Source organism: Pseudomonas plecoglossicida NBRC 103162 = DSM 15088, from assembly GCF_000730665.1.
Lineage (GTDB): Bacteria > Pseudomonadota > Gammaproteobacteria > Pseudomonadales > Pseudomonadaceae > Aquipseudomonas > Aquipseudomonas plecoglossicida.
Genome location: NZ_BBIV01000019.1, coordinates 1 through 42,976, shown reverse-complemented (window position 1 = coordinate 42,976; position 42,976 = coordinate 1). Strand labels below are relative to the sequence as shown.

At 58.1% G+C, this 42,976-nt stretch carries 51 protein-coding genes, 4 tRNA genes and 1 pseudogene; 3 read left to right on the top strand and 53 right to left on the bottom strand.

Going from position 1 to position 42,976, the window contains the following annotated elements:
* Positions 1–376 precede the first annotated feature (376 nt).
* Positions 377–659: pseudogene (locus PPL01S_RS25685) on the top strand (hypothetical protein).
* A gap of 155 nt (positions 660–814) precedes the next feature.
* Positions 815–1,288, top strand: coding sequence for a GlcG/HbpS family heme-binding protein (locus PPL01S_RS13380; RefSeq protein ID WP_016393401.1), 474 nt, complete (start codon positions 815–817; stop codon positions 1,286–1,288).
* Between the two features lie 94 nt (positions 1,289–1,382).
* On the opposite strand, the gene PPL01S_RS13375 is transcribed toward PPL01S_RS13380, so the two are convergent.
* Complete coding sequence (locus tag PPL01S_RS13375) at positions 1,383–1,928, bottom strand: single-stranded DNA-binding protein (RefSeq protein ID WP_016393400.1); 546 nt, start codon at positions 1,926–1,928, stop codon at positions 1,383–1,385.
* Positions 1,929–1,937: 9 nt separating this feature from the next.
* On the bottom strand, positions 1,938–3,332 hold the full coding sequence (locus PPL01S_RS13370) for an MFS transporter (RefSeq protein WP_028625843.1): 1,395 nt from the start codon (positions 3,330–3,332) through the stop codon (positions 1,938–1,940).
* Positions 3,333–3,461: 129 nt separating this feature from the next.
* Here PPL01S_RS13370 and uvrA point away from each other — a divergent pair, with 129 nt between their 5' ends.
* A complete protein-coding gene (gene uvrA / locus PPL01S_RS13365) occupies positions 3,462–6,296 on the top strand; it encodes an excinuclease ABC subunit UvrA (RefSeq protein WP_016393398.1) in 2,835 nt (944 codons plus the stop codon).
* A gap of 69 nt (positions 6,297–6,365) precedes the next feature.
* Here uvrA and bfr read toward each other — a convergent pair whose 3' ends face one another.
* From bfr to birA, 51 genes are all read right to left on the bottom strand, one after another.
* Positions 6,366–6,830 (bottom strand): bacterioferritin, encoded by a 465-nt coding sequence (bfr, locus tag PPL01S_RS13360; RefSeq protein WP_016393397.1) that lies wholly within the window; start codon positions 6,828–6,830, stop codon positions 6,366–6,368.
* A 164-nt stretch (positions 6,831–6,994) separates the two neighbouring features.
* Entirely contained in the window at positions 6,995–8,434 is a 1,440-nt protein-coding gene (locus tag PPL01S_RS13355) for a catalase (protein ID WP_028625844.1), read from the bottom strand.
* A gap of 173 nt (positions 8,435–8,607) precedes the next feature.
* Positions 8,608–8,994 carry a 50S ribosomal protein L17 gene (rplQ, locus tag PPL01S_RS13350; protein WP_003255451.1) on the bottom strand — a complete coding sequence of 129 codons (387 nt, stop codon included), beginning with the start codon at positions 8,992–8,994 and terminating at the stop codon, positions 8,608–8,610.
* A gap of 42 nt (positions 8,995–9,036) precedes the next feature.
* Positions 9,037–10,038 carry a DNA-directed RNA polymerase subunit alpha gene (locus tag PPL01S_RS13345; RefSeq protein WP_003255452.1) on the bottom strand — a complete coding sequence of 334 codons (1,002 nt, stop codon included), beginning with the start codon at positions 10,036–10,038 and terminating at the stop codon, positions 9,037–9,039.
* A gap of 22 nt (positions 10,039–10,060) precedes the next feature.
* Entirely contained in the window at positions 10,061–10,681 is a 621-nt protein-coding gene (gene rpsD / locus PPL01S_RS13340) for a 30S ribosomal protein S4 (protein WP_016393395.1), read from the bottom strand.
* A 15-nt stretch (positions 10,682–10,696) separates the two neighbouring features.
* Positions 10,697–11,086 carry a 30S ribosomal protein S11 gene (gene rpsK / locus PPL01S_RS13335; RefSeq protein ID WP_003255454.1) on the bottom strand — a complete coding sequence of 130 codons (390 nt, stop codon included), beginning with the start codon at positions 11,084–11,086 and terminating at the stop codon, positions 10,697–10,699.
* Between the two features lie 18 nt (positions 11,087–11,104).
* Positions 11,105–11,461: a 30S ribosomal protein S13 gene (gene rpsM, locus PPL01S_RS13330; RefSeq protein ID WP_003255457.1), complete on the bottom strand. Its 357-nt coding sequence runs from the start codon at positions 11,459–11,461 to the stop codon at positions 11,105–11,107.
* A gap of 131 nt (positions 11,462–11,592) precedes the next feature.
* Complete coding sequence (gene rpmJ, locus PPL01S_RS13325; protein ID WP_002555468.1) at positions 11,593–11,709, bottom strand: 50S ribosomal protein L36; 117 nt, start codon at positions 11,707–11,709, stop codon at positions 11,593–11,595.
* Between the two features lie 28 nt (positions 11,710–11,737).
* Entirely contained in the window at positions 11,738–13,069 is a 1,332-nt protein-coding gene (secY, locus tag PPL01S_RS13320) for a preprotein translocase subunit SecY (protein ID WP_016393394.1), read from the bottom strand.
* Positions 13,070–13,504 carry a 50S ribosomal protein L15 gene (rplO, locus tag PPL01S_RS13315; protein ID WP_003255461.1) on the bottom strand — a complete coding sequence of 145 codons (435 nt, stop codon included), beginning with the start codon at positions 13,502–13,504 and terminating at the stop codon, positions 13,070–13,072.
* A gap of 3 nt (positions 13,505–13,507) precedes the next feature.
* A complete protein-coding gene (gene rpmD, locus PPL01S_RS13310) occupies positions 13,508–13,684 on the bottom strand; it encodes a 50S ribosomal protein L30 (protein WP_016393393.1) in 177 nt (58 codons plus the stop codon).
* 2 nt (positions 13,685–13,686) lie between these two features.
* Complete coding sequence (gene rpsE / locus PPL01S_RS13305) at positions 13,687–14,187, bottom strand: 30S ribosomal protein S5 (protein WP_003255465.1); 501 nt, start codon at positions 14,185–14,187, stop codon at positions 13,687–13,689.
* A gap of 3 nt (positions 14,188–14,190) precedes the next feature.
* Positions 14,191–14,541, bottom strand: a complete 351-nt coding sequence (gene rplR / locus PPL01S_RS13300; RefSeq protein ID WP_008089801.1) for a 50S ribosomal protein L18 — start codon at positions 14,539–14,541, stop codon at positions 14,191–14,193.
* Positions 14,542–14,551: 10 nt separating this feature from the next.
* A complete protein-coding gene (gene rplF / locus PPL01S_RS13295) occupies positions 14,552–15,085 on the bottom strand; it encodes a 50S ribosomal protein L6 (protein WP_009681972.1) in 534 nt (177 codons plus the stop codon).
* A gap of 12 nt (positions 15,086–15,097) precedes the next feature.
* Positions 15,098–15,490, bottom strand: a complete 393-nt coding sequence (gene rpsH / locus PPL01S_RS13290; RefSeq protein WP_008089805.1) for a 30S ribosomal protein S8 — start codon at positions 15,488–15,490, stop codon at positions 15,098–15,100.
* A 209-nt stretch (positions 15,491–15,699) separates the two neighbouring features.
* Positions 15,700–16,005, bottom strand: coding sequence for a 30S ribosomal protein S14 (gene rpsN / locus PPL01S_RS13285; RefSeq protein ID WP_008089807.1), 306 nt, complete (start codon positions 16,003–16,005; stop codon positions 15,700–15,702).
* Positions 16,006–16,018: 13 nt separating this feature from the next.
* Positions 16,019–16,558 (bottom strand): 50S ribosomal protein L5, encoded by a 540-nt coding sequence (rplE, locus tag PPL01S_RS13280; protein ID WP_012316517.1) that lies wholly within the window; start codon positions 16,556–16,558, stop codon positions 16,019–16,021.
* A gap of 20 nt (positions 16,559–16,578) precedes the next feature.
* Positions 16,579–16,893 carry a 50S ribosomal protein L24 gene (rplX, locus tag PPL01S_RS13275; protein WP_016393392.1) on the bottom strand — a complete coding sequence of 105 codons (315 nt, stop codon included), beginning with the start codon at positions 16,891–16,893 and terminating at the stop codon, positions 16,579–16,581.
* A gap of 11 nt (positions 16,894–16,904) precedes the next feature.
* Complete coding sequence (gene rplN, locus PPL01S_RS13270; RefSeq protein WP_008089810.1) at positions 16,905–17,273, bottom strand: 50S ribosomal protein L14; 369 nt, start codon at positions 17,271–17,273, stop codon at positions 16,905–16,907.
* 23 nt (positions 17,274–17,296) lie between these two features.
* Positions 17,297–17,563, bottom strand: a complete 267-nt coding sequence (rpsQ, locus tag PPL01S_RS13265; protein WP_008089812.1) for a 30S ribosomal protein S17 — start codon at positions 17,561–17,563, stop codon at positions 17,297–17,299.
* 2 nt (positions 17,564–17,565) lie between these two features.
* Positions 17,566–17,757: a 50S ribosomal protein L29 gene (gene rpmC / locus PPL01S_RS13260; protein WP_002555481.1), complete on the bottom strand. Its 192-nt coding sequence runs from the start codon at positions 17,755–17,757 to the stop codon at positions 17,566–17,568.
* Complete coding sequence (gene rplP / locus PPL01S_RS13255; protein WP_003255479.1) at positions 17,757–18,170, bottom strand: 50S ribosomal protein L16; 414 nt, start codon at positions 18,168–18,170, stop codon at positions 17,757–17,759. The genes rpmC and rplP overlap by 1 nt, the downstream gene beginning before the upstream one ends.
* A 12-nt stretch (positions 18,171–18,182) precedes the next feature.
* Positions 18,183–18,869, bottom strand: coding sequence for a 30S ribosomal protein S3 (rpsC, locus tag PPL01S_RS13250; RefSeq protein WP_003255481.1), 687 nt, complete (start codon positions 18,867–18,869; stop codon positions 18,183–18,185).
* Between the two features lie 13 nt (positions 18,870–18,882).
* Positions 18,883–19,215: a 50S ribosomal protein L22 gene (gene rplV, locus PPL01S_RS13245; protein WP_003103908.1), complete on the bottom strand. Its 333-nt coding sequence runs from the start codon at positions 19,213–19,215 to the stop codon at positions 18,883–18,885.
* A gap of 11 nt (positions 19,216–19,226) precedes the next feature.
* Entirely contained in the window at positions 19,227–19,502 is a 276-nt protein-coding gene (rpsS, locus tag PPL01S_RS13240; protein WP_003255482.1) for a 30S ribosomal protein S19, read from the bottom strand.
* 16 nt (positions 19,503–19,518) lie between these two features.
* Positions 19,519–20,343 carry a 50S ribosomal protein L2 gene (gene rplB, locus PPL01S_RS13235; RefSeq protein WP_016393391.1) on the bottom strand — a complete coding sequence of 275 codons (825 nt, stop codon included), beginning with the start codon at positions 20,341–20,343 and terminating at the stop codon, positions 19,519–19,521.
* Positions 20,344–20,357: 14 nt separating this feature from the next.
* A complete protein-coding gene (gene rplW / locus PPL01S_RS13230; RefSeq protein WP_003255484.1) occupies positions 20,358–20,657 on the bottom strand; it encodes a 50S ribosomal protein L23 in 300 nt (99 codons plus the stop codon).
* Positions 20,654–21,256: a 50S ribosomal protein L4 gene (gene rplD / locus PPL01S_RS13225; protein WP_003255485.1), complete on the bottom strand. Its 603-nt coding sequence runs from the start codon at positions 21,254–21,256 to the stop codon at positions 20,654–20,656. The genes rplW and rplD overlap by 4 nt, the downstream gene beginning before the upstream one ends.
* Before the next feature lie 12 nt (positions 21,257–21,268).
* Positions 21,269–21,904: a 50S ribosomal protein L3 gene (rplC, locus tag PPL01S_RS13220; protein WP_003257089.1), complete on the bottom strand. Its 636-nt coding sequence runs from the start codon at positions 21,902–21,904 to the stop codon at positions 21,269–21,271.
* Between the two features lie 80 nt (positions 21,905–21,984).
* Positions 21,985–22,296: a 30S ribosomal protein S10 gene (gene rpsJ, locus PPL01S_RS13215; RefSeq protein ID WP_003186070.1), complete on the bottom strand. Its 312-nt coding sequence runs from the start codon at positions 22,294–22,296 to the stop codon at positions 21,985–21,987.
* Between the two features lie 141 nt (positions 22,297–22,437).
* Positions 22,438–23,631, bottom strand: coding sequence for an elongation factor Tu (gene tuf / locus PPL01S_RS13210; protein WP_010951775.1), 1,194 nt, complete (start codon positions 23,629–23,631; stop codon positions 22,438–22,440).
* A gap of 27 nt (positions 23,632–23,658) precedes the next feature.
* The gene (gene fusA / locus PPL01S_RS13205) at positions 23,659–25,806 is read right to left on the bottom strand and encodes an elongation factor G (protein ID WP_016392131.1); all 2,148 of its coding nucleotides are present in this window, start codon (positions 25,804–25,806) and stop codon (positions 23,659–23,661) included.
* Between the two features lie 30 nt (positions 25,807–25,836).
* Complete coding sequence (rpsG, locus tag PPL01S_RS13200; RefSeq protein WP_003246741.1) at positions 25,837–26,307, bottom strand: 30S ribosomal protein S7; 471 nt, start codon at positions 26,305–26,307, stop codon at positions 25,837–25,839.
* A 106-nt stretch (positions 26,308–26,413) separates the two neighbouring features.
* Positions 26,414–26,785, bottom strand: a complete 372-nt coding sequence (gene rpsL / locus PPL01S_RS13195; protein ID WP_003255492.1) for a 30S ribosomal protein S12 — start codon at positions 26,783–26,785, stop codon at positions 26,414–26,416.
* 211 nt (positions 26,786–26,996) lie between these two features.
* Positions 26,997–31,196, bottom strand: a complete 4,200-nt coding sequence (gene rpoC, locus PPL01S_RS13190; RefSeq protein WP_028626227.1) for a DNA-directed RNA polymerase subunit beta' — start codon at positions 31,194–31,196, stop codon at positions 26,997–26,999.
* A gap of 64 nt (positions 31,197–31,260) precedes the next feature.
* Positions 31,261–35,334, bottom strand: a complete 4,074-nt coding sequence (rpoB, locus tag PPL01S_RS13185) for a DNA-directed RNA polymerase subunit beta (protein ID WP_016392129.1) — start codon at positions 35,332–35,334, stop codon at positions 31,261–31,263.
* Positions 35,334–35,504 carry a hypothetical protein gene (locus tag PPL01S_RS25125; protein WP_156042686.1) on the bottom strand — a complete coding sequence of 57 codons (171 nt, stop codon included), beginning with the start codon at positions 35,502–35,504 and terminating at the stop codon, positions 35,334–35,336. Before PPL01S_RS25125 ends, rpoB begins: the two co-directional genes overlap by 1 nt.
* Before the next feature lie 49 nt (positions 35,505–35,553).
* Positions 35,554–35,919: a 50S ribosomal protein L7/L12 gene (gene rplL / locus PPL01S_RS13180; protein WP_003255496.1), complete on the bottom strand. Its 366-nt coding sequence runs from the start codon at positions 35,917–35,919 to the stop codon at positions 35,554–35,556.
* Positions 35,920–35,997: 78 nt separating this feature from the next.
* Positions 35,998–36,498, bottom strand: coding sequence for a 50S ribosomal protein L10 (rplJ, locus tag PPL01S_RS13175; RefSeq protein WP_016392128.1), 501 nt, complete (start codon positions 36,496–36,498; stop codon positions 35,998–36,000).
* A gap of 198 nt (positions 36,499–36,696) precedes the next feature.
* The gene (gene rplA, locus PPL01S_RS13170; protein WP_016392127.1) at positions 36,697–37,392 is read right to left on the bottom strand and encodes a 50S ribosomal protein L1; all 696 of its coding nucleotides are present in this window, start codon (positions 37,390–37,392) and stop codon (positions 36,697–36,699) included.
* Entirely contained in the window at positions 37,392–37,823 is a 432-nt protein-coding gene (gene rplK / locus PPL01S_RS13165; RefSeq protein ID WP_003255500.1) for a 50S ribosomal protein L11, read from the bottom strand. The genes rplA and rplK overlap by 1 nt, the downstream gene beginning before the upstream one ends.
* Positions 37,824–37,942: 119 nt before the next feature.
* A complete protein-coding gene (nusG, locus tag PPL01S_RS13160) occupies positions 37,943–38,476 on the bottom strand; it encodes a transcription termination/antitermination protein NusG (protein WP_003255501.1) in 534 nt (177 codons plus the stop codon).
* Positions 38,477–38,485: 9 nt separating this feature from the next.
* Positions 38,486–38,854, bottom strand: coding sequence for a preprotein translocase subunit SecE (gene secE / locus PPL01S_RS13155; RefSeq protein WP_008089117.1), 369 nt, complete (start codon positions 38,852–38,854; stop codon positions 38,486–38,488).
* Positions 38,855–38,898: 44 nt separating this feature from the next.
* A tRNA-Trp gene (locus PPL01S_RS13150) sits at positions 38,899–38,974 on the bottom strand.
* 54 nt (positions 38,975–39,028) lie between these two features.
* Positions 39,029–40,222 carry an elongation factor Tu gene (tuf, locus tag PPL01S_RS13145; protein ID WP_042156044.1) on the bottom strand — a complete coding sequence of 398 codons (1,194 nt, stop codon included), beginning with the start codon at positions 40,220–40,222 and terminating at the stop codon, positions 39,029–39,031.
* Between the two features lie 79 nt (positions 40,223–40,301).
* Positions 40,302–40,377, bottom strand: a tRNA-Thr gene (locus PPL01S_RS13140).
* A 30-nt stretch (positions 40,378–40,407) separates the two neighbouring features.
* A tRNA-Gly gene (locus tag PPL01S_RS13135) sits at positions 40,408–40,481 on the bottom strand.
* 24 nt (positions 40,482–40,505) lie between these two features.
* Positions 40,506–40,589: transfer RNA gene (locus tag PPL01S_RS13130), tRNA-Tyr, on the bottom strand.
* 152 nt (positions 40,590–40,741) lie between these two features.
* Positions 40,742–41,167: a hypothetical protein gene (locus tag PPL01S_RS13125; protein ID WP_016391474.1), complete on the bottom strand. Its 426-nt coding sequence runs from the start codon at positions 41,165–41,167 to the stop codon at positions 40,742–40,744.
* 7 nt (positions 41,168–41,174) lie between these two features.
* Positions 41,175–41,921 (bottom strand): pantothenate kinase, encoded by a 747-nt coding sequence (locus PPL01S_RS13120; protein ID WP_028626258.1) that lies wholly within the window; start codon positions 41,919–41,921, stop codon positions 41,175–41,177.
* Positions 41,911–42,870, bottom strand: coding sequence for a bifunctional biotin--[acetyl-CoA-carboxylase] ligase/biotin operon repressor BirA (gene birA / locus PPL01S_RS24675; RefSeq protein ID WP_028626259.1), 960 nt, complete (start codon positions 42,868–42,870; stop codon positions 41,911–41,913). The genes PPL01S_RS13120 and birA overlap by 11 nt, the downstream gene beginning before the upstream one ends.
* Between the last annotated feature and the right edge of the window lie 106 nt (positions 42,871–42,976).

The window sequence follows — 42,976 nt, the reverse complement described above, 5'->3', positions numbered from 1 at the left end:
CGCTCGATCTCACAGGCGCTGAAACTCTCATGGCGAGCACCTGGAAGCCCTCACTCGGATGTAAGACATTTCTGAACCTGAAACCAAATGCTTCAGGATTTGCATGCCCGGGAACTATCCTACGAACGCTGCTGAAGTTTCGCTGTTGTCGGGGAAATGCCTCACGGATAACGTTCTCGGGTCGCTTCGGCGACCGGGTGTGAGAACCCGATTGACACAAAGGATCGTCGTTATGGCGGTCGTGCGCGGGCAGGCTTCGGCCTGGCCGAGTTTTGCCTTTGTTCCTCGGTTTCTCACCCCGCGCACGACTGCCACCTACAATCCGTGAGAAAGATTCAGGTGGCAGTTTCCTTAGGCCGAACAAAGGTTAATTGCCATGAAAAAGATCGTCCCCGATCCTCCCTGCCGTAAACACTCCATTCTTCACCGTCCAATCCGACCTGTACCCACCTGACGCCCTGGCCCACGCCAGCGAGCTGCTACGCGGCGTCATCGAAACCCTCGACGAACACTGCCGCGCCCGCGCCGGCGAACACGGCCTGAGCATGCTGAGCAATGCCATGCATGCCAGCGAGATCGCCTATTCGCTGGTGGAGCCATGCCTGAAAGGATCGTTGGAGAATAAACCCTCAAAGACAGTTGCTCCCACACGCGCTTGAGCACAGCGGGGTACCTGTGGGAGCCGGCTTGCCGGCGATAGGGCCAGCAGCGACAACACACCTACCGGACATCAATTTCGGAAATGGACTACATCCTTGAGCGATAACCGCCTGCTAGGTTGCCCGATCGAACAGTCCTCAGGGGAAACGCTCGCATGAAGTCGAACCACGGCCGTACCAGCCTTTTCATGTGCTCTGTGTTTTTGACGGCAACCGCACTGGCAGACGCTCCCTCCCCCCTCACCGCCGAGGCCGCCCGCACCATGGCCGCCGCCGCCGAGCGCGCTGCCCTTGCCCAGGGCCATACCATCGTCATCAGCATCGTCGACAACCATGGCAACCTCAAACACTTCCACCGCATGGACGGCACCAGCAGCGGCAGCGTCAAGGTCGCGCAACTCAAGGCCTCGACCTCGGCCCGCTTCCCGCTGTCCTCCAGCTCGCTCGCGGATCGAAGCGCCGGGCTCCCGGCAAACCCCTATGCCTCACTGCCAGGCTTCACCCTGTTGGGCGGCGGCCTGCCGATCATGGATGCCAATGGCCAGCATCTCGGCGGCATCGGTATCAGCGGCGCTACGCCAGAGCTGGATGCCGAGTTTGCGAAGGCCGCGCTGGATGGGGATGCCTGAGTTGCCAGGTGCGCTCACTGGCATCCAGCGCGCATAAAAAAACCCAGGGCCAATGCCCTGGGTTTTTGTATTGCCGTGACGCCCTACCGCTCGATCAGAACGGAATGTCGTCATCAAAGCTGTCGAAATCAGCCGCCGGCTGTGGCGCAGGCTGCTGCGGCGCCGGGCGCTGCTGCTGCGGGCGCGGGGCCTGCTGGCGCTGAGGAGCCTGGTTATACTGTTGCTGCTGGCCACCCTGGTTGTAGTTGTTACCACCACCCTGGTTGTATTGGTCGCCGCCACCTTGCTGGTTCTGCGGACGGCCGCCGAGCAGCTGCATGGTGCCCTGCATGTCGACGATGATTTCAGTGGTGTAGCGCTTGATGCCGTCTTTTTCCCACTCGCGGGTCTGCAGCTTGCCTTCGATGTACACCTGCGAACCCTTGCGCAGGTATTCGCCGGCGATTTCGGCAACCTTGCCGAACAGCGACACACGGTGCCACTCGGTACGCTCGACCTTCTGGCCCGACTGCTTGTCGGTCCACTGCTCGCTGGTGGCCAGGCTCAGGTTGGTCACGGCGTTACCGTTGGGCAGGTAGCGGACTTCGGGATCCTGGCCACAGGTGCCGACCAGAATGACTTTGTTAACCCCACGGGCCATAACGTTCTCCTAGGCTTCGCACGCCGAAGAGGCTGGGTTCACCAGTCGCTCGAGGGTCGCACGGTCCAAAATTTTCGTATCCAGTTTGATATAGATGGCGGCCTCTTCTGCCACCACCACAGCGTCGGTCACACCCGGCACGGCCATCAGGCGTTCGGTCAGCCCGGCTTCCCGGACCGCCTCAGGCGTCAGCGGCATGCGCAGGCTGGTCACATACGGCGGCTCGTTCATGCGCAAGGCCACGACCAGCCAGATGGCACACAACACCGCGCAACCGAGGAACACCGTGTTCAGCCCACCATGCTGGAACAACCAGCCACCAAGGATCCCACCCAACGCGGCACCGAGGAACTGGCTGGTGGAGTAGACCCCCATTGCCGTTCCCTTGCCACCGGCAGGTGACACCTTGCTCACCAGCGAAGGCAATGATGCCTCCAACAGGTTGAATGCGGTAAAGAATACCACGGTGCCAATCACCAGTCCGCGCAAACCGTCAGCCCACTGCCAGAAGAACACCTCCACCAGCAGCAAGACACTGACCGCACCAGCCAGGACGCGTTTCATCTTGCGCTTCTTTTCGCCGTAGATGATGAACGGGATCATTGCAAAGAATGAGATGAACAGCGCGGTCAGGTATACCCACCAGTGTTGCTCCTTGGGCAGCCCACCGCGTTCGACGAGCGCGAGTGGCAGTGCCACGAAGCTTGCCATGAGGATGGCGTGGAGGACGAAGATGCCCACATCCAGGCGCAGAAGGTCCGGATGGCGCAGGGTCGGGCCCAGGGCCTGACGCGCCACGCCGGATTCACGATGCTGCAAGGTGGTGTGGGTGTTGGGCACCACGAAGGCGATCAGCAGGATGCCGACCAGGGCAAGTCCTGCCGTGGCGAGGAACAATCCTGACAAGCCGAAAGCACTTGTGAGCAGCGGACCGACTACCATCGCCACGGCGAACGACAGACCGATGCTCATGCCGATCATGGCCATGGCCTTGGTCCGGTGCTGCTCGCGGGTAAGGTCGGACAGCAGCGCCATGACCGCGGCGGAAATGGCCCCGGCGCCCTGCAGGATACGGCCGGCGATCACGCCCCAGATCGAGTCGGCCTGGGCCGCCAGCACGCTGCCCAGGGCGAAGATCACCAGCCCCAGGTAGATCACCGGGCGACGACCGATGCGGTCGGAAATCATCCCGAACGGAATCTGCAGTACCGCCTGGGTCAGGCCATAGGCGCCAATGGCCAGGCCGATCAGCGCGGGGGTCGCGCCAGCCAGGTCCATGCCGTAGGTGGCCAGCACCGGCAAGACCATGAACATGCCCAGCATACGAAAGGCAAAGACCAGGGCCAGGCCGCCAGCGGCGCGGGTTTCGCTGCCACTCATGCCTTCGTTGTGGGTGTCGTGCATGGATTAACCTCGTGTGAACCGGCGGCGATTCTATCAGTCCGACAGCTTGACGGCATCTACGCGACGCTTTGCCGCGTACTGGCAGCGCGCCGTATACTTCCTTGTTTATGCCCGCCGAGCGAGGCCGCAGTGGACAAGATCCTGATTCGTGGGGCACGTACCCACAACCTTAAGAACATCGACCTGACCCTGCCGCGCGACAAACTGATCGTGATCACCGGCCTGTCCGGGTCCGGCAAGTCGTCGCTGGCGTTCGACACACTGTACGCCGAAGGCCAGCGGCGCTATGTGGAATCGTTGTCGGCTTATGCCAGGCAATTCCTGTCGATGATGGAAAAGCCCGACGTCGACACCATCGAAGGCTTGTCTCCGGCCATTTCCATCGAGCAGAAGTCGACCTCGCACAACCCGCGTTCGACGGTTGGCACCATCACCGAGATCTACGACTACCTGCGCCTGCTGTATGCCCGCGTCGGTACGCCGCGCTGCCCGGACCATGACATTCCGCTGGAGGCGCAAACGATCAGCCAGATGGTCGACCTGGTGCTGGAGCGCCCGGAAGGCAGCAAGCTGATGCTGCTGGCGCCGGTCATCCGCGAGCGCAAGGGCGAGCACCTGGCCGTGTTCGACGAGTTACGCGCCCAGGGCTTCGTGCGGGCGCGGGTCAACGGCAAGCTCTACGAGCTCGACGAACTACCCAAGCTGGACAAGCAGAAAAAGCACAGCATCGACGTGGTGGTGGACCGTTTCAAGGTGCGCGCCGACTTGCAGCAGCGCCTGGCCGAGTCGTTCGAGACAGCGCTCAAGCTGGCCGACGGTATCGCCCTGGTAGCGCCGATGGACGACGAAGAAGGCGAAGAGACGATCTTCTCCGCCCGCTTCGCTTGCCCGATCTGCGGGCATGCGATCAGCGAGCTGGAACCCAAGCTGTTCTCCTTCAACAACCCGGCCGGTGCCTGCCCGACCTGTGACGGCCTGGGCGTGAAGCAGTTCTTCGACACCAAGCGCCTAGTCAACAGCGAGCTGACCCTGGCCGAGGGTGCGATCCGCGGCTGGGACCGGCGCAATGTCTATTACTTCCAGATGCTCGGCTCGCTCGCCGCGCACTACGGTTTCAGCCTGGAAGAGCCGTTCGGCGAGCTGTCGGCCGAGCACCAGAAGGTGATCCTGCAGGGCAGCGGCAAGCAGAGCGTCGACTTCAAGTACCTCAACGACCGGGGCGACATCGTCAAGCGTTCACACCCTTTCGAAGGGATCGTGCCGAACCTCGAACGCCGCTACCGCGAAACCGAATCCGCCACCGTGCGCGAAGAGCTGGCCAAGTTCCTCGGCACCCAGCCCTGCCCCGATTGCCGCGGCACGCGCCTGCGCCGCGAGGCGCGTCATGTTTGGGTGGGCGAAAAGACGCTACCAGCCGTCACCAACCTGCCCATCGGCGAGGCCAGCGACTACTTCGGTGCGCTGACCCTGACCGGTCGCCGAGGCGAAATCGCCGCGAAGATCCTCAAGGAGATCTGCGAACGCCTGCAGTTCCTGGTCAATGTCGGCCTCGACTACCTGACCCTCGACCGCAGCGCCGATACCCTTTCGGGCGGTGAAGCCCAGCGCATCCGCCTGGCCAGCCAGATTGGCGCTGGGCTGGTGGGGGTGATGTACATCCTCGATGAACCGTCCATCGGTCTTCATCAACGGGACAACGACCGCTTGCTGGCTACCCTCAACCACCTGCGCGACCTGGGCAACACGGTGATCGTGGTCGAGCACGACGAGGACGCCATTCGCCTGGCCGACTACGTCGTGGACATCGGCCCGGGCGCCGGTGTGCACGGTGGACAGATCGTTGCAGAGGGTACGCCGCAGGAGGTCATGGACCACCCTGACTCGCTGACCGGCAAGTACCTCTCCGGGCGCAAGAAGATCGTCGTACCGGCCAAGCGCACGCCGCGCGACAAGAAGCTGCAACTCAAGCTCAAGGGCGCGCGTGGCAACAACTTGCAGAATGTCGACCTCGAAGTGCCGATCGGTCTGTTGACCTGCGTGACCGGCGTGTCCGGCTCGGGCAAGTCGACGCTGATCAACAACACCCTGTACCCGCTGGCGGCCACCGCGCTGAATGGCGCGAGCAGCCTGGAAGCTGCGGCACACAGCAGCATGGATGGCCTGCAGCACCTGGACAAGGTGGTCGATATCGACCAGAGCCCGATCGGCCGCACACCGCGTTCGAACCCGGCAACCTACACCGGTATCTTCACGCCGATCCGCGAACTGTTCTCCGGCGTGCCTGAGTCGCGCTCGCGTGGTTACGGCCCGGGGCGGTTCTCGTTCAACGTCAAGGGCGGGCGCTGCGAAGCCTGCCAGGGCGACGGCCTGATCAAGGTGGAGATGCACTTCCTGCCGGACATCTACGTGCCGTGCGATGTGTGCAAGAGCAAGCGCTACAACCGCGAAACCCTGGAGATCAAGTACAAGGGCAAGAACATCCACGAGGTCCTGGAAATGACCATCGAGGATGCCCGCGCATTTTTCGACGCGGTACCGGCCTTGGCGCGCAAGCTGCAAACGCTGATGGATGTGGGCCTTTCGTACATCAAGCTGGGGCAGTCGGCGACCACCCTGTCCGGTGGTGAGGCGCAGCGCGTCAAACTTTCGCGTGAATTGTCCAAGCGCGATACCGGCAAGACGCTCTATATCCTCGACGAGCCGACTACCGGCCTGCACTTCGCCGATATCCAGCAACTGCTCGATGTGCTGCACCGCTTGCGCGACCACGGCAATACCGTGGTGGTGATCGAGCACAATCTGGACGTGATCAAGACAGCCGACTGGCTGGTGGACCTGGGGCCGGAGGGTGGTTCCAAAGGTGGCCAGATCATTGCCTGCGGGACACCGGAAGAACTGAGCAAGATGAAACAGTCCTACACCGGCCATTACCTCAAGCCGTTGCTGGAGCGTGACCGGGCCTGATAGACCCGTGCATGAAAAAGCCCCTGGTACCGTACGGTGCCAGGGGCTTTTTCTTGGCTTGTGGATAACTTACATCTGCGACTGCAGGTAGTTCTCCAGGCCGATGGCCTTGATCAACCCCTGCTGTTTTTCCAGCCAGTAGGTGTGATCTTCTTCGGTATCGGCCAACTGCGCGCGCAGGATGTCACGGCTGATGTAGTCCTTGTGCAGTTCGCACAGCTCGATGCCTTTGCACAGTGCGGCGCGAACCTTGTACTCGAGCTTGAGGTCGGCCTCGATCATTTCCGGCACGGTGCTCCCCACTTCGAGGTCATCGGCACGCATGTCCGGGGTACCTTCGAGCATCAGGATACGGCGCATTAGCGCATCGGCGTGCTGGGTCTCTTCTTCCATCTCGTGGTTGATACGCTCGAAGAGCTTGGACAGGCCCCAGTCTTCGTACATGCGCGAGTGAATGAAGTACTGGTCGCGTGCTGCCAGTTCGCCCTTCAGCAACGTGACGAGGTAGTTGATTACGTCCGGGTGACCTTGCATCGCCCTGCTTCTCCCTGTGGAAACTTCGAATACCACATAGTGTGAACCACGTTTTCTCCGCGGTCACTGAAAAACGCGCAATCAGAAGCAAAAAAACGGTTAAACAGTAGTGATATTCATTGAAAAACCGCCCAAATGAGGGCGGTTCTCCTTATCACTTCGAGTTAGGCGAGATTCAGCCCCAGCGCCTTGGCAATGCCTTCTCCATAGGCCGGATCGGCCTTGAAGAAGTACTGCAACTGCCGCTGGATCACATCCTCGCTCACGCCCGCCATGGCACCGGCGATGTTGCTGATCAACAGTGCTTTCTGCTCACTGCTCATCAATCGGAACAGTGCGCCTGCATGGCTGAAGTAATCATCGTCATCGCGGTGGTCGTAACGGTCCGCCGAACCGTTCAGGGCCAACGCCGGCTCGGCATGACGAGGCGACTGTTTCGGTGCATTGCCGTAGCTGTTGGGCTCGTAGTTCGGCGCACTGCCGTAGCTGCCGGTAGCCATCGAACCGTCGCGCTGGTAGCTGTTCACCGGGCAGCGCGGCGCATTGACAGGCAACTGCTGATGGTTGGTACCTACGCGGTAGCGGTGCGCATCGGCATAGGCGAAAACGCGGCCTTGCAGCATGCGGTCAGGCGACAGCCCCACACCTGGGACCATGTTGCTCGGGCCGAACGCCGCTTGCTCGACTTCAGCGAAGTAGTTGAGGGGGTTGCGATTGAGTTCCAGAACACCGACTTCGATCAGGGGATAATCCTTCTGCGACCAGGTCTTGGTCACGTCGAACGGGTTTTCCGAGCGGCTGCCCGCTTCGGCTTCGCTCATTACCTGGATGCATACGCTCCAGCGTGGGAAATCGCCGCGCTCGATGGCCTCGAACAGATCGCGTTGGGCGTAGTCGGGCTCAGTACCGGCCAAGCGCGCAGCTTCTGCCGGGGCAAGGTTCTTGATGCCTTGCTGGGTCTTGAAGTGCCACTTGACCCAAGTGCGCTCACCTTGCGCATTGATCAGGCTGTAGGTGTGGCTGCCGAAGCCGTGCATGTGCCGGTAGCCATCCGGAATACCCCGGTCAGAGAAGAGGATGGTGACCTGATGCAATGCCTCTGGGGAGTGCGACCAGAAGTCCCACATCATCTGGGCATTCTTCAGGTTGCTCTGGGGATGACGCTTCTGGGTGTGGATAAAATCCGGAAATTTCAGCGGGTCACGAATGAAGAACACAGGGGTGTTGTTGCCGACGATGTCCCAGTTGCCTTCTTCGGTGTAGAACTTGACGGCAAAGCCACGCGGGTCGCGCTCGGTGTCTGCCGAACCACGCTCACCTCCCACTGTAGAGAAACGCAGGAAGGTCTCGGTCTGCTTGCCCACCTGGTCGAAGAGCTTGGCACTGGTGTAGCCGGTAATGTCGTGGGTGACGGTGAAGGTACCGTAAGCGCCCGAGCCTTTGGCGTGCACACGCCGCTCAGGAATGTTCTCACGGTTGAAGTGGGCCAGCTTCTCGAACAGATGGAAGTCGTCGAGCAGCAACGGGCCACGCGGGCCGGCAGATCGGGAGTTCTGGTTGTCAGCTACAGGGGCACCGCTGGCGGTGGTGAGTATCTTGCTCATGAGCTCTCCTTATCGGTCTTCGAACGCCGGGCTAATCGGCTTGAAGGAGAGTATTGAACAGGCGGGTTATAACGACAAATTCATTGATTGATTCAAATCAATAGAAACAAACAATACATACAGACACAAAAAACCGGGCACTAGGCCCGGTTCCTTGTAGCAGACAGAACGTCTTACTCAGCAGCTTCTACAGCACCGCCGACCGGACGATCAACCAGCTCGACGTACGCCATAGGCGCGTTGTCGCCAGCGCGGAAACCGCACTTCAGGATGCGCAGGTAGCCGCCCTGACGGGTGGCGTAACGCTTGCCCAGGTCGTTGAACAGTTTGCCAACAGCGGACTTCGAACGGGTACGATCGAAGGCCAGACGACGGTTAGCAACGCTGTCTTCCTTGGCCAGGGTGATCAGCGGCTCGGCAACGCGGCGCAGTTCCTTGGCTTTCGGCAGGGTGGTTTTGATCAGCTCGTGCTCGATCAGCGACACTGCCATGTTCTGGAACATAGCCTTGCGGTGAGAGCTGGTACGGCTCAGGTGACGTCCACTTTTACGATGACGCATGATTCATTCCTTACCAAACACTACGTTCGGTGATTACGACGATCAGGCGGTCGCCTTGTCGTCTTTCTTAAGACTTGCAGGCGGCCAGTTGTCGAGGCGCATGCCGAGAGACAGACCACGAGAGGCCAGGACGTCCTTGATTTCAGTCAGGGACTTCTTGCCCAGGTTAGGAGTCTTCAACAGCTCTACTTCGGTACGCTGAATCAGGTCGCCGATGTAGTAGATGTTCTCCGCCTTGAGGCAGTTGGCCGAACGTACAGTCAGTTCCAGGTCGTCAACCGGGCGCAGCAGGATCGGATCGATCTCGTCTTCCTGCTCGACTACGACAGGCTCGCTGTCACCTTTGAGGTCGACGAACGCGGCCAGCTGCTGTTGCAGGATGGTCGCAGCGCGGCGGATAGCCTCTTCAGGATCCAGGGTGCCGTTGGTTTCCAGATCAATGACCAGCTTGTCCAGGTTGGTACGCTGTTCAACACGGGCGTTCTCGACCACATAGGCGATACGACGCACCGGGCTGAACGAAGCGTCCAGCTGCAGACGGCCAATGCTACGGCTTTCGTCTTCGTCAGTCTGACGGGAGTCGGCCGGCTCGTAACCGCGACCACGAGCTACAGTGAGCTTCATGTTCAGGGCGCCGTTGGACGCCAGGTTCGCGATTACGTGATCGGGGTTGACGATCTCGACATCGTGATCCAGCTGAATATCGGCAGCGGTAACCACCCCCGAACCCTTTTTCGACAAGGTCAGCGTAACTTCGTCACGACCGTGCAGTTTGATAGCCAGGCCTTTCAGGTTCAACAGGATTTCAATTACGTCTTCCTGAACACCTTCGATCGCGGAGTACTCATGGAGTACGCCATCGATCTCGGCCTCGACTACTGCACAGCCAGGCATGGAGGACAACAGGATGCGGCGCAGCGCGTTGCCCAGGGTATGGCCGAAACCACGCTCGAGAGGCTCGAGCGTGATCTTGGCGCGGGTCGGACTGACTACCTGCACATCAATGTGGCGGGGAGTCAGGAACTCATTTACCGAAATCTGCATGGATGCACCTATTTTCTAGCCCTTACTTGGAGTAGAGCTCGACAATCAGGTTTTCGTTGATGTCGGCAGACAGGTCGCCGCGAGCAGGAACGTTCTTGAAAACGCCCGACTTTTTAGCAGCATCTACGTCTACCCACTCAACGCGGCCACGCTGGGCGCACAGTTCAAGGGCTTGAACAATGCGCAGCTGGTTCAACGACTTCTCGCGAACCGCGACCACGTCACCCGGACGAACTTGGTAGGATGGAATGTTTACAGTCTTACCGTTGACGCTGATCGCTTTGTGCGAAACCAGCTGACGGGACTCGGAACGAGTCGAGCCGAAGCCCATACGGTAGACGACGTTATCCAGACGGCACTCGAGCAGTTGCAGCAGGTTCTCACCGGTTGCGCCTTTTTTCGAGGCAGCAGCTTGGTAGTAACCGCGGAACTGACGCTCCAGAACACCGTAGATACGACGGACTTTTTGTTTCTCGCGCAGCTGGGTACCGTAGTCGGACTGACGGCCACGGCGCTGGCCGTGGATACCTGGGGCTGCTTCGATGTTGCACTTCGATTCCAGAGCGCGAACGCCGCTCTTCAGGAACAGATCGGTGCCTTCACGACGAGACAGTTTGCATTTTGGACCAATGTAACGTGCCATTCTTCTGTCTCCTGATTACACGCGGCGCTTCTTCGGCGGACGGCACCCGTTGTGCGGGATTGGCGTCACGTCGGTGATGCTGGCGATCTTGTAGCCACAGCTGTTCAGTGCACGAACGGCGGACTCACGACCTGGACCTGGACCCTTGACGTTTACGTCGAGGTTTTTCAGACCGTATTCCAGCGCAGCTTGACCAGCACGCTCAGCAGCGATCTGGGCTGCGAACGGGGTGGATTTGCGCGAACCACGGAAACCCGAACCACCGGAGGTCGCCCAGGACAAAGCATTGCCCTGACGGTCGGTGATGGTCACGATGGTGTTGTTGAAAGACGCATGGATGTGGGCGATGCCATCAACCACTGTCTTTTTGACTTTCTTACGAGGACGAGCAGCAGGTTTTGCCATGTCTATATTCCTGGGCGGTTACTTGCGGATCGGCTTACGCGGGCCCTTACGGGTGCGTGCGTTGGTCTTGGTGCGCTGACCGCGAACCGGCAGACCTTTACGATGACGCAGGCCGCGGTAGCAACCCAGGTCCATCAAGCGCTTGATCTTCATGTTGATGTCACGACGCAGGTCACCTTCGGTGGTGAACTTCGCGACTTCGCCACGCAGGGTTTCGATTTGCTCGTCGCTCAGATCCTTGATCTTTGCGGCTGGGTTTACACCAGCGTCTGCACAGATCTTCTGTGCAGTTGTGCGACCGACACCATAGATGTAGGTCAGCGAGATAACAGTATGCTTGTTATCTGGAATGTTGACGCCTGCAATACGGGCCATTCAGTGGGACTCCAATTGACAGCTACCTACGCCCCGGAAGCCAAGAAATAGGGCGCGAGATAATATCGCTGTAGAAACGAATAATCAACCCAGCAGCACACTAGCTGCTGGGTTTGAAACGCAGATCACACTCAGCCTTGGCGCTGTTTGTGACGCGGTTCCGCGCTGCAGATCACTCGTACGACGCCTTCGCGACGGATGATCTTGCAGTTACGGCACAGCTTTTTCACCGATGCACGAACTTTCATTACCGACTCCTCGAACCTTAGGGGCGTATCAGCGCAGCAGACCGCTGCCACCGTAGCCTTTCAGGTTGGCTTTCTTCATCAGGGATTCGTACTGGTGCGAAACGAGGTGCGATTGTACTTGGGACATGAAGTCCATCACAACCACTACCACAATCAGCAACGAGGTCCCGCCAAGGTAGAACGGCACATTTGCTGCCACCACCAGGAACTGGGGCAGAAGGCAGACGGCCATCATGTAAAGAGCACCGAACATGGTCAGACGAGTCAGAACGCCATCAATGTAGCGCGCCGACTGCTCACCAGGACGGATACCCGGAATAAAGGCACCGGACTTCTTCAGGTTTTCCGCTACGTCTTTCGGGTTGAACATCAACGCTGTGTAGAAGAAGCAGAAGAAAATGATCCCTGCACTAAACAGCAGAATGTTCAACGGCTGACCAGGAGCGATCGACTGCGAGATGTCCTGCAGCCAGCCCATACCTTCGGACTGACCGAACCAGGCACCCAGCGAAGCCGGGAACAGCAGAATGCTGCTCGCGAAAATGGCCGGGATAACCCCCGCCATGTTCACTTTAAGCGGCAAGTGGCTGGTCTGCGCTGCAAAGACCTTGCGGCCCTGCTGACGCTTGGCGTAGTGAACGGCGATACGACGCTGACCACGCTCAATGAACACCACGAAACCGATAATCGCTACTGCCAGCAAACCGATAGCGACCAGGGCGAAAATGTTGATATCGCCTGTGCGTGCAGACTCGAAAGACTGCCCGATTGCTCTCGGAAGACCGGCAACGATACCTGCGAAGATCAACATCGAGATACCGTTGCCCACACCGCGCTCGGTGATCTGCTCGCCCAGCCACATCATGAACATTGCGCCTGCCACGAAGGTGGAGACGGCAACGACATAGAAGCCAAGACCCACAGAAAACGCCACGCCCTGGTTGGCCAGGCCAATGGACATGCCAATGGCTTGAACCAGTGCCAGGATAACGGTGCCGTAGCGGGTGTACTGGCTGATCTTGCGACGGCCAGCTTCACCTTCCTTCTTCAACTGCTCCAGTTGCGGGCTGACCGCCGTCATCAGCTGCATGATGATCGATGCCGAAATGTACGGCATGATCCCCAGTGCAAAGATGCTCATGCGCTCGAGCGCGCCACCGGAAAACATGTTGAACAAGCTAAGAATGGTCCCCTCATTCTGCCGAAACAGATCCGCCAGACGGTCCGGATTGATGCCGGGAACCGGGATATGCGCACCTATCCGATAGACGATGATCGCCATGAACAGAAAGCGCAGACGAGCCCAGAGTTCCGACATCCCGCCCTTACCGAGCGAAGAGAGAGCACCTTGCTTAGCCATTTATTCCTCGAATTTGCCGCCAGCTGCTTCGATAGCCGCACGCGCACCCTTGGTGGCTGCGATACCCTTGATGGTGACTGCGCGAGTAACTTCGCCAGACAGCATGATTTTCACACGCTGAATGTGCTGGTTGATCACGTTGGCATCCTTCAGGGATTGCACGGAGATCACGTCGCCTTCCACTTTGGCCAGCTCGGACAGACGCACTTCTGCGCGGTCCATGGCTTTCAGGGAAACGAAGCCGAACTTCGGCAGGCGACGGTGCAGCGGCTGTTGACCGCCTTCGAAGCCCGGAGCGATCGAACCACCCGAACGGGAGGTCTGACCTTTGTGGCCACGGCCGCCGGTCTTACCCAGACCGCTACCGATACCACGACCCGGACGATGCTTTTCGCGACGGGAACCCGGCGCTGGACTCAGATCATTGAGTTTCATCGATTAACCCTCGACGCGCAGCATGTAGTAAGCCTTGTTGATCATCCCGCGGTTCTCGGGAGTATCCTGGACTTCTACAGTGTGACCGATGCGACGCAGACCCAGACCTTTAACGCACAGTTTGTGGTTAGGCAGACGGCCCGAGACGCTCTTGATCAGCGTTACTTTTACGGTTGCCATGATCAGAAGATCTCCTCAACGCTCTTGCCGCGCTTGGCAGCAATGGACTCAGGAGATTGCATGGCTTTCAGACCCTTGAAGGTGGCGTAAACCACGTTCACTGGGTTGGTCGAACCGTAGCACTTGGCCAGGACGTTCTGAACACCAGCAACTTCCAGGACAGCACGCATGGCGCCGCCGGCGATGATACCGGTACCTTCCGAGGCAGGCTGCATGTAAACCTTCGAGGCGCCGTGGGCAGCCTTGGTGGCGTACTGCAGGGTGGTGCCCTTCAGGTCAACCTGGATCATGTTGCGACGAGCAGCTTCCATGGCTTTCTGAATCGCAGCAGGTACTTCGCGCGACTTGCCACGGCCGAAGCCAACGCGACCCTTGCCATCACCTACCACGGTCAGCGCGGTGAAGGTGAAGATACGGCCGCCTTTAACGGTTTTGGCTACGCGGTTAACTTGAACCAGCTTCTCGATGTAGCCTTCGTCGCGCTTTTGATCGTTATTTGCCATAACTTAGAACTCCAGCCCGCCTTCACGAGCAGCATCAGCCAGCGCTTTGACGCGGCCATGGTACTTGAAGCCGGAACGGTCAAAGGCAACTTGAGATACACCGGCGGCTTTCGCACGCTCAGCTACCAGCTTGCCAACCTTAGTGGCCGCGTCGATGTTGCCAGTGGCGCCATCACGCAGGTCTTTGTCCAAGGTCGAGGCGCTTGCCAGAACCTTGCTGCCGTCGGCCGAAATGACCTGGGCGTAGATGTGCTGCGAGGAGCGGAACACGCACAGGCGCACGACTTCGAGTTCGTGCATCTTGAGACGTGCTTTGCGAGCGCGACGCAGTCGAGTAACTTTTTTGTCGGTCATTTGCTAGGCCCTACTTCTTCTTGGCTTCTTTACGACGGACTACTTCGTCCGCGTAACGCACACCCTTGCCTTTGTAAGGCTCTGGCGGACGGAAGTCGCGGATTTCAGCGGCCACCTGACCTACCAGCTGCTTGTCGATACCCTTGATCAGGATGTCGGTCTGGCTAGGAGTTTCAGCGGTGATACCGGCTGGCAGTTCGTAGTCCACTGGATGCGAGAAGCCCAGAGCCAGGTTCAGGACGGTGCCTTTGGCCTGTGCCTTGTAACCAACACCGACCAGCTGGAGCTTGCGCTCGAAGCCTTGGCTTACGCCTTGGACCATGTTGTTGACCAGAGCACGGGTAGTACCGGCCATGGCGCGAGCTTGCTGATCACCGTTGCGAGCGACGAAACGCAGTTCGCCGGACTCTTCGGTAACTTCAACAGACGAGTGAACGTTCAGTTCGAGAGTGCCTTTGGCACCCTTCACCGAAAGCTGCTGGCCGGCGAATTTGACTTCGACGCCTGCTGGCAGCTTAACGGGGTTCTTAGCGACGCGAGACATGCCTATCTCCCCTTAGAACACTGTGCACAGAACTTCGCCGCCGACACCGGCAGCGCGCGCAGCGCGGTCAGTCATCACACCTTTGTTGGTGGAGACGATAGACACGCCCAGGCCGCCACGAACTTTCGGCAGGTCTGTGACGGACTTGTACTGGCGCAGGCCAGGACGGCTGGAACGCTTCAGTTCCTCGATGACCGGACGGCCTTCGAAGTACTTCAGTTCGATCGACAGGGACGGCTTGGCTTCACCAGTGACCTGGTAGCCAGCGATGTAACCTTCGTCTTTCAGAACTTTGGCAACCGCGACCTTCAGGGTGGAGGAAGGCATGCTTACGACGGACTTTTCAGCCATCTGGGCATTACGGATGCGAGTTAGCATGTCCGCTAACGGGTCCTGCATACTCATGGGCTAGATGCTCCTGATACAAGAATTATTAGCCTTGCGGCTATCACAACCACCCAAGCAGGCAGGGTAAAAAACCCAGGCTCAGGTGAGCCGGTCATTCTAGACACAAGGTAGAAACGAAACAAGCCCCATATAGGGGCTTGTTTCTTGGCGAGGTCACCGGCGGTCGGAAGATTGCTCCCCTTGCGCCGGGATCACACCTGCAGCGATTACCAGGAGGCCTTGACCAGACCTGGTACGTCACCGCGCATTGCCGCTTGACGCAGCATGTTACGGCCCAGGCCGAACTTACGGTATACACCGTGAGGACGACCGGTCAGGCGGCAACGGTTGCGCAGACGCGCAGCGCTGGCATCACGTGGCTGCTTCTGCAGAGCGACGACGGCAGCGAAACGCTCTTCTGGAGAGGCATTCACGTTGACGATGGTCGCTTTCAGCTCAGCACGCTTCTTGGCGAACTTGGCTACCGTGAGCTGACGCTTCAGCTCGCGGTTTTTCATGCTCTTCTTGGCCATTTTCCTACTCCAATCAGTTGCGGAACGGGAACTTGAAAGCACGCAGCAGAGCGCGGCCTTCGTCGTCCGAACGAGCAGTGGTGGTCAGGGTGATGTCCAAACCGCGCAGAGCATCGATCTTGTCGTAATCGATTTCCGGGAAGATGATCTGCTCTTTCACGCCCATGCTGTAGTTGCCACGACCATCGAAGGACTTGGCATTCAGGCCGCGGAAGTCGCGAACCCGAGGCAGGGAGATCGCCAGCAGGCGGTCCAGGAATTCGTACATTTTTTCGCGACGCAGGGTCACCTTGACGCCGATCGGCCATCCTTCACGGACTTTGAAGCCCGCGATGGATTTACGAGCGAAAGTCACAACCGGCTTTTGACCGGTGATCTTTTCCAGGTCGGCAACAGCGTGCTCGATGACTTTCTTGTCGCCGATCGCTTCGCCCAGACCCATGTTCAGGGTGATCTTGGTAACGCGCGGAACTTCCATCACGTTCGACAGCTTAAGTTCTTCCTTAAGCTTAGGAGCGATTTCGTTCCGGTAAATCTCTTTCAGTCGTGCCATGGTCTTCTACCTAGCAGTGTTCAAGCATCAACCGCTTTTTGGGTCGACTTGAAGACACGAATTTTCTTACCTTCTTCTACTTTGAAACCAACGCGGTCAGCCTTGTTGGTTTCGCCGTTGAAGATGGCAACGTTGGAAGCGTGCAGAGGCGCTTCTTTTTCGACGATACCGCCCTGAACGCCCGCCATCGGGTTAGGCTTGGTATGACGCTTGACCAGGTTCACACCACCGATGACCAGACGGTCATCAGCCAGAACCTTCAGCACCTTACCGCGCTTACCTTTGTCTTTGCCGGCGATCACGATGATCTCGTCGTCACGACGAATCTTTTGCATGTCGGATCTCCTTACAGCACTTCAGGGGCGAGCGAGACGATCTTCATGAACTTCTCAGTACGAAGTTCACGGGTCACTGGCCCGAAGATGCGAGTGCCGATCGGCTCTTGCTTGGTGTTCAGCAGAACAGCAGCGTTGCCGTCGAAACGAATGATGGAACCGTCAGCGCGACGTACACCGTGACGGGTACGGACGACAACAGCGGTCATCACTTGGCCTTTTTTGACCTTACCGCGCGGAATTGCTTCCTTGACGGTAACCTTGATGATGTCACCGATGCCGGCGTAACGGCGGTGCGAACCGCCGAGCACCTTGATGCACATGACGCGACGAGCGCCGCTGTTATCGGCCACATCGAGCATGGATTGAGTCTGAATCATAAAATTTCTCCGACCCCTAGCCCTTAGACTTCAACAGCGCGTTCGAGGACTTCAACCAGTGCCCAGGACTTGGTCTTGGCCAGCGGACGGGTTTCACGGATGGAAACCTTGTCGCCGATTTTGCACTGGTTGGATTCGTCGTGCGCGTGCAGCTTAGTCGAACGCTTAACGTATTTACCGTAGATCGGGTGCTTTACGCGACGCTCGATCAGAACGGTGATGGTCTTGTCCATTTTGTCGCTGACGACACGGCCAGTCAGCGTACGGACGGTTTTTTCAGCTTCAGCCATGATCACTTACCTGCCTGCTGGTTGAGCACAGTTTTCACGCGAGCGATGTCACGCTTAACTTGCGAGAGCAGGTGCGACTGACCCAACTGGCCAGTTGCTTTCTGCATACGCAGATTGAACTGGTCGCGCAGCAAGCCGAGCAGTTGCTCATTCAGTTGCTGTGCAGATTTTTCACGAAGTTCATTCGCTTTCATCACATCACCGTCCGCTTAACAAAGGAGGTGGCGAGAGGCAGCTTTGCAGCAGCCAGGGCGAAAGCTTCGCGCGCCAGCTCTTCAGAAACACCCTCGATCTCGTACAGGACTTTACCTGGCTGGATCTGGGCAACCCAGTATTCCACGGAACCCTTACCTTTACCCATACGAACCTCGAGAGGCTTCTTGGAGATCGGCTTGTCCGGGAACACACGGATCCAGATCTTACCGCCACGTTTTACGTGACGGGTCAGCGCACGACGTGCGGACTCGATCTGGCGAGCGGTGAGGCGACCGCGAGCAACAGCTTTCAGGGCGAATTCGCCGAAGCTGACTTTGCTACCGCGCAGTGCCAGACCACGGTTGTGGCCGGTCATCTGCTTGCGGAATTTTGTACGCTTTGGTTGCAACATTTGGCGTACCCCTTACTTAGCAGCTTTTTTACGAGGCGCTGGTGCTTGTGGTTTCAGTTCTTCTTGGCGACCACCAATAACTTCGCCTTTGAAGATCCAAACCTTCACACCGATCACACCGTAAGTGGTGTGAGCTTCGTAGGTGTTGTAGTCGATATCGGCACGCAGGGTGTGCAGGGGCACACGACCTTCGCGATACCACTCGGTACGAGCAATCTCAGCACCGCCGAGACGACCGCTCACCTGGATCTTGATGCCCTTGGCACCAATACGCATGGCGTTCTGTACGGCGCGCTTCATGGCGCGACGGAACATTACGCGGCGTTCCAGCTGCTGAGCTACGCTCTGCGCAACCAGCATTGCGTCGAGTTCCGGCTTGCGGATCTCTTCGATGTTGATGTGCACAGGCACACCCATCTGCTTGGTCAGGTCCTGACGCAGCTTCTCGACATCTTCACCTTTCTTACCGATAACGATACCGGGACGAGCGGTGTGGATGGTGATGCGTGCAGTTTGAGCCGGACGATGAATATCGATACGGCTTACGGACGCGCTTTTTAGTTTGTCTTGGAGGTACTCACGCGTTTTCAGATCCTTCAACAGGTAATCTGCGTAAGTAGCACCGTCTGCGTACCAGACGGAGGTGTGCTCCTTGACGATTCCCAGGCGAATGCCAGTGGGATGTACTTTCTGACCCATCTGATCGACTCCGTTACTTGTCCGCAACCTTGACAGTGATATGGCAAGACCGCTTGACGATGCGATCAGCACGGCCTTTGGCACGTGGCATGATGCGCTTCAGCGAACGCCCTTCGTTGACGAAGACGGTGGAGACCTTCAGGTCATCAACGTCTGCGCCTTCGTTGTGTTCGGCGTTGGCAACGGCCGACTCGAGGACTTTCTTCATGATTTCAGCGGCTTTTTTGCTGCTGAAGGCCAACAGGTTGAGCGCTTCGCCCACCTTCTTCCCGCGGATCTGGTCGGCGACCAAGCGGGCTTTCTGGGCGGAGATGCGAGCGCCCGACAACTTAGCGGCTACTTCCATTTCCTTACCCCTTAACGCTTGGCTTTCTTGTCAGCCACGTGCCCGCGATAGGTGCGGGTACCGGCGAACTCGCCCAGTTTGTGGCCGACCATGTCTTCGTTCACGAGAACTGGGACATGTTGACGACCGTTGTGAACCGCGATGGTCAGACCGACCATTTGTGGCAGGATCATCGAACGGCGCGACCAGGTTTTAACTGGCTTGCGATCGTTCTTCTCCACCGCCACTTCGACCTTCTTCAGCAGGTGAAGATCGATAAAAGGACCTTTTTTCAGAGAACGTGGCACTGTCGTATCCCTCTAGTTACTTGCGACGACGGACGATCATGTTGTCGGTACGCTTATTACCACGGGTTTTAGCACCCTTGGTTGGGAAGCCCCATGGCGATACCGGATGACGACCACCGGAGGTACGACCTTCACCACCACCGTGTGGGTGGTCAACCGGGTTCATGGCAACACCACGAACGGTTGGGCGAACGCCGCGCCAGCGTTTGGCACCAGCTTTACCCAGCGAGCGCAGGCTGTGCTCGGAGTTCGAGACTTCGCCCAGGGTCGCACGGCACTCAGCCAGTACTTTACGCATCTCACCGGAGCGCAGACGCAGAGTCACGTAGACGCCGTCACGAGCGATCAGCTGAGCCGAAGCACCAGCGGAACGAGCGATCTGAGCACCTTTACCCGGCTTCAGTTCGATGCCGTGAATGGTGCTACCTACTGGGATGTTGCGCAGCTGCAGGGAGTTACCGGCCTTGATTGGGGCCAGGGCACCTGCGATCAGCTGGTCGCCAGCACTCACGCCTTTAGGGGCGATGATGTAGCGACGCTCACCGTCTGCGTAGCACAGCAGGGCGATGTGAGCAGTACGGTTCGGATCGTATTCGATACGCTCGACAGTGGCTGGAATGCCATCTTTGTCGTTGCGACGGAAGTCGACCAGACGGTAATGCTGCTTATGACCACCACCAACGTGACGAGTGGTGATGCGGCCATTGTTGTTACGACCACCAGACTTCGATTTCTTCTCGAGCAGCGGTGCGTGAGGAGCGCCTTTGTGCAGCTCCTTGTTGACCACCTTGACCACGAAACGGCGGCCAGGGGAAGTCGGTTTGCATTTAACGATTGCCATGATGCACCCCTTCCTTACTCAGCACTGCTGCTGAAATCGAGATCTTGGCCTGGCTGAAGGGAGACGATCGCCTTCTTCCAGTCATTACGCTTGCCCAGACCACGTGCGGTACGCTTGGTTTTACCCAGAACGTTAACAGTCGACACGTTTTCAACTTTTACGTTGAACAGGCCTTCGACAGCTTTCTTGATTTCCAGCTTGGTTGCATCGGTAGCAACCTTGAATACGAACTGGCCTTTTTTCTCAGCCAGAACGGTAGCCTTCTCGGAAACGTGCGGGCCAAGGAGGACTTTGAATACGCGTTCCTGGTTCATCCCAGCAGCTCCTCGAATTTCTTCACGGCCGAGACAGTGATCAACACTTTCTCGTATGCGATCAGACTGACCGGGTCGGAACCTTGAACGTCACGTACATCGACGTGCGGCAGGTTGCGAGCAGCCAGGTACAGGTTCTGATCAACAGCGTCCGAAACGATCAGAACGTCGCTCAGACCCATGCCGTTCAGCTTGTTCAGCAGATCTTTGGTTTTCGGTGCTTCAACAGCGAAGTCCTGAACCACGACCAGACGGTCGCTACGCACCAGCTCAGCGAGGATGGAGCGCAGGGCTGCGCGGTACATCTTCTTGTTGAGCTTCTGCGAGTGATCTTGAGGGCGAGCTGCGAAGGTTACACCACCGCCACGCCAGATCGGACCACGAGTGGTACCAGCACGAGCACGGCCAGTCCCCTTCTGACGCCATGGGCGCTTACCGCCACCAGCCACGTCGGAACGGGTCTTCTGCTGCTTGGTGCCCTGACGGCCGCCGGCCATGTAGGCCACGACTGCTTGGTGTACCAGCGTCTCGTTAAATTCGCCACCGAAGGTCAGTTCGGAAACTTCGATCGCCTGAGCGTCATTTACATTAAGTTGCATGTCAGCTTCCCCTTAACCGCGAGCCTTGACAGCTGGACGTACAACCACGTCGCCGCCAGTAGCGCCAGGAACGGCACCCTTGACGAGCAGCAGGTTGCGTTCAGCGTCTACGCGAACTACTTCCAGGGACTGAACAGTCACGCGCTCGGCGCCCATGTGACCGGACATTTTCTTGCCCTTGAACACACGACCAGGAGTCTGGCACTGGCCGATGGAACCTGGGACACGGTGCGACACGGAGTTACCGTGGGTGTTGTCCTGGCCACGGAAGTTCCAGCGCTTGATGGTACCGGCGAAGCCTTTACCTTTGGACTGACCAGTAACGTCTACCAGCTGGCCTGCAGTGAAGAGTTCAGCTTTGATCAGATCGCCAGCCTGGAAATCGCCTTCTTCAAGACGGAACTCCCAAACACCGCGACCAGCGGCAACGTTAGCCTTGGCGAAGTGGCCTGCCTGAGCGGCAGTCACACGCGAAGCACGACGCTCGCCGACAGTGACTTGCACTGCGCGGTAGCCATCGGTTTCTTCAGTTTTGAACTGGGTGACGCGATTCGGCTCGATCTCGATGACCGTGACCGGAATGGAGACACCTTCTTCGGTGAAAATGCGGGTCATACCGCATTTGCGACCGATTACACCAATAGTCATGTTGTAAACCTCATGAGTGTACGGGGCTTTCACCCGCTATGGCCGCCCATTTCAGAGCGTTACACGACTAGACCGAAGTCTTAGCCGAGGCTGATCTGTACTTCCACACCTGCCGCCAGATCAAGCTTCATCAGCGCGTCAACGGTTTTATCCGTTGGCTGGACGATGTCCAGAACACGCTTATGAGTGCGAATCTCGTACTGGTCACGCGCGTCTTTGTTGACGTGCGGGGAGACCAGAACGGTGAAACGCTCTTTGCGGGTAGGCAGTGGAATTGGACCACGCACTTGTGCACCAGTACGTTTCGCGGTTTCCACGATTTCCTGGGTGGATTGGTCGATCAGGCGATGGTCGAAAGCCTTCAACCTGATACGGATTTGCTGATTTTGCATTGGATTTCAGACTCCAGGCTGTTCCCAACGGACGCACTACGCCCGCTAAAAGGAGGCGTGATTCTATAGACGCCCCAATTTAGTGTCAACCCAATAAAAAAAACCCCCGCTGAGCGGGGGTTTTTTCAATCGGTCGAGTGATTACTCGATGATTTTGGCTACGACGCCGGCGCCGACGGTACGACCGCCTTCACGGATAGCGAAGCGCAGACCGTCTTCCATTGCGATGGTCTTGATCAGGGTAACAGTCATCTGAATGTTGTCACCTGGCATTACCATTTCAACGCCTTCCGGCAGTTCGCAGTTACCGGTCACGTCAGTGGTACGGAAGTAGAACTGAGGACGGTAGCCTTTGAAGAACGGAGTGTGACGACCGCCTTCTTCCTTCGACAGGACGTAGACTTCTGCGGTGAACTTGGTGTGCGGCTTGACCGAACCTGGCTTGACCAGAACCTGGCCACGCTCAACGTCGTCACGCTTGGTACCACGCAGCAGGACGCCGCAGTTCTCGCCAGCACGACCTTCGTCCAGCAGCTTGCGGAACATCTCAACGCCGGTGCAGGTGGTGGTGGTGGTGTCACGCAGACCAACGATTTCCAGCGGATCCTGAACGCGGACGATACCACGCTCGATACGGCCGGTAACAACGGTACCACGACCCGAGATCGAGAATACGTCTTCGATCGGCATCAGGAACGGCTGGTCGATGGCACGAACTGGCTCAGGGATGTAGGCATCCAGAGTTTCTACCAGCTTCTTGACAGCGGTAGTGCCCATTTCGTTGTCGTCTTTGCCTTCCAGGGCCATACGAGCCGAACCGATGATGATCGGGGTGTCGTCGCCTGGGAAGTCGTAGGTGGACAGCAGGTCGCGAACTTCCATCTCGACCAGTTCCAGCAGCTCAGCGTCGTCTACCAGGTCAGCCTTGTTCAGGAAGACCACGATGTACGGAACGCCAACCTGACGGGACAGCAGGATGTGCTCACGGGTTTGTGGCATCGGACCATCGGCGGCCGAGCAAACCAGGATCGCGCCGTCCATCTGGGCAGCACCGGTGATCATGTTCTTCACGTAGTCAGCGTGACCTGGGCAGTCAACGTGAGCGTAGTGACGAATGTTCGAGTTGTACTCGACGTGAGCGGTGTTGATGGTGATACCGCGCGCTTTTTCTTCCGGAGCCGAGTCGATCTTGTCGAACTCAACGACTGCCGAACCGAAAACTTCGGAGCAGACGCGAGTCAGAGCTGCGGTCAGAGTGGTCTTACCGTGGTCAACGTGGCCGATGGTGCCGACGTTAACGTGGGGAAGGGAACGATCAAATTTTTCTTTAGCCACGACAGTGAACCTCTTGCCTAAAGGGGATTAGCCTTGTTTTTTAACGAGTGCTTCGACGATGTTCGACGGAGCTTCGGCGTATTTGGAGAATTCCATGGAGTAGCTTGCGCGACCCTGAGACATGGAACGAACGTCGGTTGCGTAACCGAACATTTCTCCGAGCGGTACCTCAGCAGTGATTACCTTGCCGGACACCGAGTCTTCATTACCCTGGATCATCCCGCGACGACGGCTCAGGTCACCCATCACGTCACCCAGGTAGTCTTCCGGGGTTACAACTTCGACCTTCATGATCGGCTCAAGCACCACGCCACCGCCCTTCTGGGCCAGTTGCTTGGTCGCCATCGAAGCGGCGATCTTGAACGCCATTTCGTTGGAGTCGACGTCATGGTACGAACCGTCGAATACCGTAGCCTTCAGGCCGAGCAGCGGATAGCCGGCAACAACGCCGTTCTTCATCTGCTCTTCGATACCCTTCTGGATCGGGGCGATGAATTCCTTAGGAATCACACCACCAACGACTTCGTTGGTGAACACCAGACCTTCGGTGATGTTGCCCTTCTCGTCCACGTCCGGCTCCGAGAAACGGATCCAGCAGTGACCGAACTGACCGCGACCACCCGACTGACGAACGAACTTGCCTTCGATCTCGACGTTGGACTTGGTGATCTTCTCGCGGTACGAAACCTGCGGCTTGCCGACGTTGCACTCGACGTTGAACTCGCGCTTCATGCGGTCAACGAGGATGTCCAGGTGCAGCTCACCCATACCGGAGATGATGGTCTGGCCGGTTTCTTCGTCGGTCTTGACGCGGAACGACGGGTCTTCCTGGGCCAGCTTGCCCAGAGCGATACCCATCTTCTCCTGGTCAGCCTTGGTTTTCGGCTCTACGGAGAGCGAAATTACCGGCTCAGGGAAGTCCATACGCTCAAGGATGATCGGCTTGTCGGCGTTGCACAGGGTGTCACCGGTGGTGACGTCCTTCATGCCGATCAGAGCAGCGATGTCGCCTGCACGTACTTCCTTGATCTCTTCACGCTGGTTGGCGTGCATCTGCACCATACGACCAACGCGCTCTTTCTTGCCCTTGACCGAGTTGATGACGGAGTCACCGGAGGTCAGGAAGCCCGAGTAGACGCGGACGAAGGTCAGAGTACCCACGAACGGGTCAGTGGCAATCTTGAACGCCAGGGCCGAGAACGGCTCGTTGTCGTCAGCAGGACGCTCGTCGTACTGCTCTGGGGTGACTTCGTCCTTCGGCACGTCGATCAGGTCAGGGTGGATACCCTTGATCGCCGGGATTTCGGTCGGAGCAGGCAGGAAGTCGATAACGGCGTCGAGAACCAGGGGAACGCCCTTGTTCTTGAACGAGGAACCGCAGACAGCAGGAACGATCTCGCTCGCCAGGGTACGGGCGCGCAGACCAGCCTTGATGTCTTCGACGGACAGGTCACCTTCTTCAAGGTACTTGTTCATCAGCTCTTCGTTGGCCTCGGCAGCAGCCTCGACCATGTTGCTGCGCCACTCTTCAGCCAGGTCCAGCATATCGGCAGGAATTTCTTCCTCGCGATAGGTGGTGCCCTTGTCGTCATCGTTCCAGTAGATGGCCTTCATCTTGATCAGGTCAACCTGACCCTGGAAGTCATCTTCTGCACCGATAGCCAGCTGGACCGGAACCGGGGTGTGGCCCAGGCGGTTCTTGATCTGGCCGACAACGCGCAGGAAGTTGGCACCAGCACGGTCCATCTTGTTCACGTAGACAACACGTGGAACGCCGTACTTGTTGGCCTGACGCCATACGGTTTCGGACTGCGGCTCAACGCCGGAGGTACCGCAGAACACAACGACCGCGCCGTCGAGCACACGCAGCGAACGCTCTACTTCAATGGTGAAGTCAACGTGGCCGGGGGTATCGATGACGTTTACGCGGTAGTTGTCGTACTGACCACGGGAACCTTTCCAGAAGGTGGTAACGGCAGCGGAGGTAATGGTGATACCGCGCTCCTGCTCCTGCACCATCCAGTCGGTGGTCGCGGCGCCGTCATGCACCTCGCCCATCTTGTGGCTCAGACCTGTGTAGAACAGGATCCGCTCGGTAGTGGTGGTCTTGCCCGCGTCAACGTGGGCACAGATACCAATGTTACGGTAGCGGTTAATTGCTGTAGTACGAGCCATAAAGCCCTCGCAAAATGATTGATGCTTGAATTAGAAGCGGTAGTGCGAGAACGCTTTGTTGGCTTCGGCCATACGGTGCACGTCTTCACGCTTCTTGACTGCAGCACCTTTGCCTTCGGCAGCATCCAGCAGTTCGCCGGCCAGGCGCAGAGCCATCGACTTCTCGCCGCGCTTGCGGGCGTAGTCTACGAGCCAGCGCATTGCCAGAGCGTTACGACGGGATGGACGAACTTCAACCGGAACCTGGTAAGTGGCACCGCCGACACGACGGGACTTTACTTCGACCAGCGGAGCGATGGCGTCGAGAGCTTTCTCGAAGATTTCCAGGGGGTCGCTGTTCTTGCGTGCTTTGACGGTATCCAGGGCACCGTAAACGATGCGCTCGGCTACGGCCTTCTTGCCGCTTTCCATCACGTGGTTCATGAACTTGGCGAGGATTTGGGATCCGTATTTAGGATCGTCCAGAATCTCACGTTTTGCTGCTACACGACGTCTTGGCATGATAAGCCCTCAAACGGTCTTCAGGTTAGCCCGGGACGTGGGTCTTCGACCCCTGCCCGACCTTACTCTTATCGACTCAAAAAAATGGATGTCTGCAAACGGCCGATTACTTCGGACGCTTGGTACCGTACTTCGAACGACCCTGGTTACGGCCTTTAACGCCCGAAGTATCCAGAGAGCCGCGAACGGTGTGGTAACGAACACCTGGCAAGTCTTTTACACGGCCGCCACGGATCAGGACGACGCTGTGCTCTTGCAGGTTGTGGCCTTCACCGCCGATGTACGAGGAAACCTCGAAACCGTTGGTCAGACGCACACGGCATACTTTACGCAGTGCCGAGTTAGGTTTTTTCGGCGTGGTGGTGTACACGCGGGTGCACACGCCACGACGTTGCGGGCAGTTCTGCAGCGCAGGAACGTCGGACTTCTCGACCGAACGCTTACGCGGCTGACGTACCAGCTGGTTGATAGTTGCCATCTACTAGCTCCACTGATTGTCTTGCGACTCTATTGTCTTGCAAGAAAGCCAAAAATTGGCGAGACGGAGCCTCACCAAATTTAAGGGTACAAAAGTCTACGGAGGATCTTGCACCCAGTCAAGACGAGGCCCCGGCCCTCCCCGCCCGGTCATCGGCAACAATTCATGTCACCGATGGCCGTTCGGGGCTTGCCGGGGCCCTGCCCTGTACTTAGTTACCGCTGGAATTCAGCGCTTCGGTCAGTGCGGCTTCCACCTCACTGGCGCTTACACGCAGCGGTTTGTCGGCATCACGGCGACGCTTGCGCTCGCTGTGGTAGGCCAGACCGGTACCCGCCGGGATCAGACGACCCACGACCACGTTCTCTTTCAGGCCGCGCAGGTAATCGCGCTTGCCGGTTACCGCCGCTTCGGTCAGTACGCGGGTGGTTTCCTGGAAGGAAGCCGCGGAGATGAACGATTCGGTCGACAGCGACGCCTTGGTGATACCCAGCAGCACGCGGGTGAACTTCGAGATGAACTTGTCTTCGCCGGCGAGACGCTCGTTCTCGACCAGGACGTGAGTCAGTTCCATCTGGTCGCCCTTGATGAAGCTGGAATCGCCCGACTCGGAGATCTCGACCTTGCGCAGCATCTGACGCAGGATGGTCTCGATGTGCTTGTCGTTGATCTTAACGCCTTGCAGACGGTAAACGTCCTGGATCTCGTTGACGATGTACTTCGCCAGCGCGCTCACACCCAGCAGACGCAGGATGTCGTGCGGATCGCTCGGGCCGTCGGAGATAACTTCGCCGCGGTTTACCTGTTCGCCTTCGAAGACGTTCAGGTGGCGCCACTTCGGAATCAGCTCTTCGTACGGATCGCTACCGTCGGTCGGGGTAATGACCAGACGACGCTTGCCCTTGGTCTCCTTGCCGAACGCGATGGTGCCGCTGACTTCAGCCAGAATCGAGGCTTCTTTCGGACGGCGCGCTTCGAACAGGTCGGCAACGCGTGGCAGACCACCGGTGATGTCACGGGTCTTCGACGTTTCTTGCGGGATACGCGCGATAACGTCACCAACGCCGATCTGAGCACCGTCAGCCACACCCACCAAGGCGTTCGCCGGCAGGAAGTACTGGGCCGGTACGTCGGTACCTGGCAGGTACAGGTCCTTGCCGTTGGCGTCGACCATCTTGATGGCCGGACGGATTTCCTTGCCTGCGGCAGGGCGATCCTTGACGTCCAGCACCTCGATGTTGGTCAGGCCGGTCAGTTCGTCGGTCTGGCGCTTGATGGTGATGTTTTCTTCCATGCCCACGAAGGTCACGGTACCTTTCAGCTCGGTAACGATCGGGTGGGTGTGCGGGTCCCACTTGGCGACGATGGCGCCAGCTTCGACCTTGTCACCTTCCTTGACCGAAATCACCGCACCGTAAGGCAGCTTGTAGCGCTCGCGCTCACGACCGAACTCGTCGGCAATGGCCAGCTCGCCGGAACGCGACAAAGCAACCAGGTTGCCGTCAGCACGCTCGACCTGCTTCAGGTTGTGCAGACGCACCATACCGCCGTTCTTCACCTGGACGCTGTCGGCAGCCGAAGTACGGCTTGCAGCACCACCGATGTGGAACGTACGCATGGTCAGCTGGGTACCCGGCTCACCGATCGACTGTGCAGCGATAACGCCAACAGCTTCACCGATGTTCACCTGGTGACCACGCGCCAGGTCACGACCGTAGCACTTGGCGCAGATACCATAGCGGGTTTCGCAGTTGATCGGCGAACGCACGACTACTTCGTCGATGCTGTTCAGCTCGATGAACTCGACCCACTGCTCGTCGACCAGGGTACCGGCAGGAACGATGACGTCCTCGGTGCCTGGCTTGAACACGTCACGGGCAATGACACGACCCAGTACACGCTCACCCAGCGGCTCTACAACGTCGCCGCCTTCGATGTGCGGAGTCATGACCAGACCGTGGTCGGTACCACAGTCGATCTCGGTCACGACCAGATCCTGGGCAACGTCTACCAGACGACGGGTCAGGTAACCGGAGTTTGCAGTCTTCAGTGCGGTATCCGCCAGACCCTTACGAGCACCGTGGGTCGAGATGAAGTACTGCAGTACGCTCAGACCTTCACGGAAGTTCGCGGTGATCGGTGTCTCGATGATCGAGCCGTCCGGCTTGGCCATCAGGCCACGCATACCGGCCAGCTGACGGATCTGGGCTGCGGAACCCCGCGCACCGGAGTCAGCCATCATGTACATCGAGTTGAAGGACTCTTGATCGACTTCCTTGCCCTCGCGGTCGATGACTTTCTCTTTCGAGAGGTTGGCCATCATCGCCTTGGACACTTCGTCGTTCGCCTTCGACCACAAGTCGATGACCTTGTTGTACTTCTCGCCCTGGGTTACCAGGCCGGAGGCGTACTGGCTTTCGATTTCCTTCACTTCATCGGTGGCGCTGTTGATGATGCGCGCTTTCTCATCCGGGATGACAAAGTCGTTCACACCAATGGACACGCCAGAAATGGTGGAGTAAGCGAAACCGGTGTACATCAACTGGTCAGCGAAGATGACGGTCTCTTTCAGACCAACCACGCGGTAGCACTGGTTGATCAGCTTGGAGATCGCCTTTTTCTTCATTGGCTGGTTGACCACGTCGTACGGCAGGCCTGCCGGTACAACCTGGAACAGCAGCGCACGGCCGACGGTGGTGTCGACGATACGGGTGTTCTTGGTGATGCTGCCATCACGGTCTTTCACGGTCTCGTTGATACGGACCTTGATTTTCGCGTGCAGGGCGGCTTCGCCGGCGCGGAATACGCGGTCGACTTCCTGCAGGTCGGCGAATACGCGACCTTCGCCCTTGGCGTTGATGGCCTCACGGGTCATGTAGTACAGACCCAGTACAACGTCCTGCGACGGAACGATGATTGGCTCACCGTTGGCTGGCGACAGGATGTTGTTGGTCGACATCATCAGTGCGCGCGCTTCGAGCTGGGCTTCCAGGGTCAGCGGCACATGAACGGCCATCTGGTCACCGTCGAAGTCGGCGTTGTACGCGGCACAGACCAGCGGGTGCAGCTGGATGGCCTTGCCTTCGATCAGCACAGGCTCGAACGCCTGGATACCCAGACGGTGCAGGGTAGGCGCACGGTTGAGCAGTACGGGGTGTTCGCGAATCACTTCGGCGAGAACGTCCCATACCTCTGGCAGTTCGCGCTCGACCATCTTCTTGGCTGCCTTGATGGTGGTCGCCAGACCACGCATTTCCAGCTTGCCGAAAATGAACGGCTTGAACAGCTCGAGGGCCATCTTCTTCGGCAGACCGCACTGGTGCAGACGCAGGGTCGGACCTACGGTAATTACCGAACGGCCGGAGTAGTCAACACGCTTGCCGAGCAAGTTCTGACGGAAGCGACCTTGCTTACCTTTGATCATGTCGGCCAGGGACTTCAGCGGACGCTTGTTCGAGCCAGTGATGGCGCGACCGCGACGGCCGTTGTCCAGCAGGGCGTCGACCGCTTCCTGCAGCATGCGCTTTTCGTTACGCACGATGATGTCCGGCGCCGACAGATCGAGCAGGCGCTTCAGACGGTTGTTACGGTTGATCACCCGACGATAGAGGTCGTTCAGGTCGGAGGTCGCGAAGCGGCCGCCATCCAGCGGTACCAGCGGACGCAGGTCCGGCGGCAGAACTGGCAGGACGGTCAGGACCATCCACTCAGGCAGGTTGCCCGAACCCTGGAAAGCTTCCATCAGCTTCAGGCGCTTGGACAGCTTCTTGATCTTGGTTTCCGAGTTGGTCTGCGGAATTTCTTCGCGCAGGCGGCCGATCTCGTGCTCCAGGTCGATAGCGTGCAGCAGCTCGCGGACAGCCTCGGCACCCATGCGGGCATCGAAGTCGTCACCGAACTCTTCCAGCGCTTCGAAGTACTGCTCGTCGTTCAGCAGCTGACCCTTCTCGAGGGTAGTCATGCCCGGGTCGATAACGACGTAGCTCTCGAAGTAGAGCACACGTTCGATATCACGCAGGGTCATGTCCATCAGCAGGCCGATACGGGACGGCAGCGACTTCAGGAACCAGATGTGGGCAACCGGCGAGGCCAGTTCGATGTGCGCCATGCGCTCACGACGAACCTTGGCCAGGGCAACTTCAACGCCGCACTTCTCGCAGATCACGCCGCGGTGTTTGAGGCGCTTGTACTTGCCGCACAGGCACTCGTAGTCCTTGACTGGGCCAAAGATCTTGGCGCAGAACAGGCCGTCACGCTCAGGCTTGAACGTACGGTAGTTGATGGTTTCCGGCTTCTTAACTTCACCGAACGACCACGAACGGATCATTTCAGGCGACGCCAGACCGATGCGGATGGCGTCGAACTCTTCGACTTGACCCTGGTTTTTCAGCAAATTCAGTAGGTCTTTCAAGGCCTTTCCTCCTGGCGGAGCAGGGAGCGGGCATTACCTGCCCCACCCCCCTTCGCGTCACGTGTTATTCGGTTTCCAGATCGATATCGATACCGAGCGAACGGATCTCTTTGATCAACACGTTGAAGGACTCGGGCATGCCCGGCTCCATACGGTGATCGCCATCCACGATGTTCTTGTACATCTTGGTACGGCCGTTCACGTCGTCCGACTTCACTGTGAGCATTTCTTGCAGGGTGTATGCCGCGCCGTATGCTTCCAGCGCCCACACTTCCATCTCCCCGAAACGCTGACCACCGAACTGCGCCTTACCACCCAGCGGCTGCTGGGTAACCAGGCTGTAGGAACCAGTGGAACGCGCGTGCATCTTGTCGTCCACCAAGTGGTTCAGCTTGAGCATGTACATGTAACCAACGGTCACAGGACGCTCGAACTTGTTGCCGGTACGGCCGTCGAACAGCACCATCTGGCCGCTTTCTGGCAGGTCTGCCAGCTTCAGCATGGCCTTGATCTCACGCTCCTTGGCACCGTCGAAGACCGGAGTTGCCATTGGCACGCCTTTCTTCAGGTTGTTGGCCAGGGCGAGGATCTCTTCGTCGGTGAACTCTTCCAGGTTCTCCTGACGACCACCGATCTCGTTGTAGATCTCGGTGAGGAAGCCACGCAGCTCAGCGGCTTTGCGCTGTTCTTCGATCATGCGGTCGATCTTCTCGCCCAGGCCCTTGGCCGCGAGGCCCAGGTGGGTTTCGAGAATCTGACCGACGTTCATACGCGAAGGTACGCCCAGCGGGTTCAGTACGACGTCGACCGGAGTACCGTTGGCGTCGTGCGGCATGTCTTCCACCGGCATGATCACCGAGACGACACCCTTGTTACCGTGACGACCGGCCATCTTGTCACCCGGCTGGATGCGACGGCGGATTGCCAGGTAGACCTTGACGATCTTCAGTACGCCCGGAGCCAGATCATCGCCCTGCTGCAGCTTGCGCTTCTTGTCTTCGAACTTGTCGTCCAGCAGACGGCGACGATCGACGATGTACTGCTGAGCCTTTTCCAGCTGCTCGTTCAGTGCATCTTCGGCCATGCGCAGTTTGAACCACTGGCCGTGCTCCAGGCCGTCCAGCACTTCGTCAGTGATCACGGTGCCTTTCTTCAGGCCCGCGCCACCGTCGACCACCTGGCCGTTCAGGGCAGCACGCAGACGCTCGAAGGTTGCACCTTCGACGATGCGGAACTCTTCGTTGAGGTCCTTGCGGATCTCGTCCAGCTGCATCTTCTCGATGGCCAGGGCGCGGCTGTCGCGCTCGACGCCATCACGGGTGAAGACCTGTACGTCGATGACGGTGCCCTTGGTGCCGGTTGGCACGCGCAGGGAGGTGTCCTTAACGTCGCTGGCCTTCTCACCGAAGATTGCGCGCAGCAGTTTTTCTTCCGGAGTCAGCTGGGTTTCGCCTTTTGGCGTGACCTTGCCGACCAGAATGTCGCCAGCGCCGACTTCAGCACCTACGTAGACGATACCGGCTTCGTCCAGCTTGTTCAGTGCAGCTTCACCCACGTTCGGGATGTCCGCAGTGATTTCCTCTGGGCCAAGCTTGGTGTCACGCGCCACACAGGTCAGTTCCTGGATGTGGATGGTGGTGAAGCGGTCTTCCTGAACCACACGCTCGGACAGGCAGATGGAGTCTTCGAAGTTGAAGCCGTTCCACGCCATGAACGCGATGCGCATGTTCTGGCCCAGTGCCAGCTCACCCATGTCGGTGGACGGGCCGTCGGCCATGATGTCGCTACGCTGAACCTTGTCACCTTTGCTCACCAGCGGACGCTGGTTGATGCAGGTGTTCTGGTTCGAACGGGTGTACTTGGTCAGGTTGTAGATATCCACACCTGCTTCGCCGGTTTCCACTTCGTCGTCGTTGACACGAACAACGATACGGCTGGCGTCGACCGAGTCGATCACACCACCGCGGCGAGCAACCACGCAGACACCGGAGTCACGGGCAACGTTGCGCTCCATGCCGGTACCTACCAGCGGCTTGTCCGCGCGCAGGGTCGGTACAGCCTGACGCTGCATGTTCGAACCCATCAATGCACGGTTGGCGTCGTCGTGCTCGAGGAACGGGATCAGCGAGGCAGCAACGGAAACAACCTGCTTCGGCGAAACGTCCATCAGGGTGACGTCTTCCGGCGCCTTGACGGTGAATTCGTTCAGGTGACGGACCGCTACCAGCTCATCGATCAGCTGCTTCTTCTCGTTCATCGCGGCAGAAGCCTGGGCGATGACGTGATCGGCTTCTTCGATTGCCGACAGGAACACGATGTCGTCGCTGACCACGCCTTCCTTCACCACGCGGTACGGGCTTTCCAGGAAGCCGTACTGGTTGGTGCGGGCATAGGCTGCCAGGGAGTTGATCAGACCGATGTTCGGACCTTCAGGGGTCTCGATCGGGCACACGCGGCCGTAGTGGGTCGGGTGTACGTCACGAACCTCGAAGCCTGCACGCTCACGGGTCAGACCGCCCGGGCCGAGTGCGGAGACGCGGCGCTTGTGGGTGATCTCGGAGAGCGGGTTGTTCTGGTCCATGAACTGCGAGAGCTGGCTGGAGCCGAAGAACTCTTTCACCGCCGCCGCAACCGGCTTGGCGTTGATCAGGTCTTGCGGCATCAGGCCTTCGCTTTCTGCCATCGACAGGCGCTCTTTGACCGCGCGCTCGACACGCACCAGGCCAACGCGGAACTGGTTCTCGGCCATCTCGCCGACGCAACGTACGCGACGGTTGCCCAGATGGTCGATGTCGTCGACGATGCCTTTGCCGTTACGGATGTCGACCAGAGTCTTGAGGACCTCGACGATATCTTCCTTGCTCAGCACGCCCGAACCTTCGATCTCGGTACGACCGATACGACGGTTGAACTTCATGCGGCCAACGGCGGACAGGTCGTAACGCTCGGCGCTGAAGAACAGGTTGTTGAACAGGGTCTCGGCGGCGTCCTTGGTTGGCGGCTCGCCTGGACGCATCATGCGGTAGATCTCGACCAGCGCTTCCAGTTGGTTGCTGGTGGTGTCGATCTTCAGGGTATCCGAGATGAACGGACCGCAGTCGATGTCGTTGGTGTACAGGGTCTCGATGCGAACGACCTGAGCCTTGGCGATCTTGATCAGCAGCTCGGTGGTCAGCTCGGTGTTGCACTCGGCCAGGATCTCGCCGGTAGCCGGATGCACGATGGCCTTGGCAGTGGTGCGACCCAGGACGTATTCCATTGGAACGTCCAGCTGGTTGACACCGGCCTTCTCGAGCTGGTTGACGTGGCGCGCGGTAATACGGCGGCCTTGCTCGACGATGACCTTGCCGCTGCCGTCATGGATGTCCATGACCGCAACTTCACCACGCAGACGCTGAGGTACCAGTTCCAGGCTCAGTTTTTCGCCGGAAATGTGGAACACGTTGGTGGTGTAGAAGGTGTTCAGTACTTCTTCGGTGCTGTAGCCCAGCGCGCGCAGCAGTACCGAAGCCGGCAGTTTGCGGCGACGGTCGATACGCACGAACACGCAGTCCTTCGGATCGAACTCGAAGTCCAGCCACGAACCGCGGTACGGAATGATGCGCGCGGAGTACAGCAGCTTGCCCGAGCTGTGAGTCTTGCCACGGTCGTGGTCGAAGAACACACCAGGCGAACGGTGCAGCTGGGAAACGATTACACGCTCGGTACCGTTGATAACGAAGGTACCGTTCTCAGTCATCAGGGGGATTTCACCCATGTAGACTTCTTGCTCTTTGATGTCCTTGATCGCTTTGTTCGACGATTCCTTGTCGAAGATGATCAGGCGCACCTTGACCCGCAGTGGGACCGCGAAGGTCACGCCACGCAGGACACATTCCTTCACATCGAAGGCTGGTTCGCCCAGGCGATAGCCTACGTACTCCAGGGCAGCATTGCCGGAGTAGCTGATGATCGGGAATACCGACTTGAAGGCCGCGTGCAGGCCGACGTCGCGGAACTGATCCTTGGATGCTCCCGCTTGCAGGAATTCGCGATACGAATCCAGCTGGATGGCCAGGAGGTAAGGCACATCCATGACGTCCGGCAACTTGCTAAAGTCCTTGCGGATACGTTTTTTCTCAGTGTATGAGTAAGCCATCAGCGTTCCCCAGCTTGGTCACCTGCTTGTTTGGCTTCTCCCGGCGGGAGCAGCCAGAAAATCGTGCAAACCCCTTGGTTTGCGCCACCCACATGGGTGTCTTGCAGCTTGTTATCGGGGCCGACCTGGTCGACCACCAATAACGGAAAAAGGCCGGTGGCATAAGCCACCAGCCATCAGCCTTCGCTCAACGCTCCGGCTGGAGTCGCAAGGTCGAGATTACTTCAGCTCGACTTTAGCGCCTGCTTCTTCCAGCTTCTTCTTAGCGTCTTCAGCGGCTTCTTTCGAAACGCCTTCAGCTACAACCTGAGGAGCGCCGTCGACTTTCTCTTTGGCTTCTTTCAGGCCCAGACCGGTCAGCTCGCGAACGGCTTTGATCACGTTCACTTTCTTGTCGCCGGCTTCAACCAGAACAACGTTGAACTCGGTCTGCTCTTCAACAACGGCAGCAGCAGCAGCTGGGCCAGCAGCGGCAACAGCGGCGGTAACGCCGAAGGTTTCTTCCATTGCTTTGATCAGCTCGACAACTTCCAGAACGGTTTTCTGGCCGATTGCTTCGATGATTTGTTCGTTAGTCAGAGACATGACTTAAATCCTGTATTGGGGTGACAGCCTACGCAGCCATCAAATTAAACGTATGATTTTGAAAGAGTTTCGCGTGCCTTAGGCAGCGGTAGCTTCTTTCTGGTCGCGAATGGCTGCCAGAGTACGAGCCAGCTTGCTGGTAGCGCCTTGGATCACGCTCATCAGTTTCGCAATAGCTTCGTCGCGGGTCGGCAGGGTAGCCAACACATCGATCTGGTTCGCTGCAATGAAATTGCCGTCAAACGCAGCTGCCTTGATCTCGAACTTGTCCTGACCCTTGGCGAACTCTTTGAACAGACGGGCAGCAGCGCCCGGGTGTTCGTTGGAGAAAGCGATCAGGGTCGGGCCTTTGAACGCGTCGTTGAGGATCGAATACTCGGTGCCTTCAACTGCGCGCTTGAGCAGGGTGTTACGTACGACACGTACGTAAACGCCAGCTTCGCGGGCCTCTTTACGGAGTCCGGTCATTGCGCTTACAGTCACACCACGGGCATCGGCCACGACAGCGGACAGAGCGACTTTGGCAGCCTCGTTGACTTCAGCGACGATGGCCTTCTTGTCTTCGAGTTTAATTGCCACGGGTTTACTCCTGGTTTTTACCGTTTCATCTGGCCGAAGCCGGATGTCGTTTTGGTGTCTGATTCGGTAAACGAATCGGGAGCACCATCTGCGTAGGCTTGTGGTTTAAGGCTTGCGCCGCCTACGGTCTTGGATAGCCCCCGCCAGGCAGGGACCCCAATTTTTGCTGGCGGCGCGACTGGTCGCACCGCCATGTTCTTACACGTTCAGCGAGCTCTGATCGATGACCAGACCTGGGCCCATGGTGGTGCTCAGGGTAACGCGCTTGACGTAGATACCTTTCGAGGAAGCCGGCTTGATACGCTTCAGATCAGCGATCAGGGCTTCAACGTTTTCCTTCAGCTTGCCAGCTTCAAAACCGACCTTGCCAACGGAGGTATGGATGATACCGTTTTTGTCGGTACGGTAGCGAACCTGACCAGCCTTGGCGTTCTTCACGGCAGTGGCTACGTCTGGGCTCACGGTACCAACTTTCGGGTTAGGCATCAGGCCGCGAGGACCCAGAACCTGACCCAGCTGACCTACAACGCGCATGGCATCAGGCGATGCGATGACAACGTCATAGTTCAGGTCGCCGGCTTTCATTTCGGCAGCCAGATCGTCCATACCTACGCGGTCAGCGCCGGCAGCCAGAGCGGCTTCAGCAGCTGGACCCTGAGTGAAGACGGCAACGCGAACGGTCTTGCCAGTGCCGTGTGGCAGCACAGTAGCGCTACGTACGACCTGGTCGGATTTACGCGGATCAACACCGAGGTTCACGGCGATGTCGTAGGACTCGACGAACTTGGCAGCAGGCAGCGAGGCCAGCAGAGTTGCCGCTTCTTCGAAGTTGTAGGCCTTGCCTGCTTCGATTTTCTCGGCGATTGCCTTTTGGCGTTTGGTCAGCTTAGCCATTACACACCCTCCACGTTCAGGCCCATGCTGCGGGCAGAGCCAGCGATGGTGCGTACAGCAGCGTCCAGGTCAGCAGCGGTCAGATCAGCCTGTTTAGCTTTGGCGATGTCTTCCAGCTGAGCGCGGGTAACGGTACCGACTTTGACGGTGTTCGGACGAGCCGAACCACTGGTCAGGCCAGCAGCTTTCTTCAGCAGAACCGAGGCAGGGGTGCTCTTGGTTTCGAAAGTGAAGCTACGGTCACTGTAAACAGTGATGATCACAGGAGTCGGCAGGCCGGCTTCTTGACCCTGAGTACGGGCGTTGAAGGCCTTGCAGAATTCCATGATGTTCACACCGTGTTGACCCAGTGCTGGACCAACGGGTGGGCTTGGGTTGGCCTGGCCGGCCTTAACTTGCAGCTTGATGTAAGCCTGAATCTTCTTAGCCATGAGCTACTCCAATATCGGGTACGAACGCCAGATGGCTCCCCGGATGACTTGCGTTTTATCCCAGTGACGACAAAACCCCGCAGCACACAGGGCTGCGGGGTATGGGATGCTTCGTCCGCCTAGACCTTTTCGACCTGGCTGAACTCGAGCTCTACCGGAGTAGAGCGACCGAAAATGAGCACCGCCACCTGGAGGCGACTCTTTTCGTAGTTAACTTCTTCGACACTACCATTGAAGTCAGCGAACGGACCGTCAATGACTCGAACCACTTCACCCGGCTCGAACAGCGTCTTCGGCTTCGGCTTGTCACTACCATCGGCAACGCGACGCAGGATAGCTTCAGCTTCTTTATCGGTAATTGGCGCAGGTTTGTCTGCAGTACCACCGATAAAGCCCATCACACGAGGGGTGTCCTTGACCAAGTGCCAAGTCCCTTCGTTCATCTCCATCTGGACCAGTACATAGCCAGGGAAGAATTTACGCTCACTCTTGCGCTTCTGGCCGTTGCGCATTTCAACGACTTCTTCGGTCGGAACCAAGATCTCGCCGAAACCGTCTTCCATGCCAGCCAGCTTGACGCGCTCGATCAGGGAGCGCATTACATGCTTCTCGTAACCCGAGTAAGCATGCACAACATACCAACGCTTAGCCACGGGACACCTTTAGCCAACGATCAGGGAGACCGCCCAGCCGAGCAGGGAATCGAGACCCCACAGCAGCAGTGCCATAACCAGCACGACAGCCACGACAATCAGCGTGGTCTGGGTGGTTTCCTGGCGGGTCGGCCACACGACTTTACGGATCTCAGTACGAGCTTCCTTCGCCAGCGCAAAGAACGACTTACCCTTCGCAGTCTGCAGGGCTACAAAGCCTGCGACAGCAGCCAGGGCGAGAAGTGCGAGGACGCGATACAGGATTGGAGAGGCGGAGTAATATTGATTACCCACAACACCAACAACAACCAAAGCCACTACAGCCAGCCACTTGAACAGATCAAAACGCGATTCTTGGGCTTCAGTTTTGGGAGTCATCGGGGAGGATCCTGTAAGAAGAAAGCCAATCACACTGAGGTGAATGGCAGGTCAGGAGGGAATCGAACCCCCAACCTACGGTTTTGGAGACCGTCGCTCTGCCAATTGAGCTACTGACCTGTAACGCTGTATCAGGCCGGCCATTATACCGGCCTGATCAAGTAAATCAACTACTTATTCAATAATTTTTGCTACGACGCCGGCGCCGACGGTACGACCGCCTTCACGGATAGCGAAGCGCAGACCGTCTTCCATTGCGATGGTCTTGATCAGGGTAACAGTCATCTGAATGTTGTCACCTGGCATTACCATTTCAACGCCTTCCGGCAGTTCGCAGTTACCGGTCACGTCAGTGGTACGGAAGTAGAACTGAGGACGGTAGCCTTTGAAGAACGGAGTGTGACGACCGCCTTCTTCCTTCGACAGGACGTAGACTTCTGCGGTGAACTTGGTGTGCGGCTTGACCGAACCTGGCTTGACCAGAACCTGGCCACGCTCAACGTCGTCACGCTTGGTACCACGCAGCAGGACGCCGCAGTTCTCACCAGCACGACCTTCGTCCAGCAGCTTGCGGAACATCTCAACGCCGGTGCAGGTGGTGGTGGTGGTGTCACGCAGACCAACGATTTCCAGCGGATCCTGAACGCGGACGATACCACGCTCGATACGGCCGGTAACAACGGTACCACGACCCGAGATCGAGAATACATCTTCGATCGGCATCAGGAACGGCTGGTCGATGGCACGAACTGGCTCAGGGATGTAGGCATCCAGAGTTTCTACCAGCTTCTTGACAGCGGTAGTGCCCATTTCGTTGTCGTCTTTGCCTTCCAGGGCCATACGAGCCGAACCGATGATGATCGGGGTGTCGTCGCCTGGGAAGTCGTAGGCGGACAGCAGGTCGCGAACTTCCATCTCGACCAGTTCCAGCAGCTCAGCGTCGTCTACCAGGTCAGCCTTGTTCAGGAAGACCACGATGTACGGAACGCCAACCTGACGGGACAGCAGGATGTGCTCACGGGTTTGTGGCATCGGACCATCGGCGGCCGAGCAAACCAGGATCGCGCCGTCCATCTGGGCAGCACCGGTGATCATGTTCTTCACGTAGTCAGCGTGACCTGGGCAGTCAACGTGAGCGTAGTGACGAATGTTCGAGTTGTACTCGACGTGAGCGGTGTTGATGGTGATACCGCGCGCTTTTTCTTCCGGAGCCGAGTCGATCTTGTCGAACTCAACGACTGCCGAACCGAAAACTTCGGAGCAGACGCGAGTCAGAGCTGCGGTCAGAGTGGTTTTACCGTGGTCAACGTGGCCGATAGTGCCGACGTTAACGTGAGGTAGGGAACGATCAAACTTTTCCTTAGCCATCGATACAATCCTCCGCAGAAGAAATAGTCACAACGCTGATAAAACAAAGGCAGATATTTTCATATCTGCCTTGTTTATATGGAGCTCTTGAGCGGACTTGAACCGCTGACCTCACCCTTACCAAGGGTGTGCTCTACCAACTGAGCTACAAGAGCGAAACACATTGTGCAAAAAACCGGCAAACTTGGAGCGGGTAGCGGGAATCGAACCCGCATCATCAGCTTGGAAGGCTGAGGTTCTACCACTAAACTATACCCGCGGAGCTTGCAGCTCTCGCTAAAACTGGTGGAGGGAGAAGGATTCGAACCTTCGAAGCTCTCGCAACGGATTTACAGTCCGTCCCCTTTGACCGCTCGGGAATCCCTCCAGATGTGGCCGGCATTCTATTTGTCTGCCGCCCTAGTGTCAAGCGTTTTTTCAAATTTTTTCAATCAAATCTGAAACTTAGCTGCTTTGACACCGCTTCCGGTTCTACCACCTGAGTGGTGTTCCCTGTGAAGCGGGCGCCATTCTATCAAGCTATTCGCCAGTTGCAATACCCTGGCAGAAAATAATTCTATGTTTTAAGTCTTTGAAATCATTGGAAAGACTTGCGAGGACGGTTTGGTCCAGCAAACGCTCGCTTTCCGGGGCGATCTTCAGCCAGACACCGTCGGCGCCCGGCAGCTGGCCACTAACCGGTGCAGCGCTGATATCCAGGCTCAACAGGCGCTGACGCAAGGCGTCGAGCTGCTCACGCTCCGCGAAGCCACCCACCACCAGGCATTCATCACGGCGACGCGCCGACCCGGTCCCACCCATTTCACGCAACAGGCGAATCTCCTGCTGGCTTCCTTTATACAGCGACAGCGGAGCGACATCCTTGGCTTTTAGCGGGGCTTCCTGTTGGTGCCAGACGTAGTAGAAGACATTGAGCACCAGCAACAGCAGAAACAACCAACGCATAAGCACCTCAGTCCAGTGGGCAGGCCATTGCCAGGCCAACGAATACCAGGTCAGGAACCACGCGCGCCTGCGGCACTGCATTGCGCACCAAGGGCGCATCGCCACCGGTAAGGAAGACGGTGAAATCTTCTCCCCATAGGGTACGCGCCTGCTCGAGCTGAGCGCAGGCAAAACCTTGCAACATCAGTACACAGCCACGCTCTACGGCTTCGACCGTGGAGCGCCCAGGCGCGAGACTGGCCAGCGCGCGCTCGGCGGAAGCATCGTCGTAGCGAATACGCCGGGTATGCGTGCGCAGCTGACTGCGCATGAGCGGCATGCCCGGGCAAATGTAACCACCCAGGTGCTCACCATCGGCAGCAATGAAGTCGGCCTTGGCAGCAGTCCCGAGATCAATCACCAGGCACGCGCCCTTGGCCAGATGAAAAGCCCCCAAGGTGGCCAGCCAACGGTCCATCCCCAAGCGCTGGTAATCTTCGTAGCCATTACGCACCCCAGCCATTGTCTGGGCTGGCCGAGCAACTCGCGCCACAACACCAAAAGCCTGATCTATCAATGCACAGAGGGATGTCGTCTCTTCCTCGCTGCGCACACTGACGATGCGGCAAGCAGTCAGACGTGCCGACAAGGTCGTCACCTGCGCGATCAACGCCTGGTCCGAATCGACAATACCGCCCCCCACGATGGTGGCATCGGCAGTGTGAATCACCCGCCACTTGATGAAGCTGTTACCGCAATCGAGCTCAAGAATCATCACGCAACCTCAAACTGAGCTCTCCGCCACTGAAGCTCTTTTCTACACCCTCGACTTCAAGACGCAAGCCGCCCTGACCATCTACGCCCAGCACCACACCATCGATACGGGCACTACCCGCGATGAGCGATACATTACACCCCTGCCAAAGATGCGCTTGCTCCCATTCTTCCTGGAAAGCGGCAAAGCCATAGCGGCGATGGCGTGCCAGTTCGTGCTGCAACTGCTGACTGAGGGTTGCGACAAGGCGATTGCGATCAATTGCCGCACCGGTTTCGCGCCGCATCGAGGTCCATGCCTGGTCGACCTCCGTATTGGCTTGCATGTTCACATTGATGCCAACCCCCAGCACGACATGACAGACGTCAGCAGGGTCACCGACCAGCTCAAGAAGAATGCCGGTGATCTTTCGATCGCGAACAAGCACATCATTAGGCCACTTGAGCCCCACTTGCTTTACGCCGAAAGCCTGCAGTGTGCGCATGACCGCCAGCCCCACCACCAGGCTCAAGCCCTCGAGTTGGCGCATGCCACCATCGATACGCAGTACCAGACTGTAGTAAAGGTTCTCGCCGAAGGGGCTTACCCACTGCCGCCCACGACGACCACGCCCGGCACTCTGGCGCTCTGCAAGCACCAGGAAAGGCGCCGCCTGACCAACACCGGCCAACCTCAAGCCCTCCGCATTGGTCGAATCAATACTTTCGTGGATGAAGATGGGCCACTGTTCGCCCTCGGCGAACTCGGCGATAGCCTGCTCATCGAGCAAAGCCAGTGGCGCGGCAAGCTGGTAACCGCGGCCACGAACCTTGTGAATGGTGAGGTTCAGCTCACTCTCCAGGTGCTGCAGCTGCTTCCAGACGGCGCTGCGACTTACACCGAGGGCTGCCCCCAAGGCTTCACCGGAATGGAACCGGCCATCCTTGAGAAGATTCAACAACTTGAGCATGCCAGTCTCGACTTGGAATAAGGCTGGCATGATAGCTACGGGTAGTGGGCTTGCATAGGAAAACGGCAGTACTGAAAGGCTTCAAGCGTCGAGATTTTTCAGCCAT

What these genes read in the sequence shown, in the direction of transcription:
- PPL01S_RS13380 (WP_016393401.1), top strand. Translation starts at nt 815, where the DNA reads ATGAAGTCGAACCACGGCCGTACCAGCCTTTTCATGTGCTCTGTGTTT.
- PPL01S_RS13375 (WP_016393400.1), bottom strand. Translation starts at nt 1,928, where the DNA reads ATGGCCCGTGGGGTTAACAAAGTCATTCTGGTCGGCACCTGTGGCCAG.
- PPL01S_RS13370 (WP_028625843.1), bottom strand. Translation starts at nt 3,332, where the DNA reads ATGCACGACACCCACAACGAAGGCATGAGTGGCAGCGAAACCCGCGCC.
- bfr (WP_016393397.1), bottom strand. Translation starts at nt 6,830, where the DNA reads ATGCAAGGTCACCCGGACGTAATCAACTACCTCGTCACGTTGCTGAAG.
- PPL01S_RS13355 (WP_028625844.1), bottom strand. Translation starts at nt 8,434, where the DNA reads ATGAGCAAGATACTCACCACCGCCAGCGGTGCCCCTGTAGCTGACAAC.
- rplQ (WP_003255451.1), bottom strand. Translation starts at nt 8,994, where the DNA reads ATGCGTCATCGTAAAAGTGGACGTCACCTGAGCCGTACCAGCTCTCAC.
- PPL01S_RS13345 (WP_003255452.1), bottom strand. Translation starts at nt 10,038, where the DNA reads ATGCAGATTTCGGTAAATGAGTTCCTGACTCCCCGCCACATTGATGTG.
- rpsD (WP_016393395.1), bottom strand. Translation starts at nt 10,681, where the DNA reads ATGGCACGTTACATTGGTCCAAAATGCAAACTGTCTCGTCGTGAAGGC.
- rpsK (WP_003255454.1), bottom strand. Translation starts at nt 11,086, where the DNA reads ATGGCAAAACCTGCTGCTCGTCCTCGTAAGAAAGTCAAAAAGACAGTG.
- rpsM (WP_003255457.1), bottom strand. Translation starts at nt 11,461, where the DNA reads ATGGCCCGTATTGCAGGCGTCAACATTCCAGATAACAAGCATACTGTT.
- rpmJ (WP_002555468.1), bottom strand. Translation starts at nt 11,709, where the DNA reads ATGAAAGTTCGTGCATCGGTGAAAAAGCTGTGCCGTAACTGCAAGATC.
- secY (WP_016393394.1), bottom strand. Translation starts at nt 13,069, where the DNA reads ATGGCTAAGCAAGGTGCTCTCTCTTCGCTCGGTAAGGGCGGGATGTCG.
- rplO (WP_003255461.1), bottom strand. Translation starts at nt 13,504, where the DNA reads ATGAAACTCAATGATCTGAGTCCAGCGCCGGGTTCCCGTCGCGAAAAG.
- rpmD (WP_016393393.1), bottom strand. Translation starts at nt 13,684, where the DNA reads ATGGCAACCGTAAAAGTAACGCTGATCAAGAGCGTCTCGGGCCGTCTG.
- rpsE (WP_003255465.1), bottom strand. Translation starts at nt 14,187, where the DNA reads ATGGCAAATAACGATCAAAAGCGCGACGAAGGCTACATCGAGAAGCTG.
- rplR (WP_008089801.1), bottom strand. Translation starts at nt 14,541, where the DNA reads ATGACCGACAAAAAAGTTACTCGACTGCGTCGCGCTCGCAAAGCACGT.
- rplF (WP_009681972.1), bottom strand. Translation starts at nt 15,085, where the DNA reads ATGTCTCGCGTCGCTAAGAACCCCGTTAAGCTGCCAGCAGGCGTCGAA.
- rpsH (WP_008089805.1), bottom strand. Translation starts at nt 15,490, where the DNA reads ATGAGTATGCAGGACCCGTTAGCGGACATGCTAACTCGCATCCGTAAT.
- rpsN (WP_008089807.1), bottom strand. Translation starts at nt 16,005, where the DNA reads ATGGCCAAGAAGAGCATGAAAAACCGCGAGCTGAAGCGTCAGCTCACG.
- rplE (WP_012316517.1), bottom strand. Translation starts at nt 16,558, where the DNA reads ATGGCACGACTGAAAGAGATTTACCGGAACGAAATCGCTCCTAAGCTT.
- rplX (WP_016393392.1), bottom strand. Translation starts at nt 16,893, where the DNA reads ATGCAAAAGATTCGTCGTGACGACGAGATCATCGTGATCGCCGGCAAA.
- rplN (WP_008089810.1), bottom strand. Translation starts at nt 17,273, where the DNA reads ATGATTCAGACTCAATCCATGCTCGATGTGGCCGATAACAGCGGCGCT.
- rpsQ (WP_008089812.1), bottom strand. Translation starts at nt 17,563, where the DNA reads ATGGCTGAAGCTGAAAAAACCGTCCGTACGCTGACTGGCCGTGTCGTC.
- rpmC (WP_002555481.1), bottom strand. Translation starts at nt 17,757, where the DNA reads ATGAAAGCGAATGAACTTCGTGAAAAATCTGCACAGCAACTGAATGAG.
- rplP (WP_003255479.1), bottom strand. Translation starts at nt 18,170, where the DNA reads ATGTTGCAACCAAAGCGTACAAAATTCCGCAAGCAGATGACCGGCCAC.
- rpsC (WP_003255481.1), bottom strand. Translation starts at nt 18,869, where the DNA reads ATGGGTCAGAAAGTACATCCCACTGGCATTCGCCTGGGAATCGTCAAG.
- rplV (WP_003103908.1), bottom strand. Translation starts at nt 19,215, where the DNA reads ATGGAAGTAGCCGCTAAGTTGTCGGGCGCTCGCATCTCCGCCCAGAAA.
- rplB (WP_016393391.1), bottom strand. Translation starts at nt 20,343, where the DNA reads ATGGCAATCGTTAAATGCAAACCGACTTCCCCTGGCCGCCGTTTCGTG.
- rplW (WP_003255484.1), bottom strand. Translation starts at nt 20,657, where the DNA reads ATGAACCAGGAACGCGTATTCAAAGTCCTCCTTGGCCCGCACGTTTCC.
- rplD (WP_003255485.1), bottom strand. Translation starts at nt 21,256, where the DNA reads ATGCAACTTAATGTAAATGACGCTCAGGCGATCGAAGTTTCCGAACTG.
- rplC (WP_003257089.1), bottom strand. Translation starts at nt 21,904, where the DNA reads ATGACTATTGGTGTAATCGGTCGCAAATGCGGTATGACCCGCATTTTC.
- rpsJ (WP_003186070.1), bottom strand. Translation starts at nt 22,296, where the DNA reads ATGCAAAATCAGCAAATCCGTATCAGGTTGAAGGCTTTCGACCATCGC.
- fusA (WP_016392131.1), bottom strand. Translation starts at nt 25,806, where the DNA reads ATGGCTCGTACTACAGCAATTAACCGCTACCGTAACATTGGTATCTGT.
- rpsG (WP_003246741.1), bottom strand. Translation starts at nt 26,307, where the DNA reads ATGCCAAGACGTCGTGTAGCAGCAAAACGTGAGATTCTGGACGATCCT.
- rpsL (WP_003255492.1), bottom strand. Translation starts at nt 26,785, where the DNA reads ATGGCAACTATCAACCAGCTGGTACGTCAGCCGCGTAAGCGTTCGGTC.
- rpoB (WP_016392129.1), bottom strand. Translation starts at nt 35,334, where the DNA reads ATGGCTTACTCATACACTGAGAAAAAACGTATCCGCAAGGACTTTAGC.
- rplL (WP_003255496.1), bottom strand. Translation starts at nt 35,919, where the DNA reads ATGTCTCTGACTAACGAACAAATCATCGAAGCAATCGGCCAGAAAACC.
- rplA (WP_016392127.1), bottom strand. Translation starts at nt 37,392, where the DNA reads ATGGCTAAGCTGACCAAACGCCAAAAGGCAATCGCCGAGAAAATCGAA.
- rplK (WP_003255500.1), bottom strand. Translation starts at nt 37,823, where the DNA reads ATGGCTAAGAAGATTCAGGCTTACATCAAGCTGCAAGTTAAGGCCGGC.
- secE (WP_008089117.1), bottom strand. Translation starts at nt 38,854, where the DNA reads ATGACTCCCAAAACTGAAGCCCAAGAATCGCGTTTTGATCTGTTCAAG.
- tuf (WP_042156044.1), bottom strand. Translation starts at nt 40,222, where the DNA reads ATGGCTAAGGAAAAGTTTGATCGTTCCCTACCTCACGTTAACGTCGGC.
- PPL01S_RS13125 (WP_016391474.1), bottom strand. Translation starts at nt 41,167, where the DNA reads ATGCGTTGGTTGTTTCTGCTGTTGCTGGTGCTCAATGTCTTCTACTAC.
- PPL01S_RS13120 (WP_028626258.1), bottom strand. Translation starts at nt 41,921, where the DNA reads ATGATTCTTGAGCTCGATTGCGGTAACAGCTTCATCAAGTGGCGGGTG.
- birA (WP_028626259.1), bottom strand. Translation starts at nt 42,870, where the DNA reads ATGCTCAAGTTGTTGAATCTTCTCAAGGATGGCCGGTTCCATTCCGGT.